The organism is Amycolatopsis sp. NPDC004772 (assembly GCF_053601215.1).
This window is the reverse complement of sequence record NZ_JBSGBK010000033.1, coordinates 1-42,490: the sequence shown is the minus strand read 5'-3', so window position 1 is coordinate 42,490 and position 42,490 is coordinate 1. Positions and strand designations below refer to the sequence as shown.

Below are 42,490 nucleotides of genomic sequence, written 5' to 3'. Positions count from 1 at the left end.
GTAGGGCGGTGATCGCTGGCTCGCTCAGCTCCCCACGGTCGGCCAATGCGGCACTTGCTTGTACTCGGACGATCGAGTCGGTGTGGGGATCGGTGGCGATTTGGAGTAGGGCGGTGATCGCTGGCTCGCTCAGCTCCCCACGGTCGGCCAATGCGGCACTTGCTTGTACTCGGACGATCGAGTCGGTGTGGGGATCGGTGGCGAGCTGAAGTAGGGCGGTGATCGCTGGCTCGCTCAGCTGCTCACGGCCGGCCAGCGCCGCTACTGCTTGTGCTCGCACGTCCGTGTCGGTGTGGGGATCGGTGGCGAGCTGAAGCAGAGCAGTGATCACCGGCTGCCTCGACTCCTCGCCATCGGCCAGCGCCGACATCGCTTGTGAACGCACATAAGCGTGAACGCCGGAATCGGATTCGGGGCCGGGTTGGGGATGAGTGATAATTTGGAGGAGTGCGGTGATCGTTGGCTGGCTCAGTACCCCATCGTTGCCCAGGGTCGACACTGCTTGTATCCGCACGTTCAAGTCGGTGCCGCGGTCGGTGGCGATTTGGAGCAGGGCGGTGATCACTGGCTGACTCAGTACTCCGCCGCCGGCCAGCGTCGAGCCTGCCCTTACTCTTATGTAAGGGTCGGTGTCGGGTTTGGTGGCGATGTGGACCAGGGCGGTAACAGTTGCAGGCGGTAGGTCACCGAGGATAGCGGCGATGCTTGCCAATGCGATCCACGGTAGGACTGTCTCCGGAGTGAGAGAATTGGCGCGTTTGTTCACTGCAATCAAGTAGCGTTTAGCGGCTCTCGTGCCGGTCATCGCGGTAAGCTGCTGTTCCAGCGCTACGCGATACCTTGTGAAGCGGCACCGGCTGTGCTCAGGGTCGAGTCTTTCGTTTATTGCCAGGTCGATGATCTCGTCAATCGTGACGGTAGAAACGGGAGTGTCGTCGGCAAGGATGCGCAGCGCAAATAAGAAATCACGCCCAAGCAAGTCTTCGTATGGGCTAGGTTCGAGCCCGGGATAGATGGCCTGGGCTAGAAGACCGTCGATTTGCTCTGCGTAACCTGCTCCGATCAGGCCGAGCGCTAACAGGATTGGTTCTTTATAGCGGGGGTCGTGGAGGTGGCCGCGCAGCACGGGGGCTCGGTCCGTCGCCGTACCGAGGAGTGCCAGTGCTCGCCCTGCGTAGTACTCCTCGAATGTCAAGTGCATGAACCCATAGCGGCCCGGTGCTCGCTCGACCAGCAGCCCCGTATGGGCTTCGACCTTCTCGATGAAATCCAGCACACCCCGACCAGCCTCGGTATCGAGTGGGTCAGCCGTTAACAGCACGTCCGGGTCCCAGTTGGTGGCCTGATGCGCCGCCCACAGTGGGCCGAGAACCTGAAGCAACTCTGCTCGAGTGGCCGCACCTTCAGGGCGGTTCTGATGCATCCACGCGCCGAGTTCGCTCAGCCACCTATTCAAGGTCGGTTCGTCAGGTAGATCCGCGTCCGCGACTCCTTGAGTACTTCGCCATGTACGGCCGAGGGCAGTGCACACCTCCACGTAGGCTTCTACTCTCCGGTGCGGCAGCCGTCCGCTGGCCCGATGGACCAATACCAGGGCTGTCAGCAGCAGTGGATTGGCAGCCAATCTGCGTACCCCAGCGTTTGCACGTAACGCTTGCTCGATCGCGTTGGCTTCCCGCGTAGCTGCCTCGATGATCGCAGCCTGGCTCTTGTTCGGAGTCTCTGCCTGCTCCACCTGCTGACAGTAGACCTGCAGAAACTGCCCGATCGTGTCTTGATCCATGTCATGCAGCCGCATTGCCGCGAACGGCTTCGGTAACGGAGCGGCCTGATAGCCGGCAATCCGGCTGGTCACCACGAACCGGTTGCCAGACCGACCGTGGGCGGTCACGAAGTTCACAACGGCTGTGACCACTTCGCGGCGGAGCTCCGCTGACGCGACTTCGTCCAGGCCGTCCAGTAGTACCAGGCATCGGCCAGCTTCAAGTTGCTGCTCCAGCATGCTGGCCAGTCCAGGGAGGCGGCACTCCGAGCGTTTCAAATAGTCGGGCAAAAATTCACTAATTCCTACTCGTGGATGCCCTAGGCTGGCATAGTCCCCGATCCGTACATAGATCGGTAGCCGCGCCAACTGTCCCTGCACTGTCTTGCCCTTGAGTACCCCGCGTGCATGGCGTAACGCCATGTACCGCAGCAGCGTCGTTTTACCTGTACCGGGATCACCCAGCACTAACACGTGCGAGGCGTCTCTCACCGCATCCAATACCAGCGCGGGCTGGTCGAAATCGCCGTCGCCGTCGACTGCGAACTTGCGACCGTACTGTGTCTGCAACCGGTCCAGGGTGGTCTCGTACCCAACTGGATCGAGCTGCCCGGCCTCTAGAAGTGCTGCCGCCTTCTGGCGTTCCTGTTCGAACCACGCCCGGGCCCGATCCCCGGGGTGTCGGTCAGGTCGCGCTCGTAGACCGACGAAGACCTTCTCTAGAGGCAGTTGCACCGTGGTGTTACGCACAACACCGGCGGTTCCCACATAGCGATACTGATCGATCAGCCAGCCCAGGTAGCGAACCTGATCGTCGACCGACGATGTGCCCGCCCCCATCGCTTCTGCGATCGAAGTAGCCGCGTCGGCTGTTCGGGCCGCGTCCGCGAGCTCCAATAACGGGTGCAATGCGGATTCGGTGCGAATCTCGCGTGCTAGCGCCTCCAACATCGCCGTGAATGTTGGCCGCACAGCAAAGATTCGATCAAGTCGTTCATCATCCGACCAGGTTGGGCCGAGTGAATCAACCGCCTCTTGCGCGAGTCTGGCCGGGGAGGGAGTCAGGCCTGCCACAAGCACCTTCGACAACTCGTCAGCGCCTTCGTGCTCCCAAAATCCCGCGTTGACGTCGAAGTCTGCCAACTGACGACCGTGGAGCTTCGCGACCTCGGCGAACGCCCGACCCAGTGCGCGTTCCAGCGCCTTCTTCTCCGGGTCGCCCAGCGCCCACTTGCGAGCGCCCTTGGCCGCGACGTCGCCGACCGCTTTACTTAATCGTGACAAGATCGCTTTTGCCAGCGGGGCAACAGTCACCGTCATCAGGTCCACGAGCGAGATTATAGATTCGACGAGTTGATATCACGGGTGTCAGACCAAGCTGGAGGCAGGGTATCGAATATTAATAAATTATTAACTTATTTGTCGTATGCGCGGGTATGCATGCGCGAGAACGGGTCATCTGGGGCGAGGTGGTGATGCTGGGTGTCGCGCACGGGCGGAGGCTATCTATGACTCGAACGCGCTCGCTGACTACTGGAGACTGTGCGACAAGCAGGAGCCGACCATGAGCGGATGCTTAGGAATGGCTCTGCATGCGGATCTTGTACGGGCCGGCACAACGTCGTCAATCCGAGGCGGCAGCTGCGCCTGTATCTCGTTCGCGATTGGTGTCGTGATCGCTCGATCGGGTGTAACTGCGGGAAGAGTGCTAACGAAGTCGCCGCGGCAGTTAGTCCTCCCGAACCGACCGCTTGCTGCACTACTGCTGAGTGGGGGAGGAGGTCGGTGAGTCGTCGAGGCACCGTGGAGGCAGGCCCGACCGGCGGAAGCGTCAGGCTCAGAAAGGAAGCCTGGACGTGACTGCGCCGGAAGTATTGGCAACGCCGCAGGCGGCGGTGTTCGGGGTAGGGATCGCCTTATCGAGCTGTGCGCCTGACCAGCTTGAGGTTGTCCCTGTACGTCGTTACCTCGCTGCTGGCGGGTCGGCGTCGGCACCATTGCAGCGTTACGCCCCGTTGCCGCACTACATCGAGCGTGAGCACGACCGCGCCTTACGCGAGCGGGTTGCGCTCGCGGGCGCTGGGGAGAGTCAGATCGCGACCCTGATCAGCAACTCCACCGCCGGTAAGAAGCGGGCGATGTATCAGGCAATTACCAGCGTCGGGCCGGACGGGGCAGACTCGCTGCTGAGCAACTGGCGAATATACCCCGGAACGAGCCCGGAAGAGCCGGATACTCTGCTGGCCCAGATCACCGCCGTCGCGCCGCGCACTGTTCTGTGGATGCCCGGTGCCGAACGGTACTTCCTGGAGCCAGGTGATGCGGTGGGTAACGCGATCGCCAAGGCATTGCGGGAGCTGCTGGGCGATGTCCGGCGACGCCCCGCGTTGATCCTGTGTGCGATGCGGTCGCGGGCATGGCAGCAGCTGATCGCTCGCCGTGTGCCGGGCGCGTCTGACACATTGCAGCATGCGCGGGCCTTGCTCGACGGGACCGAGATCCTGGTCCCGGATGTCTTCACGGCCGAGGAACAAGAGCGCGCGATGATGTCGGGCGACCCTGTGCTCGCCGACGCGGCAGCGCATGCTCCCGAGCGGTACGTCATCCAGTACCACGTTAGGCGCAACGCTCGACCTGAAAGTGCTCACGATTCCGGTCGGTGCCCTGTGCGCGGGCGCGGCTCTCGGCATCCGAGACCACGTGCACGAGGCGTTCGGTCCGCGTGGGGTCGCGGTGGCGATCGGCTGCGGGACCGGCCTGTCGTGGCTGCTGGGCTCCCCGGCGATCGCGGCAGCTAGCGCGCTCGCCTTCCTTGCCTCGGAAACCATCGACGCGTTCATCTACGCCTCGCTGAGCCGCCGGCGAGGCCGGGCGCTGGCGATGATCGGCTCGAATGTCGTCGGCCTCGCAGTGGACAGCGTCGTGTTCGTCCCGCTGGCGTTCGGCACCTGGGCAGCGGTATCGGGTCAAGTCGCCGGCAAGGCAGCCGCGACTGCACTCGTTGTCGTGGCGCACGCTGCTGCACGGGCGGCTAGGTGTCGGCGGGTGGCTCAATGAGGTTCTACCTGGGAACGCATCAGCCAGCCTGGCTCAGCCGGCAACACGGGGTTCGGCTGCTCGTGTCACATCGTCGTCTCGCCGGCCGCAAGACGATGCCGCGGGCCCACGCACCGTGGGCTCTGGACTCCGGCGGATTCACCGAGCTGACGATGCACGGGCGGTGGCGTACCTCGCCGGAGGCCTACGTCACCGCAGTCCGCCGCTATCAGATGGAGATCGGTCGACTGGATTGGGCCGCGCCCCAGGATTGGATGACCGAGCCGGAGATCCTCGCCCGCACCGGCCTCAGCGTCGCCGGACATCAGCGACGCACCGTCGACAGCTATCTGCTGCTAAGTGAGCTTGCGCCCGACCTTCCGTTCATCCCGGTTTTGCAGGGCCAGACGATCGCCGACTACCAGCGCTGCGCCGATTCATACGAACGCCACGGCGTCGACCTGGCCGCGCAACGACTGGTCGGGCTCGGCAGCGTATGCCGGCGCCAGGGCAGCCACGAGGTCGAAGACATCGTTCGGGTCCTTGCTGCGCGAGGTCTTCGACTGCACGGTTTCGGAGTCAAGACCACCGGGCTCCGGCGCTTCGGCGATGTCCTCGCAAGCGCGGACTCGATGGCGTGGAGCGCTCGCGGCCGCCGCGAACCTGGCTGCGCACCCGGGCACCGAAGTGAGGCGAACTGCCTGCCGTACGCGCTGGCGTGGCGGCGCACCCTCGTCGACAAATTGGCTACCACCCGCCGCGTATCCCGACAGCGGCCGTCGACAAATTGCACACGTCCGCCTCGCGGGCACCCACAAAAACGAAGGCCCGCGGTGTGGTGCCGCCGCGGCCGTCCAATGGCCGAATTCGAGGAGGCATTTCCCATGAGTGAGCAATCGCTGTCGCGTCGAGCCTGGACACCGCGGGAAGTTGCGGCACAACTCGGGATTCCCTACGAGACAGTGCTCGACTTGATTCACAAAGGCAGTATCAATACTCTAAAAGCGGGGCGCTACTACCTGGTTCCTGATTTCGAATTAGATCGCTACCTGCACTCGTGTCATGGATGCTAGCGTCAATGTCGATCACTAATTACCGGCGGTTCAACCGCCGCGTATGCGCACCGTTCAAGGAGTTTTGCTGTGGGCAGGTTGTCGACACCGATAGGCGCCTACGGCGTCATCGCGGTCGAGAAGCTACCCAAAACCAAGAGGCAGGGCGTGCGCTATCGCGCAAGCACCTACTTCAGGACAACCGATGGCTCCCTGCGACGGGTGCGGCGGCAGGCGGTCGGCAAGGACCTGGCCCTCAAGCGGCTGAAAGAAGCTCTCGGGGACCTGACGGAGAAGGCGACCGATGGAGAGATAAGCCGAACGACCCGCTTCGAAGAGGTAATTGCCCTGTACCTCGATGAGTTGGAAGAAGAGGCGAGTCTGGGGAATTTTTCCCCGACCTCTGTTCGGCTCTACCGCAGTGTTCTCAAGAACTGGGCGGCTCCCCCGCTGGGGCAGTTGCAGTGCGGCGAAGTCAGTGTCACCCGCTGCAGCAAGGTGATCAGAGAGGCTCGGAACAAGAAGAGTTACGACACGGCGAAGACCTTGAAGGCTGCGATGTCGGGTGCGTGCGACTATGCGGTCCGGCACGGCGCCATGGAGGAGAACCCCGTCCGGAAGATCGGCCGGATGACGCGCACCGGAGAGCCGAAGAAGGTGGAAGCGCTCACCGCCGAACAGCGCGTCGACCTTCTCGCCAAGCTACGTGCGTACGCACTGACCCGCCAAACCGACGCCCGCGGCCGACTCCTCGGACCGCGCGGCCAGCTCTGGCTGGACCTGGCCGACCTGATGGAGATCATGCTCGCCACCGGCGTCCGGATCGGCGAAGCGCTGGCGATCCTGGGTACCGACATCGACCTCGACGCCAAGACCGTGGGGGCGACCCACCACATCATCCGCGTTGCGGGAGCCGGCCTGGTCCGCCGTCCCCAACGCAAGGGCAACCAGGACGAGCTCCTCCTCGGCATACCGGCGTGGGCTCTTCCGGTTCTGCGGCGACGTAAGGTCGCAGCTGGAAGCGGACCGATCTTCGCCTCATTCGCTGGCGGCTTCCTCGACCCGTCGAACGTCATCAACCGACTCGGCGAGGCGGTAACCGCAGTGGGGTACGAGTGGGTCACCAGCCACGTTTTCCGTAAGACGGTCGGCACCGTCCTCGACGAAGCGGGCCTGCCGACCACGGCGATCGCCGACCAGTTGGGCAACAGCCGACAGGTCGCCGAGCGCCACTACCGCAAGCGCCGCGTCGCCAACCCAGGAAACGTCGCTGCACTCGAGGGCATGCTGCCTGATGCCAGCAGCACCTCGGCCCGCGAACGTCTTACATAGGGTTCGTAGGCAGATCATATCTCTTACGCACAAGTGGTATCGGTCTCAATCGTCGTCGCGCCGACTTAGCTCTGGACGCACCATGCCTTAGTAAGCCGACGTCCGCGGCACGTTAGAAGGTGCGCCATCTCCGAGTTCGAAGAAGTGCAGGCGCCCTATTTTGCACCCATCAGCGCGGCAGCGGCGAGCTTCGCCATCTCCTGTTCGAGCACCGCAATGAATAGCTCCTGCTTGCTCCCGAAGCACGAGTCGTCTCATTAGCGCACGACAGTCACGTAGAGACGGTCCCGAACCCGCGCCCTGGTGACGGCGGCCACCGCGCCCTTACTCTTCAAGTGGGTGAACAACTTCTGGTGCGCGTCGTCGGCAGGCACATCGAACTTGTTCTTGACGCGGGTCTGCAGGAAAGAGTACGGCTCACCGAGCTCACCGAGCACGCCAACGACCTCCTCGGCCGGCGGCAGCGGCGACCGGACGGTGAGCAACCGGACAATCAGGTCGACGTCCCTCGTGGCCGCCGCGATCCGGGCGAGCTGGTCCGGAGGAAGTTCGAGCTGCTGGCCCAACGCGTAGCGGCCGGCCGCCGCGAGCGCGGGAGTGTCAGCGTCCGGGACGTACGCCCCCAGAGCGCCGACAACCTTGTCCCGGGCCACCACTGGGACCTCACTGCTGCGCAGGAACTCAACGACGAAACCGCCGACCAGTTCGGGCGTCAAGAAATCCGTGAAACCCGAAGACTTCGTGATAGCGGGACCGATGGCCGGCCACCCGGCTTCCTTGAACCTCAGAAATGATTCGAACGAGTCTTCGACGAGATGGTGCTCGAGCAAGAGGGCGAAGAGACGACTCTTCTCGGGTTCGATCTCCGAGGGCGCCAGGTACTCTGCGAGCTGAAGGCTTTCTACCAGCTTGATGCGTTCGCCGGGGTCCGGAATCACCCCCGCGGCGTTGAGGATCTCGACAGCAACGTGCGCGCGATCTGCCTCCTCCTCGTCGGTGACCAGGATGCGCCCCACCTCGGTGATCGAGGCGGCGAGCTCTTCGTCGATCTTGCCGGCTACATCGACGTAGGCCATGACGTTTCGGACACTCGGCTCGAAGAGCCGGTGCAACGCGAGGTCCTGCCAGCACGATGTCGGGACGGCGTCCAGGCGTTCTAGCCGGCTGCTCGGCGCGGCGAGGGAGATCAGGCGCTGTACCTGGTCGTTCCCCCACGTCTCCGGCACCGTGGTGAGGACATCGACGAGCGTCTCTTGGGCGATAACAGCGTGTTGCGTCGCGACGTCGTCCTCGACCGCGCTCAAATACCTGTTCGGCCTGTCCAGACAGAAGTTATAGACGTCCGCGTTGTCCCGGATTAGGTCGAGGCTCACCGCCCCGTCGGCTTCCATCGCCGCTCGCAGGTTGTCCGCGGTGATCTGGTAGAGCCACTCTTCGACAACTTTTCTTCGCATGTCGTCGCTGATCTTGGCCAGGTCGGGGAACACGATGCCGGCTTCTTGGATGAACTCGAGGACTTTCACGCGGATCGGAAGCGGCTGCGGGTTAGTGAAGACCGCCATCGCCTGGTAGTGGGCGGTGAGGAAGTCCCGCACCTCGTCGCCGAGTTCGTAGGCGTGGCCACGGACCGCGTCCCGGAGTGCAGCATCGACGAGTCCGGGACGCAGGCGTTCGGGTACTGCTTCGTCCTCGACGAGCGAAGTGAAGATCGGCGACCAGCCGATGCTGCTCAGCCTGGCCGCGAACTTCGCAGGCCAGGTGCCGAGGGTGAAGTACCGCCGGAGCAACGCCTCCGCTCGGTCGTCGAAAGTGCGGGCTACGGATCGCGCGATATCCGCCGCTCGCTCGTCATCGTTGTCGAGGAGGTAGTCCAGCACGTCCACGTTGTAGGCACTGACCGTCCGGACGAACTCCGGTGGAGCTTCGGCCAGGAGGTTCTCGACCGCCGCCGGACCGGAGAACTTGTATTCGACGTTCGGTGTGTTGGTCTGCACATGTTGCACGATGAACGTGGCGACGTCGGCTCCGGAGAACCGGCCGTAGAACTGAGCCGCGTACAGTGCGAAGTTGCGATCCAGGTGCCCGTTCACAACGAGCGCGACCGCCAGCTTCGAGCCCATCGTCTTCTCCACGATGTGCGCGAACGTCGTGCCCTCCCCCGCGGGGACGGTGAAGCGGGTGTCGGCGGCAAGCTGCGCGAAGTCGGCACCCCGCAGGAAGGCGATGTCCTTATCAATCTGCTGGATCGCGGCCTGGGTCTCGTGCTCGTTGACATCGGCCCAGCGATCGGCATCGGCGGCTTCCGGGAAGAGTGCTAGAATGCGACTGTCTCCCAAGGTACCGAGGTCGTACTCCTGTCCAGCCTTTTTTTCGGACGAAGCATGGATCACAATCCTGTTCGCTTCCGTCGCAGCGCGCCAGAAATCACAAGAACGGACTTCGTTTTCTGAGCACCAATCGGATCCCGCCAGAAACTTGACATACCGCCAGTTTCTGACAGCCGGGTTCGGCGAGAGTTCTCTGAGCATCTGTCCGACTGTGACGAGGCGATCACCGAGCCGCTCAGCCAGTGGTCCCATCTTCACCGGCCGGGTCGACTCTTCGAGCAACTCTCGCTTTCGCCGTTCACGGTCGTCGATCGCCGCTGCCACCAGTTCCTGACGGCGGGCGTACAGGTCATCGAGCGCACTGCCGCGACGCGCGATCTCCTCGAAGTCCCTGAGGTGGATGTTCTTGTAGACGACCAACGCGAAGAGGTTGCTCGGGATCAGTCCTGGGGCGGTCTGGCCTTCAACCAGCAGCCGTTCTGCGAAAACGATGTACTCGTTGTAAATGTTCTTCAACAGCCGCATGTCTGTGATGTGCTGGGCGACCAGGGTGATGAGTTCGCGGTCGATGCCGGTGATCTTGCCCGCGGTCAGCAGGTCCGAGAGCAGCTCACGGGCGTTGCGATGGGAGATAAACGGCACGACTGGGATGACGATGTCGAAGAACTTGGTGCGGTTGGCTCGCACCGTCTCGGCCTGGGCCGCGTCCATCTCATCCGGCTCGGCGCCGAAGCCCAGCTTTTCGAAGAGGCTGTCCTTAATAGCGTAGACGAACCGGAGCGGTTTTTTCTCCTCGACTCGCGTGGCCGTGTTGTTGAGCAGGGTGTTGAGCTCGCGCAGGGCTTCGAAGATGTGCGGGTCGTCGAACCGGTCCAAGTCCTCGAAGACGACGACCTCGGGCAGTTCGGTGTCGAAAAAGTAGACGATCTCTTCCAGGTACTCGTCGAAGTACGTCGACAAGCGCTGTGTCAGCTTCACCGCGGCGCCCGCCGCCGAGACGTCCGAGACGACGAAGCGGCCGTAAATCACGATCCGCAGGGTGGCTAGCACGAGGACCGCGAGAGCTGCGAAGCCGGCCCCGGACAGCACACCGAGCCATCCGTTGTGACCGGGCCCGGTGCCGGCGAGGTGAGGTAGCAAGCCGAGTAACCCTAGTGCGCCGGTGATGACCCCGACCGCACCCATAGCTTCGAGCGTCGCGCGCTTCTTGGACAGCGGGACGATGCGGTTGAAGCGCGAGTACGGAAGCCTGCGGGGTGACGCTCGGTACAGGAGCTGCTTGACGAGCTCCTTCTGGATGCGGTTGGTGAGCGTCTTAGGCGTCTCCTTCGGACCTGTGTCCTTGGTGTCCACGTCCTTGGCGTCCGGCCCGAGCGTGGAGATCGCGATGCGCATCGCGCCGGGACGACCGGTCACGAATTCGTCGAGCACGCTCGACTTGCCGGTGCCGTACCGACCAGTGAGCGCGATGTTGAGGTTCTTCGCGTCCTCGACGGCTTCTCGCAGGTGCCTGACGTAGGTCTTGTGTTGCTCGGCTACATACGCCGGAGCCAGTGTCTGCAGGCGTAGGCCAGGGGGAATGGGCGGAGCATCGTCTGTGGTCTTGTCGTCGTCGGTCATCCCTGGGTCCTTACCTGCTCGGTGCTTGCCGGCCGGCACCCGCTTCACGACTGCCGGACAGCTGGATCTTCCGGCCGGGAGGGAAGTCCGCTCCCCGAGACACGCCGGACCGATCGGGTTTCGTTGCATCGAGAACTGATCCAGGAAACCGCGCGTGATCACGTGTTCCTCGTGAGCTTCTGCACCGATCATGAAAACCTGCCTCGGGTGTCACTCTGCCAAGGTCTCCGGTGGCCACCGGACGGTCGACTACGGGCAGCTCGCGCGCAGGAATGCCGCGCTCGCCTCGGGGCTCGCGGTCGCCCCCGGGGCGAGCCTGCTGATCCACGTCGGTAACCGGGTTACCTTCGCGCAGTACATGCCGGCCGTGCTTTGTGCGGCCGCCATCGTCGTGTCGGTGGGTGTGCTGTGGATTGCGGCGGAAACGGCTGCGGTGGCGGAGGGTTTGGGCGCCGACGTCTTGGTGACCGAGGTGGGCGCACGCGGAAGTCGCCGGGATCGGCGCCTCGGAAGGTGTGATCATCCGGGCGGCGAAGCTCGACCTCGGCCCGACCCGCGCCGCCGCCGAAGCCGGACGCGAACGCCGCGACGCCCTCGGGCTGCTGACCGGGGACGCCGCCGGGTAGCGCCTGCCGACGCCGGTCGAGGCCGCGGCGATGACCGAGCTGGTCGCGGCCAGCAACGCCGACGCCGAACCGGTGGACGCCGAGACCGTCGACAACACGGCGGCCGGGTCGATGCCGGAGGTGCTGGCGTTGCTGGCCGACGTCATCGGCGAGGACGAGACCGGGATCGTGGTCACCGCCGACCTCGCCGAACGGATCGGGTGGGACCCGAATACGCTCGGGGAAGCGTTGCGACGCTTGGAAATCCGTGCGCCCGGCCATCTCGGCAGCGGATCGGTGGGAGCAAGTACCCGGTGTCGGTGCAGCACGTGGACGCGATCGTCGAGCACGGCGACGGCAGTTGACACATGAATCATGTGTGTCGTGGCTGGACCGGCTGACCGAACCTTCAATCACCGTGGTGGGTCGGCACAGCCGCGCCGACCCACCACGCGGACGTGCAGCTTCGGCATAACGCGGTGACCAGCTGCAACAACCCGGCGTGCGGGCGTGCGAGCCAATCTGGGAGGTCCGCACACACCCGCACTCGGCGCGGTCGCGCGCCCGCTGCTCGGACAGGCGTCACACGCGTGATCACGGAACCCCTTAGGGGAAAAAGAGCTTTGCGGCCAGACCGGCCAGAGCCATAACCCCAGTGAAAACCGCGGCGGTGGCACCCCCGCACACCACAATCAGCGCCGAACCCGTAAGGCCGGCGAGGTAGCAGATGGCGACTGCGCCGGCCCCGCCGATCGCGCTCAGGACGAGCGCGACGAGCGTCACCAGAGCCAAGAAGATCAGTTTGGTTTTCATACGCCCTCACATGTTCACGGCGCGCCGCATCTTGGGCTGTTCGCCTTCACCGCTATAGACGAAGGCCGTGAGGGGAAATTCTGCGTCGCGGGATGATAAGGAGAGTGGCCCTGGCCATCGGCCAGGGCCACTCCCTCAACCTGCACGGATCAGCTCACTTTGAGCGATCCGTGTCCCCCAAGGTTGCAGTGGTTCGATCCACAGTGCGGATCAGCACCACATGACGGTCCGTAGCGCATCCCGAGTAGGCGTGAGCCCGAGCGCTCGGAAGGTGTTCCAGACTGCCACTGTCAGCACGGTGAGGATCACAGCGGCGACGACCCCTGACGTTGACATCATCATCAAGGCCATCGCACACGCGATCCATACCGATACGTGCTTGCGCACTTTTTCCTTCTTGCGCACTGTTTCCTTTCTTGTTCGTAGGGTCAGTTGGGTCCTGTTCCGAGTTGGTCATGTGCCATGCGTCGGGTGTCGTAGCGGACCGCCGCTTGGTCCTAGAGTCGTGCGGTTGCACGAGGCGCCACCTCGCCGCACATCTCATGCTCAGCGCGGGCTGAGCCACACCCATGTCGGCATCCCTCCTTACCTGTATCAACCTCGATATCCAGGTCGGGTTGAGACTTATCGGGTCGTCGTGCATCCGCGGGGAGTAGTCCCCCCGGCGGGGCCGGCCGCGCGTGCGCGACCGGCCGCCGGAGCGTCTCCCGGGAACGGATCTTCGTCCGAGGTCGCCCTCCTCGCTGTCCGGTAAACCCGGGCAAGGAAGGCTTCCTCGTCGAAGTCCGCTACCTCTGCCTTGAAGGACTCGGCGTCCCGGAGCAGCCGCTCTTCAACGCTCAAACCGCCTCCTCCGCAAGTAGTTCGCGCAGTCGGTCGAGAACTGACTGGTGTCGCTTGAACGCTTTACTCCCAGTCAGCCCCGTCGCTTCACGAACAGCTTTCTCGATGTTGAAATCTCGGTAGTACCTGAGATAGATCAGCATCTGATCTTCCACGTCGAGTTCCCGGATCGCCAGACGCACATCCATGTGAGACGCGATGCGCTCCATGCGGTCGTCGGCCCCGAAAAGCTTGCTACTGTCGCCTTCGGGAATGGGAACTTCCGCTCGGTTCGACCGCGATCTCGCGACGCGCCCGCTGCTGACAGCGGCGTTCGCGACGCATCGCCGGAGATATGCCTGCACGTTACCGATCGACGCCAGCTTCGAGGGCTCCGTCTTCAGCAGACTGACGAACACATCGTGTGCCAGGTCTTCCGCGTCGCGTTTGCTCCGGCAGAAGTACAGGGCACAGCTGTAGATCTCGCTGACATTCTCATTGAGTAGTTGGTGTGATTTCTCTTCGAGCTCGGCCAGTGACTCGTTGCTCAACGGTCACCACCCGAGTTCGGCCGTGGCTGGCGGGAACCCCGCCGCCCTGCGACGACGTCGCAGGACCGGTGCTCAACCTCGTGCTCGTGCCGTGGCGCATGCGACGAAGCGTGTTGAGCGGACCCGTACACGCCGGCCGCAGCACTGCTGCAGACCGGACGGCTCGTGCAGGGACGGTTGTCCACCCAGGTCTCCCTTCGGTGTAGCCCCGCCCCACCCCCGCGGATGAAGCCGGGGTTTGGTGCTGCCCTTGATGACGAAGCGACCTAGCCAGGATTTCTCCCGGAACACACCGAGTGTTACGCAGGTCACATCTAGAGAGTGCGAGGCGACGTAGGAGACACCTTCAAGAGACGCAGCAGCCCTGCTTCGCAGCCGCCTGACCGGGGGCTTGGTGTCACTTATTCGATACAGGCACCGTTGACCACGTGGAATCGTGCGAGTTTCGGGTTCGGCTGCCCCGCGACGTACCGCCAGCCCGGTACGCGGCGATCGTGCACGCCGTCGCCGGGGTGCTCGACGCCGCCGGTCTGGTCGCCGGATCATCGATCTTCGTGAACCACGTAGCCCGTGATGAGGACCTGAACGAAGCGTTCGACCAGTTCAGCGCCCTGTACCCGTGGAACGACGGCCGACGCGCTCGTCGCCGATGGCGCCGGGGTGCCGGCGGGCAGCCAGCTCGCGTCGCGGCTGAACCTGTCGAAGCCGGTTGCGAACGACGTCCGCGACTTGATGAAGAAGCTCGCCACCGGCGACACGAAGCTGGTCGTCGGCGAGCCGGAGCCGGTCGCCGACCCGGTTGTGCCGATGCTGAGCCGCGCGCTGTAGTCCGAGCACCGTGATGCCCTTCGCGCGACGTTGCGCGGGGGCCTTGTTCGGCCTCGACGGTGTCACCTACGAGATCGACCTGTCATGACAGAACGCGCGAACAACTTGTCTACGTCGTGTTCGCGAACACTTCGTTCGTCTGTCTTCCCGCAGGTCAGCGCATGATTCGGTGGCCGCTCTGTGCACGGCCGCTGGACCCAGGATCGGTGAACAGTGATAGTGATCAGCGAAGCGGCGGGGAATTCGCATTCACCGTTGCTGGTGAGACTTCAAGGTCTCACCACCCGAGCCTTCTGCAGGGGTTGCGGTCGCGCTTCGGGGATCGGTGGTCGTGAATGCAGACTCGGCCACCAGCGGTTTTCGATCAGGTGTCGACCGGGTCGAATGCCGGGCTGCGGGCTCCGGGTGCCTTCCAGGTACCCCGGGGCCCGAGTTCGTTTCGGGGGCACCGGTGGTCGCCAAGTCTCACCGCCAGTCTCACCTCCCGGCCCGACGTTCGCTTCGTTCGTCCCGTCGTTGCGGTCGCATCGTGAACACTTTCCGTGGCCGGACTTCGTGACCACTATGGACTTGTTCTTCCGGGACCGGGCAGACTTTCGTCGTGCTCCGGACGTTCCGGGCCACCGCGTGACCAGGGCTGCACCCTGAGAGCCCGGTGCCGATCTCCCAAGACGACCGCAACCCCGTTCGAGCCGTTCCCCGGTGATCCGGGGGTGGCGCACCGCAGCCAGCGGCGCGGCGCCCCGGGTGCCGGTTCTTCCGGTTCGAAGAAAGTGAAGGCCAACGTGATGTACCGGGTGCCGTCCCTCGACGGCGCTGCACACCCGCCCGACGGCCCCGGCCGCTTGGACGGGAAGTCGTCGGGCTGTACCTGCCCGCACACTCCGGGGGCGGTGTCCCCGCAGGAAAGCCCATGGACCAGGGTCGCGATGTTCGCAACGTCGGTCGCGGTGCTGATGATGCTGTACTTCAGCGGCGTCGAGTTCTTCACGGCGCTCGGCTGGGCGGCCACCGGGACCGCCTCGCTGCTGAGCATCTGCTGGGGCCTGCCTCGGGTCCCCGGGCTGATCGGCCGTTACAAAGTCAGCCGGCGTCCTTCGCCTGCGGATCCAATCATCATCCCTGACCAGGGACGTTCGTGATGAGCCGCCGGTCCGAGGGCTCCGCGCTTTCGGCCGGCGTCGCCGCGTCGGTGTCGCTGAGCGGCACCGGCGCGGGGGCGTTCGGCCAGCGGGAGCTGAAGCTCCCGCTGATCGCCGCGGAGACCCCGGTCGAGTTCCGGGCGCTGCTCGGTGAGATCCGGAAGGCGGCTGGCGGCATGTCGTTCGGCCAGATCGCGGCGAAGACGAGGATGGCGCGCAGCACGGCCTTCGCGCTGACGGACACGAAGCGGTTGGGACTGCCGACGCGTGACCTGGTGATCTTGTACGTCACGGCGTGCGGGCTGTCCAAGCAGCAGGTCGGCGAAGTCGCCGAGTTGTGGGACGAACTGGACGCGAAGCCCGTGAAGACGGTCGAGGAGTCGCTCGCGAAGCCTCTCCCGGTCGAGGTCGAAGCCGAGATCGTGCCGATGCGCACAGCACCGGCACCACTGGTGCCGGTCCGGCGCCGCACTCCGCGCAGGGGCACAACCGCCGAAGTAGTGCTGCGGGCGCTGCGCAGCGATCGCGAGAACCGGCGTGCGCTGCGGCTGCTGTGGCCGCTCGCGTTCGTGGCCAGCGTGCTGATCGCCGGCCTGACGGTGATCGCAGTGATCGTTCCGGGTGCGGCCCAGGCGCTGGGCACGTTCTTCGCGGTCACTACCGCGGTCGGAATCGTCATCGGCCTGATGGTGGCGAGGGTGCGATTCGACAGGCAGTTGGCTGAACGTCGGGGTGAGGCGGCAGGGGCGTCCCGACCACCGGGCGCGTAACGCGCCCGGTCACCGGACGTCTTTCAGGTAGCGGCATCACACCGCGGCCGACTCGTCGGCGGGCCTCCCCCCACCCGCCGACGAGTCGGCTACCCGTTCGGCCACGTGGTCCGCATCGCTCGGCGACGACGCGAGGCGGCCGTGTTGCGGGCGACAGCCTTCGTGCGCGAAAACCCCGGTCAGGCTGGCTGCCTGATCCAGGGCTTTCGTGCTGCGCTGTCCGACCTGGCGGGCCGGTTCAGGTACGGGGTTCGGGGTTATCGGCGTGGCGGCCGCGTCGCCTATGAAACACGCGCGTCGGCGATCCGGGACCGCAAGCGCCACTTCTGCATGCGGAGATCAACCGAATGCAGCGTGGGAACCCACGGCACCTCGACACCGGGCAGTAGTCGCCAGGCCCGCGTTGCGCGAAGCCGGTGGCGTCGTCGGCGACCGCAGGGCGGACGCGCTGGCGGTGCCTGACTGTCGAACTAGGGGCGATTTAAGGGCGAAATTGCAGGTCGAACGACGTCGACTGACGTCGGCTGAGAGCATGAGCGATTGCAAACATCCCAGCTAGATCGACTGACGTCGACTCGAAACCACTCGAACCAATAATCCGGAGGGTTCTTGGTTCGAGTCCAAGCGGGGGAGCAAAGCCCAGGTCGACGACCTGGGCTTTTTGCTGCCTAGGGCTAGGGGCGTTCTCCTGTCCATCTTGACGATCGTCCAAGGTTGGATTGGCCGTCAACGCCCGTCCACGGCGATACGTGGGCCGGCGTCGTGGCGTTGCGGCATGGCGTCCTGTTGGCGACGCTCTAGCCGTTTGGGTAGGTCGATGGCCTCCTGCGGCTGGCCGGCCACTGGCAGGGGGCCGACGGAGGGCCAAGGGGTGCGGGGCGAGTAGGGGGCTCGTGTACCCAGAAAGTCCTCGGCTCCGCTACGACTCGGCGTTCTCGTTGCGGACTGCGTCATCTGGGGTGGTGCCTCAACTGATTCGGTAGAGGTGACCCTCCTGGACGGCGAGAACGACGAGTGGCGAGTTTGTCGGACCTGCTGTCGCCTGCCAAGACGTGGCGCCTGCGGGGGCTGTTGAGCTCTGAGTGGCAGTCAGGGGTAGTCCGGTGATGCCGCCGCCGGTCACCGTGCCCGTGGAATCGGTCATGAGGATGCAGCCTGGCGGAGTTCCGTTGAGAACGGCCCAGCCGGTGATGATGGTGTCTGCGCCGGCGGTGGGGGAGTCCGTCGCCCCGTGGGCGGTCCCCGGGCCGTCGTGCGGCATCGGTTGTGCGGTGGCGAGGTCGACGTGGCTACCGAGTTCGGTACCGCCGCAGCCGAGGGTGAAGTCGTCGTTGAACGGGTACGCCCGCAATGCGCGAGCGGCGGGTGCGGCGCCGCGTTGGATGTGGAGGGCGTCCAAGGCGGCGGGCGCGTCGACGCGAAGCGCGATGGCGGACAGGGTGAGCGGTGCGTAGCTACGGCGGACTTCATCGGCTTTGCCCCCGCCGATCGCATGCGTGGTCAACGCGAGGGTGACGATGCCGGCGACAAGATAACGCTGTGGCCACTGTGGACGGTGCAGGGGCATCAGGACGAGCAACGCGATGGTGGCGAGTGCGGCGACGAGTACATAGCGGCTGATGAGGCCTACGTTGCCTCCCGGGACGTTCGTCGTCGTCCGGCCGAGCGCGAGCATCAATCCCAGCGCGAAGGCGTAGCAGGCCAATCCCGCCCATCCGGCGTCTGCAGTGGCCGACTCGCGTAGGCGGTCCCCGATCGTCCGGTTGAGCAGCAAGCCGAGCAGTGTGATCGTCAGGCCACCCGCGATCACCGCGACGACGGCGATGTCCACTGACCACAATCCGCCGACGGCAGCGGCGACGACGGACAGACGTCCGTCCGGGTCGAACGCGGCCGTCGCCCCTGACTGTGTCCCGGCGGGTTTGGTGAGCCACCACGCACCGACGATCACGACGCCTGCCGCCGCCGGGATCACGATCCGTGGTAGGGATTCCTTGCGCAGCCACATGATGAAGGCGACCACGAACCAGATCGGCAACGCTGCTCCGAAACTGAGACACGCGACAACGGCGGCTCCTGAAGCGAAGGCGAGGCGGCCGCGGTGGGCGCAGGCGATCGCGATCGTGCAGAAGGCCACGGCGGGCACCCAGCTGATGCCGTTCGTGCCCTGCAGCCACAGTTCGGTGGCGTGGGAGCTGAACAGCAGCCACGCCATGCCCGCGGTCAACGCACCGCGGGCTGTTGGTGAGAGCTGTCGCGGCAGCATCGAACGCAGTGCCGGCACCGCGACGGCCAGCAGAGCGATGGTCAGGACCGTCAGGACGCGGTTGTCACCGCCGAACCACGCCGCGTCCGCGTAGAACAGCAGCGAAGGTACGACGAACGGCTGGTCGAGGTGGTAGGTGAACACCTGGCCGAGCAGGAGGTTGCCGCTGTCGTCGGTGATCTTGGCGAAGACGTGCCAGTAGTCGAGCAGCACGTGCATCCGCGGCGCGCGCACCGCGGCCAGCAGGGCCAGGCCGACCGGGACGGCCGCGAACAACCACCACGCGACCACGCTCGGCCGCCACGACGCGCGGTCGCGGGCCGGCGCGGCGATGCGCGGGATCGGCGCGGTGACGTCCGGCCCCTGGGTCTCGGCGAGCGCTGGCTGGGTCATGGATCTCCTGCCGGAACGGATGGCTGCGGCCCGGCGACGGCGGGACCGGCAGGCATCGTAACCGGCGGCGTCGGCGCGCCTACAAGGCGGTGACCTGGACCTTTACTGGATCGGTGATGGCTTGGCAACTGTGGGTCTCGTCTCACCGAACCTGTGTAACAGCTGTGAATCCTCGCCGATGATTGCTGCGGGTGAGGGACGAGCACTTCCCGACCCCTGGGCAGACCGGGCACGAGGTGCGCGGCGAGCCGGGCAAGACCCCGCGGCGGCAGCTGTGTCCCGCGGGGCCATTGGGGGCGACCTCGGCGGGGTGCCGGGGTCGCCGGGGGAGGTACTGGCGTGCTGCGTTTGTCGCGTCCTGTCCATCTGGTCCGCTGGGTCAGGGCACTCGTGCTCGTCCTGACGATGACCCTGCTGCTCGGCAGCACCGAAGCGATCGCGGCACCGCCGCGTTTGACCGAGGCGCCCAAGCCGATCGACCCGCGTGAGGTCGGCCTGCTGCCATCGGCCACACCTGCGCCGGTGGCCCCGCAGGCGCCGTCGAAGGCGGATTTCGCAGCACTGAGCCGGTTGGATGGCGGGGCGGGCAAGCACTTCGATCCGCAGCGCTCGACGCCGGTGTCGCGGACGATGTTCACCACCGAGTACGTCAACGCCGACGGCACGCACTCGGTGCGGCAGTCGAACCAGCCGATGAACGTCCAGGACGAGCGCGGCCAGTGGCAGCCAGTCCAGACCACCCTCGAAACGGACCCGGCGACCAAGCGCGCCGACGCCGACAGCCACCCTCTGAGCCCGTCCCTGGCCACCAAGGCCAACGATGCCGCGGTGTTGCAGGTCGAGTCCGGTGGGCACACCGCCGGCTTGGCCCTGGACCAGGCGGCTCCGACGGCGGCTGCGGTGAAGGGCGACTCGGTCACCTACCCCGAGGTCGCCGCCGGCACGGACCTGGACTACGAGGTCACCCCGGGCGCGGTGAAGGAGACGATCAAGCTCAAGCGGCCGCCGGCCGACGGGCGGTCGTCGTGGAAGTTCAAGCTCACCACCGGCGACTTGACGCCGAAGCTGGAGAAGAACGGCTCGGTCACTCTGGCGGACAAGGCCGGTTCGGCGAAGATCGTGCTGCCGCCGATCGAGACCTGGGACTCCGCGGGCCACGGTGAGACCGCTCCCGCGATGACCGGCGGTACCTACACCCTGGACAAGGCCGGTGCGGACTGGTGGCTGACCGTCGCGGTCGACCCGAACTGGCTGCGCGACCCCAAGCGCGTCTACCCGGTGTCGGTCGACCCGACCTTCACCTACGGCGTCACCGAGTCCCACTCCTACCGCTCCGACGGCACGAACTGTGACGCCTGTGGCCTGCGGATCGGCAACAGCCAGGCCAAGGGAGACACGTACAACCGCAGCGTCTTCCACATGGACTACTCGCCGCTGTTCGGCAAGACCGTGGTCGGCGCGCGGATGGACCTGGCCCGCAACACCAGCGTCGTCGGCTCGTTGAAAACGTGGAACGCGAACCTCTACCACGCGTCGGCGTTCAACTACAACGGCGTCGGCGGCTACATGACCAGCGCCCTCGTCGGCGACGTCGGCAGCTTCGTCGGCGAAGGCATGACCGGGTTCATCCGCGACCGCGTCAACGCCCGCGACGGCTCGGTCTTCTTCATGATGATCGGCGCCGAAAACCCCGGCACCTGGACCTACAAGAACCTCAACGCCACCCTGACCGTCGACACCGGCTCCCCAGCTCCGGCTGCCACGCTGGTCGGTCCGGCGGACGGCACGGTGTCGACGTCGCTGACCCCGACGCTGTCGGTCAACCCGGTCACCGACCCGGACGGTGAGCAGGTCAAGTACTGCTTCCGCATCGCCACCGGCGCCGACGCCAAGTCCGGCGTCGTGGTCGAGTCCGGCTGCCTGACCACCCCGACATGGACGGTCCCGGCCGGAATCCTGCAGGACGGTGTCGCCTACACGTGGCAGGCGATGACCTACAGCGGTACCACGACGATCACCCCTACCTGGGTCGGCCACTTCAAGATCGACCAGCGCATCGGTGATCACGGCCCAGCTCCGACCGACGACGTCGGCCCGGTGACCGTGAACCTGGCCAACGGCAACGTCTCCACCGGAGAGCAGACGCCGGCGTTCACCACCGTCGGCGGTAACGCCGGCTTGAATTTCGCTTACAACTCGCAGCAGGTCGAGAGCAAGGGGCTCAAGGCGTCCTACTTCTCCGATCTGTCGCATAACGGGATCATCAGCGACGCGCAGCAGCCGGTGCTGGTGCGGACTGAGCCGCAGGTCAACGTCGACTGGGGTACCGATTCGCCGTTCGCGCCAGCGTTGCCCGCGGATTGGTTCGTCGCCCGGTGGGAAGGCTTCTTCCAGGCTCCAGTCACCGGTACGTACCAGTTCGCCGGGGTGCACGACGACGGTGGCACCGTGTGGATCAACGGTGCCAAGGTGTACGAGGTCAATACCGCGAGCGATGTGAACTGGACCCAGTCGACGAGCGTCTCGCTGACCGCGGGCCAGCGAGTGCCGATCAAGGTGGAGAACGCCGAAGCGACTGGCGCGGCGAAGATGCGGCTGTTCGTCCGCACCGCCGACAGCACCGCCGTTGCCCCGCAGATCGTCCCCGCCGACTGGTTGTTCACCTCGGACCTGCCGGTGCTGCCTCAGGGCTGGACGCTCTCGGCCGACCTCGACGGCGATGGCTCGAGCTACACCGAGGCGAAGGTCACGGATCAGAACATCGTCCTGACCGACGCCACCGGCGCCAAGCACACCTGGACGAAGAAGAGCACCGGCGGCTACACCCCACCGGACAACGAGGACGGCGTCCTCGCGCTCGACACCGCCGGCAAGATCACCGTGACCGACGGCGGGGACGTGTTCGTCTTCCGTGCCGACGGCAAGCTTGAAAGCCAGTCCGCCAGCACCGATTCGAAGAAGCCCGCCACGCTGCAGTACGTCTACGACGGCACTCCATCGCGCCTGCGCGAGATCAAGGACCCGGTCTCCGGCCGGTCGCACGTACTGCACTACAACCGGGTCGGCGACGACTGCTACGGCGGCACGACCCCGCCGCCCGGTGCCCAGGCACTGCCGCCATCGCAGATGCTGTGCCGCATCAGCTACTGGGACGGCACCGAAACCCGCCTGTGGTACGTCGGCGGCCAGCTGGGCCGGATCGAAGACTCGGGCTCGGAGATCACTGACTACGGCTACGGCTCGAACGGCCTGCTCGGCGGCGTGCGCTCCAGCCTGGCCAACGACTGGATCGCCGCGGACCCGGCGAACCGCAAGGTCAGCGAAGGTGACCTCACCACTGTCGTCACCTACGACACCGGCACCAAGCCAAAGGCCACCAACATCAGCTTGGCGGTCGCCGCGGTCGGCAAGCCCCGTGAAGCCACCGGCTACCGCTATGACCCGGCCAACCGCACGACCTACCTCGACACCGCGGGACTCTCGCCCGCCGTCGGGTTTTCCGGGAAGGTCACCTACGACGAGGCCGACCGCGCGGTGTCCACAACGGATAGTGCAGGCCGGGTATCAACGCAGGAGTGGGGACCCAAGGACCTGCCGCTGTCTACCACGGACCCGGCGGGCCGCAAGGCCACCACGGTCTACGACTACGCCGACCGTCCGGTCGATTCCTACGGCCCGGCGCCTGCGTCCTGCTTCACCGGTCGGCTGCCGAGTGGTACGTGCCCCGGCGGCATGGCCCACGGCCACAACGCCTACGACGAGGGCATCGACGGACTCGCCGTCTCGTGGTATGACAACGACAAGCTGTCCGGCGCGCCGAAGGCCTACACCACCGGGCTCGGCACGGCCGACGGCTCGTTCGTCAAGAACTGGAACAGCGACGCACCCGCCAACGGTCTGCCCGCGGACCACTTCTCGCTGCGCGCCACCGGGGACATCGTCTTCCCGGCCGCCGGCGACTACACCCTCCGGCTGCTGGCCGACGACGGCGTGCGGGTCTGGGTCGACGACCAGCTGGTCATCGACGACTGGATCAACACCACGGCGAAGTGGCGCCAAGGCGTCGTGCACGCCGACACGGCCGGGCAGGCCAAGCGGATCCGCGTCGACTACTACGAGTTCGACCTGACCGCCCAGCTGGAGCTGCACTGGACCACGCCGTCGGGCACCCAGCAGCCGGTGCCCGGTACGCAGCTGCGCCCGCGCTACGGCCTGAAGACGTCAACGACAGCGTCGGAATCCGACGGTGTCGCGGACAAGACCGGCACGACCAAGTTCGGGGAGAACGGCCTCGACCCCGCCTACGGCCTGGCGACCTCCGGCCTGGCCAACCCGAACGGGTTGAAGGTCGCGGGTTCGGTGTCGTACGAGCCGCCTGGGACGGGCTACCTGCGCCGGACCAGCAAGACCATGGCCACCGGCGCGCGCACCACCTACGCCTACTACGGCGACACCGAAAGCCGGAGCAACCCGTGTGCTCCCGGCAGTGCCGCGGTCAACCAGGCCGGTATGCCCAAGCTGACCACCTCGACGGCGCCCGCGGCCGGCCCGGCGCGAGTCGACGAGCAGGTCTACGACGCGTCCGGGCGAGTGGTCGCCGAGGCGACCGGCGGCGACTGGACGTGCACCACCTACGACGGCCGTGACCGGCCGGTGCAGGAGAAGGTGCCCGCAAGCAAGGACGCCCCGGCGCGGACGGTGACCCACGACTACGCCGTCGGCGGCGACCCGCTCACGGCGTCGGTCAGCGACGACAAGGGCACCGTCACCACGGTCAGCGACCTGCTCGGCCGCGTCGTGGCCTACACCGACGTCAACGGCGTGCGCACCAGCACGAGCTACGACCAGGTCGGCCGGGTGGCCTCGTCGACGGTGACACCGCCGGACCCGGCGGATCCGGCGCGCACGGTGTCGTTCGGCTACGACGACGCCGGACGGGTGCTCACGCAGAAGCTGAACGGCCAAGTCCTCGCCTCCGTCGGCTACGACAACGCGGGCGAACTCGCCTCGGTCACCTACGGCAACGGCACGTCGCTCGCGTCGATCACCAAGGACAACGGGGCACGGCTGCTCTCGCTGGGGTGGAAGACCAGTGACGGTACGGACGTCGTCTCGAAGGTCGGCCGCACGGCCGCGGGCACGATCGTCGACGAGTCCCTCGCCGGCCTGGACGCCCGCCCGAACGCGCCGAACTACGTGTACGACGGCGTCGGCAGACTGACCGAGGCGTACGTCGCCGGGCACCACTACACCTACGACTTCACCTCGGCGGCGTCGGCGACCTGCCCGGCGGGCACCCAAGCGAACGCCGGACTGAACACCAACCGGATGCGGCTGCTCGACGAGACCGCCGCTGGAACGGCAGAAACCCGCTACTGCTACGACGCGGCAGACCGATTGCTGGCCACCGAGGGCGCCACCGCCCTTTCCGGGGTCACCTACGACGCGGACGGCAACACCACGGGCTGGACCGCTGCGGACGGCGGCACGACGGAGCTGGCGTGGGACGGCTCCGACCGCAACCTCGGCGCCAGGACGACCGGGCCGAACCCCGCGCTCAACGCCGATATCGCCTACACGCGCGACGCGACCAACCGCATCGTCCGGCGCGACCCGCGCAACTGCGACAACAATACCGTCGTGCGCTATGGCTACACCGGTGACGGGGACAGCGCCGACCTCACGCTGAACGCGGACGGCCGGCTCACCACGCTCACTCTGACGCTGCCAGGCGGGGTGCTGTACACGTCGAAGGTGGGTTCCGACGGCACGTTCACCCCGTCGTTCGACCACCCGTCGGTTCGTGGCGACCTGGTGCTGTCCACCGACGCAGCCGGGCACCAGGCCGGCGAGCTGCGCACGTTCGATCCGTACGGTCAGCCGCTGGCTGCCTCGGGTGCGGTCGACACGCAGAACGTGCCGGACAACTCGCCCGGTTCGATGGACTACGGCTGGCTCGGCGAGCACCAGCGGGCCTACGAGCACACCGGGGGACTGTCGCTGGTCCAGATGGGGGCCCGGCCGTACAGCCCGCTGCTTGGCCGGTTCCTGTCGGTCGACCCGGTCGAAGGTGGCTCGGCGAACGACTACGACTACGTGGCCGGCGACCCGATCAACGCCACCGACCTCGACGGCAACTCGTGGTTCAGCTCGATCGTCTCGGTGGTCACCAAGGTGGCCGAGGTCGTCTCCAACCTCCCGGGGCCGATCGGGGCGGTCGCCAGCGGCGTCGCCGCGGTCGGCAACGCCATCCAGGGCAACTGGGGCGCGGCCATCATGTACGGCTTGGGCGCGATCACGGTCGGCGTCGGGGCACTGGCCGTGGGTGCGTACAAGGCGGCGAAGTTCGTCGCCAAGGTCGCCCCCAAGGTCAACTACGCGGCGAAGGCGCGGGTCGGGAAGTGGATGGCCAAGACGATGAACGGGACCAAGCACCGTGTGGAGATCGCGCACGGCCGCGGGTGGACGAAATACGATCTGGCGGGTAAGGCACACTACGAGAAGTCGGTGAAGAAGTGGATTCCCACGCCGCACAAGTTCACGCAGGCGCGCAATCACCGCGCGCCGAGCGGGCGGGGGAAGAACGGGCCGGTTTCGAGCATGCGGTGGCGAGACCTCGCCCGGGTCTACCGGCACTTGCGGTGACGACCGCCACGACATCGGGAGGGAAGCGCGAATGACGGTGAGGTTCACCGGGGTTCAGCCGTTCGGTCACGTCTCCGGGCAGATCGACTTCACCGTGGCCGGTATCGGTGACATCGACCTGCGCAATGAAGCGCACGTCGTGTGCATCAGGTTCATCCCCGGCGAACGGCACATGGCGATCGCGTTCGACTTCGTGTCGGAGCGACCGGGCGGCCGTCGGATGATCTCCCTGGAGTTCGGCGAGGTCGAGGTGCTCCGCATCGAGCCGTACCTGCCCACCGGTGTCGACCCGGGCTACGGGCACGCCCTCCTATTCGGCGTCGGCCATTGGGTCGCCCCCGGAACGGGACGATCAGGTTTTACCGTGTCCACGACGACCTTCGAAGTTGAGTTCTACGCAGAGGAACTGAAGGCCACGGTGGTTTGACGAGAACCATCCGGGTGGCCCGCCGGCGAGTGCAATCGCAGGTCGGCGGGCCACCATCGCCGTGGAAGTTCCCTGCCTACAGTTCGACCGCCATCCCGGCCTCTCGGAGCTGTTCGCCGAGAGCTCCGCACTGCGGATGAAGGCTGACCTCCGCCACGATGCCGACGGACGCTACAAACTGCCCGTCGCGGTCACGAAGTGACGTCGCCACCGCACGGACGACAGGTACCGCCTTGCCGAAGTCGTAGGTCAGGCAGTTAGCCCTGATCACAGGCAACTCCTGAGAGAAACTGCTGGGCATCGGCCCGCTCGTCGACCGGCGCTTTGAGGAGGAACGAGCCCATTTCCTTGGTCGGCAGGTCGGAGAGGACGATCTTGCCGGCGGCGGTGGCAAACAGCGAGCGACGGATATGCGCGCGAGCAACGGACTCGAGCTCCGGCCGGCACCCGCGTGGTCGACCTAGACAACAGAGTCGCCGAGGCCGACCCCACGAGGAAGCCGTGTCCGAGTGCCGGATTGGCTGGAACAACCAGCTGCAGCGGGTGCCGGCCGACGGTGCGGACGGAGATGGTGATGCCCTCGGCAGCCAGCTCGGTCACGATCCGGCGGGCGGAGTATCTGCGTTGCCGGCGCAGCTGCTCAATCCGGACCACCGCCTCGGCGGGGTGGCGGTGGGCTGATGGCGCGGGACGTTGGGCTGGTCGAGCAGACCGGCCTCGCCGTAACAACGCCAGCGGTTGACCCATTTGGATGCGCATCGGCGGGAGATGCCCATCTCTCGGCGGCGACGTGGGCGATCGGACGGGTCTGGCAGCGCGCGACGAGTCGGCGGCGGCCCTCGACAGACAGCGGGGCATTACGGTGGCGCATGGACGGGTCTTTCTGCTCGGAGGACGAGTTGGTCGCACTTCTCATCCTGCCGCCGAAAGACCCGTCCCTCGTTCCAGGCCCGTCAGCCGACACCAACGTCATCACCCGCAGCAATTAGCTGTCGAACTAGGGGCGATTTATGGGCGAAATTGCAGGTCGAATGACGTCGACTGACATCGACTGAGGGCATGAGCGATTGCAAAGATCCCAACTAGAGCGGCTGAGGTCGACGCGAAACGACTTGAACCAATAATCCGGAGGGTTCTTGGTTCGAGTCCAAGCGGGGGAGCGCAAGGCCCAGGTCCTCGACCTGGGCCTTTTTCGCGTCTCGGCGCCACGTGGTGATCGAGTGTTTGTTTCGACGGTCGTCCAACGCCGGGCTCCGTGCCGGCGACGGCGTGTACCAGTAGCCCACGGTGGGCCACTCAGCGACGCGGCCATGCGGAACCGCGGTTCAAGCGGGGCGGTCCGGCCCCCGCATCGGCAGGAGCGGCGGACAGGGGAAGAATCGCCAACTGCTCAACCCCGGCAAGGTTCCTGCGGCTCGCGCTGAGGCTGCCCCTGCTTCGCGGTCGGCTCGCACGCGACCTGGTCAAAGTGCCGAGAGCAACAGTCGGGACGTCGGTCGTAAAATTTGCGCGCCTTCGATCACTAACACCGACCGCCGGTTTGCGGACGTGCGATCCGAGGCCACCGCTTCGGCGAGGAAGTTCGCCGCGCATGGCCGCGAAGCAGGCGTGCCACCCGGGCGGTGTCCACCTGGAGTGAGGGACTCGGCGCACGGTGCTGGACGGCGCCTACGTCATCGTGGACGCGCTGAAGCCGTGGCTGCCCACTTCGAACACTGTCGAGTCAGAGGTCACGCAGGCGCTGCCGAACCGCGGCGGCGTTCCTCGGCTCGCCGTAGTCCTCGAAGATTTTCAAGGCTTCTCGCCATGAGGCGAGAGCCTCGGCCTTGCGCCCGAGGGGCAACAGACACTCGGCGCGAAGGGCCAATGCTTCGGACAGGCCTCGAGTCAGGTAACAACCGCTGCGGGCGCTGTTGATGGCGTCCTCGCAGAATGCCATCGTCCGTCGCTGGTCACCCAGGCCATGCCAAGCCCGGGCCAGGTGGAAGTACGCGGCGGCCTCGCCGTCCTTGTCGCCACTCTGCCGACGCAGGAGCAGGTTCCGTTCACCGTGTCGGATCGCCTCCTCGTATTGGCCGAGGTCGGTGCAGGCCGAACTCAAGTTGCCTTCGACCATCGCTTCCATTCGTCCGGTGTCGACGTTGTGAGTCCACGGCAATGCCTTCAGCAGTAGTTCCTTCCCTTCCTTGAAATTCATTTGGGCGAGACATTGCAACGCAAGCAGGTTGAGTACCCAGGCGCATTGGGTGGTGTCATTGCGTTCACGAGCGATGGCGAAGGATCGATCGCAACTGGCTTTGGCCTCTTCGAAACGATGCAGCTCTGCAAGTGCCATACCACGCTCACTGAAGAACCAAGCCTCCGTGGCACGGTCACCACACCGTTGCGCAACACCAAGACCGATCGCGACGGCTTTCTCCCGCTCCTCTTGAAGGCCTCTCACTCCAAGGAAACGAGTGGCCGACGCAAGAGATATCGCACAGCGATCCCAGCCACACCGAGCGGCGAAATCCAGGGCGGCCAACAGGTTGGCCTGCTCGGCTTGCAGCCATTCCAGAGCACTCCCACGGTCGGGAACCGCCACCGGGTACGACGGCAAAGTCTCGGGCCGGGGCAGTTTGCGCTGGCCTTGATGTACCATTTCATCACAAACGACCGCATTGTGCGCATACCATTCCAGTTGATGGACAGCGGCCTGGTCGCGTTCGCGTCTACTGTCGTGCCGGAGCACCTGCTCGGCGGCGTACGTTCGCAGCAAATCGTGGAATCTGAACCTGCCGCCGGGTCTGGGGTCGATCAGGTGAACGATTGCCAGTTCCTCGAGCAGCCGGCGCGCCTGCGGTGGCTCACAGCCACACAACGCCGCTGCCGCCGGCACACCGACCTCGGGCCCGGCGTGAAGTCCCAGCCTCCGGAACATCCGGGCCTGGTCAGGTGCCAGCCGACGATAAGACCAGTCGAACACCGCCCGGACGGCCGTGCGTTCATCCCCGGTCCGGCTGAGGACGTCCAGGCGGGAGTGCTCGTCGGCGAGGTCGGCGACGACCTCGCCGACGGTCGCCTGCGCCGAGGCGATCCGGCTGGCCGCAATGCGCAACGCCAGCGGCAATCGGGCGCAGAGACCGACCAGGTCGGTCACCGCCCCCGGCTCAGCGTCGGCGAGCTTCCGGCCGGCGACTGCCGCGATCAACGCGCACGATTCTTCGTACGTCAGCAAATCCAGCGTCAGCCGGCAGGCCCCGTCGGCGACGACCAGGCCGTTCAGGCTGTCCCGGCTGGTCACCACCACCACTGAGCCCGGCGATCCGGGAAGCAGCGGACGGACCTGGTCGGCGCTGTTCGCGTTGTCGAGCACCAGCAGCATCCGCCGCCCAGCCAGCAACGAGCGGAACAACCCGGCGCGCGCCTCGACCCCGGCAGGAATCGCCTCACCGGGCAGCCCCAAGGCACGGAGGAATCCGTCCAACACTTCTTCCGGGGCGGCCGGGTCACCGGGACCGTAGCCGCTCAGGTTGAAGTACAGGGTTCCGTCAGGAAACCGATGCTGCACCCGGTGCGCCCACCACACTGCCAGCGTGGTCTTTCCGATTCCGGCCGTGCCGTCGACGGCGGATATCACCACTGCCGCGGCCGGGCGATGGTCGTTGCCGGACAGTTGCGCGTCCAGGGCCGCGACCTGCTCGGCCCGCCCCGTGAAGTCCCGCACCGCGCCAGGCAGCTGCCGCGGCACCACGACCGGACCCATCGACGGTGCCGAGGTCATGTCCCGATTGCCCACCACAATGGCCAGTGTCTCCGCTTCCGCCGGGTCCACCGCGGGCGACCGGCGAAGACCACTCTCCCGGAGTACGACGGTGAGGGATCGGCCGGCGAGGGGTTTCGCCAGGTCCCGCTGACACGGGCCGGTGGAAAGTCATCAGGCAAACGCGCCCTCGGCCAGGCCTGTTCCGACCGCCGTGCGGCGGACGCACTCCACAGCCCGGGCTTTGGAGTCGTACTTCTGGTAGGAGCCCGCAGGCTTTGATCAGACGGTCAGATAGTCCACTTGCCTGGCAGTAGCCCGGACCGCGCTGCGGAGCGCGGATGGCGTTGTAGGCGACTGCCGGGCAGGCGCGGCGGCCTGCAGTCGAATCATGGTCGTCGTCGTAGCCATCGCGCTCGTGCTCGGATGCGTCGCCCTCGCGCGGCGGCGGGACCGGCTGCGTGCCCCTCTGGCCGACGACCACGGGCTCTGGCTGCCGGCAGTGACCGAGCGTGACAGTCAGGGGATGGTCGACTTCGCGGTCGAGACCGCTCGGTTGCGGTCGCTGGTGCTGCGCTCGATGGGCCTGGTCGTCCTCTGGGTGGCCGTGCTCGCCGGAGTTGTTGCGGGGGCCGCCGCGATGGGCACGGCGGCCGATCACCTGCTGAAGACCGGGGTGCGGGTGACCGGTGAGGTGCTGGGCGCCTACCGGCACAGCCGGGGCGAGGACACCCTCCACGTGGCGTACCGGGTGGGCGCCTCCGACCTCCGGTTCGCCGATATCACCTGGGACTCCGGCCGGGAGTACGTCAAGGGGCAGCAGATCACGTCATCTACGACAAGGCCGATCCCGGCCGCGTGCGGACGCCCGACGAAACCAACGACGACCCGGTCTGGATGTGGGGGCTGGCGATCGGCACGATCGCCGGGGTGAGCGGGCTGGTCTTCTCGCTCTTCGCCGCGGTGCACTGGCGGCGGCTCCGTGCTGTTCTCGCCACCGGGTGGCGGATCGCGTCGGTGACCGTCGTGCCGAACTACCCGGTCCGACAGAACCGGCACATGCCGGACATCGAAGTCACCTACCGCGACGGCAGCCGGATCACGTTGCGTGCGGCCACTTCGTCGCACGGCTCGGTGCCGTTGAAGCACGAGAAGAAGCAGCGAACTGACGACTCCGAAACGGGCACGGGGCGGGCCGTCCGGAGATGGCCCGCCCCGTGAACTCAGCCGTGCGCTGTGGCCAACGCGGCGGTGGCCGGCGGCATCAGCTTCGGGTACTGCTTCTGGAACTTCTCGATCATCGTGGCGGACGGGATGATCCGGTTCGGGTTCGCCTGGCTCGTCGCCTGCTTCTCGCCCCAGGCACCGGCGGCCTTGCGCTGGTCCGGGGTGCCGTGGCTGTGGTAGCAGTCGCCGATGGAGGCGTCCAGGTAGGTGACTTCCTGCTGGGTGCGGGCGTTCCACGCGAACCCCTTGGCGTGCGCGACGAAGTAGCCGCCGTAGGCGTCGGGGCCCATCTCGGACGACTCGTTGCGCGGGTAGTTCTCGTGGGCGAAGTCGACCTGGTGGCCGTACTCGTGCCCGACCACGGACTCCACCGAGACGTCGTCGAACCCGAGGACGTTGACGGTGTCGAGCAGGCCGTCGCCGAGCGCGACGCGCTTGCCGCCGAGGCTGCCGGCCGGGGCGGAGAACGCGTTCAGGGTGAGCAGCGGGTTGCGGCCGCCCTGCATCGCCGGCACCTCGTACAGCACCTTGGTGGCGAGCGCGGCGGCGGTCTTCACCTTCGCCGGCGCGAGACCGAGGCCGAAGGTCTGCGCCATCTTCGCCTGGCTGCCCAGATCGGTACCCTTCCAGGCGACGAGTTGGATGTTCCAGCTCTCGATGTCCCAGAAGCCACGCAGTTTGTCGATCGTGGTGGTGGCCCGCGGGGTGTACTGGCCGTCGGTGCCGAAGACCTGCGGGGTCTTGTCGGACGCGACGCCCTGGACGTAGAGCTGGCTCAGCCCGGACAGCGCGTCGAGCGCCTTGCCTTCGAGCGGGGTGAGCTGGGCCGCGAGCTTGTTCGCGTACGTCAGCAGCGAACCCGCGGTGCAGCCCGGGATCGGGCCGTCCGCGGCCTGGCTCTGCGGGCCGATCCGCGGAATGGGTGACTCGATCAGCCGGTCGACCCCGCGCAGCGCGTCCGCGGGCAGGCCGTTGTAGAGGTCGATGACGTATTGGTAGAGCTGCGCGACGTCCTGCTCGACGCCGGTCGGCTCGGCCGCGGCGGCCGGAACGGCCGTGGCGAGCGCGAGAGCGGCCGCGGTGCCTGCCGCCGCGAGTGTTTTGCCGAGAAATCTCGTCCGTGTGGGCAAAGCCGGTTCCCCTCTTTCCGTTTCAAGATCACCAAGCACCGCCACAGTAGGGCGGTGGTTGGCGGCGAAACCGGCGCCGGGGCAAGAACCCCGGAATGGCTCACGTCTTTCGAAGGGTTCCGGGGCTGCGGACCTCGGCCGAAAGTACTAGAAGCTCAGCTCGGCTGATGGCCGGAACAGCCCCGCGCCGAGCAGCCGCCGGTCACCTCACCCAGCGGCGGAACCCGCCCTCGGCGTTGATGACCTGGCCGGTGATCCACGCGCTGTCGTCCGAGGCCAGCCAGCGGACCACGCGGGCCACCTCGGCCGGGGTGCCCCACCGGCCGGTCGGCAGGGCGCGGCCGACGCTTTCGGTGAGTTCCGGGCTCGCCCATCCGGTGTCGACCGGACCCGGGTTGAGCGCGTTGACCGTGATCCCGCGATCGATCAGCGCGTCGGACAGGCTGAGCGTCATCTGGTGGATGGCGCCCTTGCTGATCGCGTACGGCAGTTCCCGGCTCATCGGGGCCAGGTGCTGACCGGAGGTGAACAGGATGATCCGGCCGCCCGGGCGCTCGTCGTCGTGGGCGGCGGCGAACGCCTGGGCCAGCAGCACGCTCGCGCGGGCGTTCACCGCCCAGGCCAGGTCCAGCTCCGCGGCCGTCACCTCGGCGAGGCTCCGGTCGGAGCTCCGGGCGTGGTTGGCGACCACCACGTCGACCGCGCCGAACGCTTCCACCGCGGCGGCCACCACCTGCCCGGGCGCCGCCGGGTCCGCGAAATCGGCGGCGACGTGCCGCAGCCGGCGACCTTCGCCGCCCAGGAGCTCCACGATCCCGGCGTCGCCCGCGGGATCGGCGCCCCACGGCTGTTCCGCGTCGTGTGGGGACCAGGCCTGCACGAGCACCGAGGCGCCGGCCGCCAGGAGCTGCTCGGCCACGGCGAAGCCGATTCCGGCCCGGCGGCTGACGCCGGTCACCACCGCGACCCGGCCCTCCAACGACGCACTCACGCCGTGCACCTTAACCACGGGAGCCGCCGCGGCCGGTCGGCGTGGAAAACTTTCTCCGGACCCGTGTCGATCCGCGCGCCGCCCGTTCGACCTGATGGCGCACGGGCCCCGAAGCGGCCCGCCGGACGAGGAGGCTCAAATGGCGAAGTACCTGCTGATCATGCGGGGCACCGACGCGTCGAACGCGGCGATGATGGCGAACATCGACGAGATGATGGCCACCAGCCGTCAGTTCATCGAGGACCTGTTCAAGGCCGGTGTCTACGTGGCCGCCGAAGGGCTCGACGATCCCGCCAAGGGCGTGGTCGTCGACTTCAGCGGGGAGACGCCCGTGGTCACGGACGGGCCCTACGGCGAGACCAAGGAACTCTTCGGGGGCTTCTTCCTGATCGACGTCGCTTCCCGGGAAGAGGCCGTCGAGTGGGCGACGCGGGTTCCCGCCGCGCCCGGGGCGAAGGTCGAGGTGCGGCGGGTGCCCGGCAGCGACGAGACCCCGAACTGATGAGCACCCCCGACGTCGAAGCCGTCTGGCGGATCGAGTCGGCGCGGATCGTGGCCGCGCTGACCCGGTTCACCGGGGATTTCGGGCTGGCCGAGGACGCCGCCCAGGAAGCGGTGGCCGAGGCGCTCGTCTCGTGGCCGCGCACGCCGCCCGCCGATCCGGCCGGCTGGCTGATGACCACCGCGCGGCGGCGAGCCATCGACACCATCCGCCGCCGGGTGGCCTTGCGGGACAAGTACGCCGAGCTGGCGGCCGGCGAGGTCGTCCACGAAGAGATCGATCCGGACCGGATCGACGACGACGTGCTCGCCCTGATGTTCGTCAGCTGCCACCCGGTGCTCTCGCCCGAGGCCCGCGTGGCCCTGACGCTGCGGGTCGTCGCCGGCCTCTCCAGCCAGGAGATCGCCCGGGCGTTCCTGGTCTCCGTGCCGACCGTGCAGGCCCGCATCACCCGCGGCAAGAAGACGATCGCCGCGGCCGGGGTGCCGTTCGAGCTGCCGCCGCCCGCCGAACGCCGGGACCGGCTGGGCGGCGTGCTCAGCGTCCTCTACGTCATCTTCACCGAGGGATCCACGGCCACGTCGGGCACCGAGCTCGTCCGCGCCGACGTGGCGTACGAGGCGATCCGGCTGGCCCGGACGCTCGCCGCGCTGCTGCCGGACGAGCCGGAGGTGCACGGCCTGCTCGCGTTGTTCGAGCTGACCGCCGCGCGTTTCCCGGCTCGGACCGCCCCGGACGGCTCGCCGGTCCTGCTCGAGGACCAGGACCGGCGGCGGTGGGACGTCTCGGCGATCCACCGCGGGCTGGCCGCGCTGGCCAAGGCGTCCGCGGGCGGCCTCGGCCCGTACGGCCTGCAGGCCGCGATCGCCGCCACGCACGCGGCCGCGCCTTCGGTCGAGGCGACCGACTGGGACAAGATCGTGGTGCTCTACGAGGCACTGGGCCGGGTCGCGCCCTCGCCGGTCGTCGAGCTCAACCGGGCGGTGGCCATCGCGATGGCCTCCGGGCCGGCGGAGGCACTGGCGATCGTGGACGACCTCGTCGTCTCCGACCGGCTCTCCGGTTCGCACCTGGTCCCGACCGTGCGCGGCGAGCTGCTGACCCGCCTCGGCCGCCGCCCGGAGGCGCGCGCCGAGCTGGAGCTCGCGGCCCGGCTGTGCGCCAACGAACGGGAACGTTCGGTTCTGCTGCGGAAGGTTGCCGCGCTGGAGTGAGCGGTCAACGGCGGGGGCCGTCGCGCAGCACGTCCCGGACGTGGTCGACGGACAGCGATTCGGGGTCGAAGCCGGTCAAGATCCACGTCGCGCCCGCCGCCGCGTACGGAGACGGGTCGTCGCCCGGCTCGACCTCCGCGACGTAGTCGAACGGCCCGGGTCCCTCGCGCAACGCCTCGACCTGGGCCACGGCTTCGGCGAACCGGTCGGCGGAGCCGAGGTTCACCGGGAAGTAGCCGTCGAGGCGCGCGGCCCGGCGCATCGGGCGGAGCTTGCCGGGGAAACCCGCCGCCCAGACCGGGATCCGGCGCACCGGCGTCGGCAGGAACCGGATGCCGTCCACTTTGTAGTGCTCGCCGTGGTGCCGCACGACGTCGCCGGACCAGGCGGCGGCGAGGATCTCCAGTGCTTCGTCGAGCATGCGGGCCCGCACCCGGTCGTCGCACTCCTCGCCGGTGCGGGAGAACTCCTCGCCGAACCGGTCGCCGCCGAGGCCGACGCCGAGGGTGAGCCGGCCGCCGCCGAGGCGGTCGAGGGTGGCGGTCTCGCGGGCGAGCTTGGCGGGGCGGCGGCGGGTGATCGCGCTGACCATCGGCCCGAAGCGCAGCTCCGACGTCGTGGCGGCGATCGCGGCCAGGGTGATCCACGGATCGGCCACCGCGGTCACCGGCTCGCGCCACCGGAGGTGGTCCCACACGAAGAGGCCGTGCCAGCCCGCCTCTTCGGCTTCGGCGGCGAGGCGGGCGACGAGCGCCGGGTCGGCCAGGGCGTCGAAGAGCGGGAGCCAGAGCGCGTGCTGTGGGGTCATGCCGGTAACGCTACGGGCCGGGGCTCATCGGGAAAAGCAATGAAAATTGCTCAACTCGATAAGGGTTGCCGATGTTCGGTCGTGTAGCGGAAGCCGCGCAGGGTCACGGTTCCGTCGAGGACGCGCACGCCGATCATGCGGCCGGTGAAGCCGGCCGCGACCTCGGTGGAGAGGTACCGGCCGTCGAAGGAACCCAGGACCTCCGCCCGGCCGTCGGCGTCGAGGACGGCGAGTTCGAGGAGGTCCGGCTCGGTGATCTCCCGGAACGGGCCCGAAACCGGCGGCTCGAGCGCGCGGATCCGCAGGGACACCACGGAACCGGCCGCGACGGCGGTGACCGTCCGGACCGCCGGGCCGATCGCCACCGTCGCCGTCACCGTGGAGCCGTCCGCCGTGAGGCCGTACCAGTGGCGGTCGTCGATCCGGACGACGAAGGCCGCCGTGCCGCCGGAAACGTCGAGGTCGGCCACCGCGGTCCAGTACTCGTCGAGGGCCCGGGTCAGCAAGGATCCACTGAGGACCGAGCCGCCCGGACCGGCCTGGTGCACCACGGGACTCGCGCCCGGAGCCACCCAGCGCGGGTGCAGCTCGGCGAAGTCGTCGGTGAAGCTGTTGTCCGCCAGGGGAACCGTGAATCGGGTTTCGTCGACGACGGGCCAGCCGTCCACCCAGTCCACCCCGGCCAGGAACGTCTCGCGGCCGTTGACGTGGAACTGCGGTGTCTTGCCGCGCGGCCGGACGCCCAGGTACACCATCGCCCAGCGGCCGTCGGCGCACTCGACCAGGTCGGCGTGCCCCGTGTTCTGCACCGGGTGCGTGGTGCTGCGGTGGGTCAGGATCGGGTTCGCCGGCCCGGGCTCGTACGGGCCCTCCAGCGTGCGGGCGCGCGCGATGGTGACGGCGTGGCCGCGTTCGGTGCCGCCTTCGGCGAGCAGCAGGTACCACCAGCCGTCGACCCGGTACAGGTGCGGGCCCTCCGGTGCGGCGAGGCCGGTGCCGTTCCACAGTAGCCGCGGCTCGGCGAGCATCGCTCCCGTTCCGACGTCGATCGGGACGCTCGCGATGCCCGGCAGGTCCGGCCGGAACGACGCCCACGTGAGGTGGCAGACGCCGTCGCCGTCCCAGCAGAGGTCCGGGTCGATGCCGGTGGTGCCGGGCACGTGGACCGGGTCCGACCAGGGCCCGGCCGGGTCCTCCGCCGTCACGATCAGGTGGCCGCGGCCGTCGAGGACGTTCGTGGTGATTAGGTGGAACCGGCCGCCGTGGTGGCGCAGGGTCGGCGCGTAGATCCCCGTGTTCGCGGCGCCGTCGGACGGCGGCAGCTGGCTCGGCCGGGTCAGCGCGTGCCCGACGAGCTCCCAGGAGACGAGGTCGGTGCTGCGCCGGATCGGCACGCCCGGCACGTACTCGAAGCTCGAATTCGCCAGGTAATACGTGTCGCCGACCCGGCAGATCGACGGGTCGGGGTGGAATCCCGGAACGATCGGGACCGTCATCGGTGGCTCCTCACGGGTGCCCGCCGCCGTCCGCGGCGGGCACCCGCGCGGGTCAGGCGTTGCAGGTCTTGTTGCGGTTGATGCAGTTGACGACCTGGTTCATGATGCTCTGCGACATCACGTTCGCGAAGTCGTCGTGGTCGGACAACGGGTTGTGCTTCTCGGACGGGAACGAGTCCACTTTGTACTGCTTCTTGACCTGGATGTCGTGCGGGATGTCGTAGACCAGCGTGATCCGCAGCTCCGGCACCGCCTTGAACCCGGCGGCGCAGCGCCCGGCCGCGTCCGGGAACACGATGTGCGTGCGGTGGTTGGCGCTGTCGGTGTTCTTGCCGTCCCAGCAGCTCGGGAAGTCGTGGATCCGCTCCACCTTGCTGCCCTGCGGGCAGATCGGGTACTTGTCGGTCAGCCGGTTCTCGAAGCCGGTGCAGGTCCACGCGGCCCGGGTGTTCTTGGTGCCGTTGATGGACGGCTTGGCGTCACCGGACAGCGCGCGCAGGAACTTCGGCATCGCGACGACCTTGCCGGCCGCGCTGCCGCGGAAGGTGATGCCGACCTTTGCCGGGCGCTGGATCTGGCCGTCGTTCTCCGGCAGCTCGTTGTTGGCGTCCGGGCCGGGCAGCGGCGGTGTCGCCGTCGCGCCACCGTTGCCGCCGTTGTTGCCGCCCTGGCCGAGCGTGCAGGGCGCGAGCGCGTCGAGGCCCTGCGGCTTGGCGGCGGTGCGGCCGATCGCGATGGCCATGCGGTCGATGGTGGCGACGCGCTTGTCCTTGAGCGGGCCGAGGATGGCGTTCTGGACGAAGTTGGGGCCGCCTTGGCCCTGCGTGCTGACCAGCCGCTGATTCGCTTCCTGGACTTGCGTGTTCAGCAGCTGCAGGTTGCGGTCCACTTCGGCCTTGGCCGACGCCGGGACGGCGGGGAGCTTGCTCGCGACGTCCGGGCAGGTGATCTGCTGGGCCGCGCCGCCGGGGGCGCCGCCGCCGTTGCTCGCGGGGTTGCCGCCGGTGCCGGCCTGCTCCTTCAGCGTGCAGGGCGCGAGCACGCCGAGGCCCTGCGGCTTGGCCGCGGTGCGGCCGATCGCGATCGCGATGCGGTCGATGGTGGCGACGCGCTTGTCCTCGAGCGGGCCGAGGATGGCGTTCTGGACGAAGTTGGGGCCGCCCTGGCCGCGCGTGCTGACCAGCCGCTTGTTGGCCTCGTCGAGCTGCGTGTCGAGCAGGTCGAGGTTGCGGTTGACCTCGGCCATCGCCGAGTCGGGGACGTCGGGCAGCCGGCTGGCGACGTCCGGGCAGGTGATCGCCGGGGAAGCGGCGTCCTGGGCGGCCTGGTCGCGGTCGCCGTCGGCGGGCTTCGCGGGCGGGTTCTTTTCTTCGTCTTCGGTGTCGATACGGACAACCGGCCAGAAATAGGCGGATTTGTCGCCGTTTTTGCACGTGGTGCCGGCGGCTTCGAGGCTCTTGTTGTTCGAGTCCGCGTTCGACGAGAGGTTGCCGACGTAGTCGTGCAGGTGCTGGGCCCCGTTGCGGACCCCGGGCTGCGCGACGAAGTTGTCCGGGTTGAAGTGCTGGTTCTCGTTGCGGCCGCAGTCCACGGTGAAGGTGCCGGTGGACGCCCCGCGCGCCTTCGCGGGCTCCCGGTTGTTCGGCGGGACCTTGAGGATGTCGATGTAGAGCGACGGGTCGGCCGGGTCGGCGCTGGCCTGGCCGGGAGTGCCGAACGTCGTCGACACCGCGATCCCGCCGGCGGCGACGGCCAGCGCGAGGACACCGGTGGCGATCTTGGTGCGTCGGGAGATGCGGTGCTTTCCCGCGTTTCCGGGCATGAAGGGACTCCGATGGGTTCAAGGGGGAAGAGAATCCACTGGCCCGACACCAGTGGCACGGTTCTCTGTTAGCGATAACAATGTCCACCTTGTGAAGAGTCAACCGATTCTTTCCGGGGACTCAACGGGGGGCGGGCACGGCGTAATCGTGACCCGCGCGCGCCCCGTTGTCCAGTACTTTGTCGCGTGAGGAAAGAGTTCGGAAATGTGGTGAACCGCAGTGAACCGGGAGCCGTGTACCCCGGTGACGCGTGGAGTGCGGGATCAGCTGTCCAGCATGGTCAGGCTGGGTGTTTCACCTGGTCCGGCCGGGAAGTAGGCGAGGAAGGTGACGCCGTCGCCGCGGGGGTCGAACCGGGTGATCCGCACCGATTCGGGCTCGTGGAAGACGTCGCCGGGGGTCAGCACGGTTTCCGGCTCGCCTTCGATCTGGAAAACAGCGGACCCGGTTTCGATGCTGCCGAACACCGGTCCGTTGTGGACGTGGAGGCCGAGGTGCTCGCCCGGGGCGATGGTGATCCGGCGGATTTCGACGTGATCGATGACGCGCGGGGCCGGGAGCCGCTGGTCCAGCAGGAGCGTGCGGGTGAAGGCCGGGACGGTGGCGGGCTCGCCCTCGCCCGCCGGCTCGCCGATCTCGGTGGGGGTGCCGTCGGCGGGCAGTTCCTCGATCGCCAGGTGCGTCAGCGGCGTCGTGTCGGTGGCGCCGTGCCAGTGCCACTCTCCGGCGGCGACGCGGACCGTGTCGCCCGGCCGGATCAGCCGGGCCGGGCCGCCGCGGCGCTGGACGTAGCCGGTCCCGTCGGTGACGACCAGGACCTGGCCGAGCGGGTGCCGGTGCCAGTGCGTGCGGGCGCCGGGGGCGAACTGGACGCGGTCGACCCGGGTGCGCGACGGGCCTTCGGGGAAGGCGAGCGAGGTGATCCACGCGCTGCCGGTGACCGCGTCGGCGGGAGCGGGGGTGCCGGCGGCCGGAACGTGACGGACGTCCACTTCGGTCCTCCTGGGGTTCAGTGGGCGGCGAGCAGGGCGAGCACGCCGGAAACGGCTTGGTCGAACGGTTCGGGGGAGCCGGCGGCGCGGGCGAGCACGTACCCGCCCTGCAGGACGGCGACGATCGTGGCGGCCAGCGCCGCGGTGTCCAGCGACGCGGGCAGGTCGCCGGCGGCACGGCCTTCGTCGAGGACCTCGGCCAGCCGGGCGCGCACCCGTGTGAGGGTCTCGTCGACCGGGGCCCGCAGGTCCGGGTCGGCGACGATGTCGGGGTCCTGCGTGAGCCGCCCGATGGGGCAGCCCTTGAGCACCTCGCGCTCCCGCCGCAGGTAGGCGGTGATGCGTTCGACGGCGGTGCCGGGCGTGCGCAGCTGTGCGTCGGCGGCGGCCAGCAGTTCCTCGCCGCTGCGCCGCACGGCGGCCAGCGCGAGCTCCTTCTTGCCGGCGAAGTGGTGGTACATGCTGCCCTGGCCGGCGCCGGCGCGCTGCTGGATGGCCTTGGGGCTGGTGCCGACGTAGCCGCGTTCCCACAGCAGTTCGCGGGCGCTGTCGACGAGCTGGTCCCGGGTTCCCATGCGGCTGACTGTACATACTAGTAGGTACAGAATCAACGCTGTCACAGGTTCGCGCCGGGCGGTGTCTTGAGGCCGCACCCGTTCGAGAGGAGAACGTCATGGACCTCGCCCTGTGGCTCGCGGCCGGCTTGCTCGCCGTCGTGGCGCTGACCGGAGGCGTCAGCAAAGCCTTCGTGCCCACGGAAAAGCTGGCGGCCGCACCGGGTGGCGAATGGACCGCGGCCGCCCGTCCGGGCTTCGTCAAGAGCCTCGGCGCGCTGGAACTGCTCGCGGCGCTCGGCCTGGTCCTGCCCGCGGTGACCGGGATCGCGCCGGTGCTGGTCCCGGTGACCGCCGCCTGCTGGGTGCTGCTGATGGTGGGTGCGATGATCACCCACGTCCGGCACGGCAGTGCCGGGTTCGCCGCGCTGAACCTGGCCTACCTGGCTGTCGCGGCGTTCGTCGCCTGGGGCCGGTTCCCGGGATGAGGGGAGGAGACGGGATGACCGAGGCCTTCGTCGCCCACCGGAACCTGCTGTTCACCGTCGCCTACGAGATGCTCGGCTCGGCGGCCGACGCGGAGGACGTCCTCCAGGAGACGTGGCTGCGCTGGGCCGAGGTCGACCTCGCCGAGGTGCGTGACGAGCGCGCGTACCTGGTCCGCATCACGACCCGGCTGGCGCTCAACCGCTTGCGCACGATGCAGCGCCGCAAGGAGGCGTACGTCGGGCCGTGGCTGCCGGAGCCGCTGCTGACGACGCCGGACGTGGCCGAGGACGTCGAGCTCGCGGAAAGCGTGTCGATGGCGTTGATGCTGGTCTTGGAGACGCTGGCGCCGACCGAGCGCGCGGTGTTCGTGCTGCGCGAGGTGTTCGACGTCGGCTACGACGAAATCGCCGAGGCGGTGGGCAAGAGCCCGGCGGCGGTCCGGCAGATCGCGCACCGCGCGCGCCGCCACGTGGACGCACGCCGCCCGCGCGAGGTGGTCTCGGCGCGCGAGACGCGGGCGGTACTGGAGTCGTTCCAGCGGGCGATCGAGGGCCGCGACCTGCAGGGGCTGTTGGATCTGCTCGCGCCGGACGTGGTCCTGCTGAGCGACGGCGGCGGCGTGAAGCAGGCGGCCCTGCGCCCGGTTTCGGGCGCGGGCAAGGTGGGCCGCTTCATCGTCGGAGGTATCGGCAAGACGGAGATCGAACTGACCGGCCTCCCGGTGACGGTGAACGGAAACCCGGCGCTGGCCATACACGTGGACGGCGCGTTCGACGGAATCATGGCGGCCCGCGTGGAGGGCGGCCGGATCACCGGGCTGTACTTCGTGCGAAACCCGGAGAAGCTGACCCGAGTGGCCGCCGAGACGCCGTTGACCCTGCGGTGACGACGGCCGGCTTGATCACGAAGGAGGAGCTGGGTGGTCATCCCGTCGCCTGAGGCCGTGAAGATCACTTTGAGCCGGGCCCGCAACCCACAGCGCGGGGCTGGGTGACGGCGCGGGCTTGCGGGCCCGGCTCAAAGTGATAGGCCTCGTTCAGGCGACGGGATGACCACCCCGCGGCCCACCCACCCAACGCAAGCCGACAGCGGTAGCCGGTGGTCATCCCGGAGCCTGCCTGTCCGGCGAGG

At 67.6% G+C, this 42,490-nt stretch carries 30 protein-coding genes and 1 pseudogene; 16 read left to right on the top strand and 15 right to left on the bottom strand.

Features of this window, described 5'->3' with window-relative positions:
* On the bottom strand, positions 1-3,082 hold a 3,082-nt coding region (locus ACWEF6_RS21210; RefSeq protein ID WP_449684558.1), incomplete at its 3' end, for an NACHT domain-containing protein.
* A 536-nt stretch (positions 3,083-3,618) separates the two neighbouring features.
* Here ACWEF6_RS21210 and ACWEF6_RS21205 point away from each other — a divergent pair.
* From ACWEF6_RS21205 to ACWEF6_RS21190, 4 genes are all read left to right on the top strand, one after another.
* A complete protein-coding gene (locus tag ACWEF6_RS21205) occupies positions 3,619-4,560 on the top strand; it encodes a hypothetical protein (RefSeq protein WP_449684525.1) in 942 nt (313 codons plus the stop codon).
* The gene (locus ACWEF6_RS21200) at positions 4,496-4,819 is read left to right on the top strand and encodes a VUT family protein (protein ID WP_449684524.1); all 324 of its coding nucleotides are present in this window, start codon (positions 4,496-4,498) and stop codon (positions 4,817-4,819) included. Before ACWEF6_RS21205 ends, ACWEF6_RS21200 begins: the two co-directional genes overlap by 65 nt.
* Positions 4,816-5,871, top strand: coding sequence for a deazapurine DNA modification protein DpdA family protein (locus ACWEF6_RS21195; RefSeq protein ID WP_449684523.1), 1,056 nt, complete (start codon positions 4,816-4,818; stop codon positions 5,869-5,871). Before ACWEF6_RS21200 ends, ACWEF6_RS21195 begins: the two co-directional genes overlap by 4 nt.
* Before the next feature lie 69 nt (positions 5,872-5,940).
* Positions 5,941-7,182 (top strand): tyrosine-type recombinase/integrase, encoded by a 1,242-nt coding sequence (locus tag ACWEF6_RS21190; RefSeq protein ID WP_449684522.1) that lies wholly within the window; start codon positions 5,941-5,943, stop codon positions 7,180-7,182.
* Between the two features lie 257 nt (positions 7,183-7,439).
* On the opposite strand, the gene ACWEF6_RS21185 is transcribed toward ACWEF6_RS21190, so the two are convergent.
* On the bottom strand, positions 7,440-11,129 hold the full coding sequence (locus tag ACWEF6_RS21185; RefSeq protein ID WP_449684521.1) for a YobI family P-loop NTPase: 3,690 nt from the start codon (positions 11,127-11,129) through the stop codon (positions 7,440-7,442).
* A 656-nt stretch (positions 11,130-11,785) separates the two neighbouring features.
* Here ACWEF6_RS21185 and ACWEF6_RS21180 point away from each other — a divergent pair.
* Positions 11,786-12,106 carry a hypothetical protein gene (locus tag ACWEF6_RS21180; protein WP_449684520.1) on the top strand — a complete coding sequence of 107 codons (321 nt, stop codon included), beginning with the start codon at positions 11,786-11,788 and terminating at the stop codon, positions 12,104-12,106.
* Positions 12,107-12,340: 234 nt separating this feature from the next.
* On the opposite strand, the gene ACWEF6_RS21175 is transcribed toward ACWEF6_RS21180, so the two are convergent.
* A complete protein-coding gene (locus ACWEF6_RS21175; protein ID WP_449684519.1) occupies positions 12,341-12,547 on the bottom strand; it encodes a hypothetical protein in 207 nt (68 codons plus the stop codon).
* A gap of 839 nt (positions 12,548-13,386) precedes the next feature.
* Positions 13,387-13,920, bottom strand: coding sequence for an RNA polymerase sigma factor (locus ACWEF6_RS21170; protein WP_449684518.1), 534 nt, complete (start codon positions 13,918-13,920; stop codon positions 13,387-13,389).
* 660 nt (positions 13,921-14,580) lie between these two features.
* On the opposite strand from ACWEF6_RS21170, the gene ACWEF6_RS21165 reads away from it, so the two are divergent.
* The 3 genes from ACWEF6_RS21165 to ACWEF6_RS21155 all read left to right on the top strand — a co-directional run bounded on the left by ACWEF6_RS21165 (position 14,581) and on the right by ACWEF6_RS21155 (position 16,660).
* Positions 14,581-14,748, top strand: coding sequence for a hypothetical protein (locus ACWEF6_RS21165; RefSeq protein ID WP_449684517.1), 168 nt, complete (start codon positions 14,581-14,583; stop codon positions 14,746-14,748).
* A 713-nt stretch (positions 14,749-15,461) separates the two neighbouring features.
* Positions 15,462-15,890 (top strand): hypothetical protein, encoded by a 429-nt coding sequence (locus tag ACWEF6_RS21160; protein ID WP_449684516.1) that lies wholly within the window; start codon positions 15,462-15,464, stop codon positions 15,888-15,890.
* Positions 15,890-16,660: a hypothetical protein gene (locus ACWEF6_RS21155; RefSeq protein ID WP_449684515.1), complete on the top strand. Its 771-nt coding sequence runs from the start codon at positions 15,890-15,892 to the stop codon at positions 16,658-16,660. The genes ACWEF6_RS21160 and ACWEF6_RS21155 overlap by 1 nt, the downstream gene beginning before the upstream one ends.
* 967 nt (positions 16,661-17,627) lie before the next feature.
* Here the strand turns inward: ACWEF6_RS21155 and ACWEF6_RS21150 are convergent.
* Positions 17,628-19,319 carry a DUF2079 domain-containing protein gene (locus tag ACWEF6_RS21150; protein ID WP_449684514.1) on the bottom strand — a complete coding sequence of 564 codons (1,692 nt, stop codon included), beginning with the start codon at positions 19,317-19,319 and terminating at the stop codon, positions 17,628-17,630.
* Positions 19,320-19,658: 339 nt separating this feature from the next.
* Between ACWEF6_RS21150 and ACWEF6_RS21145 the strand changes: the two genes are divergently transcribed.
* Both ACWEF6_RS21145 and ACWEF6_RS21140 read left to right on the top strand, forming a co-directional pair.
* A complete protein-coding gene (locus ACWEF6_RS21145) occupies positions 19,659-25,964 on the top strand; it encodes a PA14 domain-containing protein (RefSeq protein ID WP_449684513.1) in 6,306 nt (2,101 codons plus the stop codon).
* Positions 25,965-25,995: 31 nt separating this feature from the next.
* On the top strand, positions 25,996-26,391 hold the full coding sequence (locus ACWEF6_RS21140) for a hypothetical protein (RefSeq protein ID WP_449684512.1): 396 nt from the start codon (positions 25,996-25,998) through the stop codon (positions 26,389-26,391).
* 76 nt (positions 26,392-26,467) lie between these two features.
* Here ACWEF6_RS21140 and ACWEF6_RS21135 read toward each other — a convergent pair whose 3' ends face one another.
* The 3 genes and pseudogenes from ACWEF6_RS21135 to ACWEF6_RS21125 all read right to left on the bottom strand — a co-directional run bounded on the left by ACWEF6_RS21135 (position 26,468) and on the right by ACWEF6_RS21125 (position 30,205).
* Positions 26,468-26,692 (bottom strand): hypothetical protein, encoded by a 225-nt coding sequence (locus tag ACWEF6_RS21135; protein ID WP_449684560.1) that lies wholly within the window; start codon positions 26,690-26,692, stop codon positions 26,468-26,470.
* Between the two features lie 242 nt (positions 26,693-26,934).
* Positions 26,935-27,262: pseudogene (locus ACWEF6_RS21130) on the bottom strand (helix-turn-helix domain-containing protein); the annotation flags it as partial.
* A gap of 852 nt (positions 27,263-28,114) precedes the next feature.
* On the bottom strand, positions 28,115-30,205 hold the full coding sequence (locus ACWEF6_RS21125) for an ATP-binding protein (RefSeq protein ID WP_449684511.1): 2,091 nt from the start codon (positions 30,203-30,205) through the stop codon (positions 28,115-28,117).
* 319 nt (positions 30,206-30,524) lie between these two features.
* Between ACWEF6_RS21125 and ACWEF6_RS21120 the strand changes: the two genes are divergently transcribed.
* Both ACWEF6_RS21120 and ACWEF6_RS21115 read left to right on the top strand, forming a co-directional pair.
* A complete protein-coding gene (locus tag ACWEF6_RS21120) occupies positions 30,525-31,067 on the top strand; it encodes a hypothetical protein (protein WP_449684510.1) in 543 nt (180 codons plus the stop codon).
* Positions 31,064-31,354, top strand: coding sequence for a hypothetical protein (locus ACWEF6_RS21115; protein ID WP_449684509.1), 291 nt, complete (start codon positions 31,064-31,066; stop codon positions 31,352-31,354). The genes ACWEF6_RS21120 and ACWEF6_RS21115 overlap by 4 nt, the downstream gene beginning before the upstream one ends.
* 2 nt (positions 31,355-31,356) lie before the next feature.
* On the opposite strand, the gene ACWEF6_RS21110 is transcribed toward ACWEF6_RS21115, so the two are convergent.
* Both ACWEF6_RS21110 and ACWEF6_RS21105 read right to left on the bottom strand, forming a co-directional pair.
* Positions 31,357-32,490: a hypothetical protein gene (locus tag ACWEF6_RS21110; protein ID WP_449684508.1), complete on the bottom strand. Its 1,134-nt coding sequence runs from the start codon at positions 32,488-32,490 to the stop codon at positions 31,357-31,359.
* Between the two features lie 202 nt (positions 32,491-32,692).
* A complete protein-coding gene (locus ACWEF6_RS21105; RefSeq protein WP_449684507.1) occupies positions 32,693-33,481 on the bottom strand; it encodes an SDR family oxidoreductase in 789 nt (262 codons plus the stop codon).
* 139 nt (positions 33,482-33,620) lie between these two features.
* Here ACWEF6_RS21105 and ACWEF6_RS21100 point away from each other — a divergent pair, with 139 nt between their 5' ends.
* Positions 33,621-33,983, top strand: coding sequence for a YciI family protein (locus ACWEF6_RS21100; RefSeq protein WP_449684506.1), 363 nt, complete (start codon positions 33,621-33,623; stop codon positions 33,981-33,983).
* On the top strand, positions 33,983-35,197 hold the full coding sequence (locus ACWEF6_RS21095; RefSeq protein WP_449684505.1) for an RNA polymerase sigma factor: 1,215 nt from the start codon (positions 33,983-33,985) through the stop codon (positions 35,195-35,197). The genes ACWEF6_RS21100 and ACWEF6_RS21095 overlap by 1 nt, the downstream gene beginning before the upstream one ends.
* Positions 35,198-35,201: 4 nt before the next feature.
* On the opposite strand, the gene ACWEF6_RS21090 is transcribed toward ACWEF6_RS21095, so the two are convergent.
* The 5 genes from ACWEF6_RS21090 to ACWEF6_RS21070 all read right to left on the bottom strand — a co-directional run bounded on the left by ACWEF6_RS21090 (position 35,202) and on the right by ACWEF6_RS21070 (position 40,891).
* The gene (locus tag ACWEF6_RS21090) at positions 35,202-36,005 is read right to left on the bottom strand and encodes an LLM class flavin-dependent oxidoreductase (RefSeq protein WP_449684504.1); all 804 of its coding nucleotides are present in this window, start codon (positions 36,003-36,005) and stop codon (positions 35,202-35,204) included.
* A gap of 50 nt (positions 36,006-36,055) precedes the next feature.
* A complete protein-coding gene (locus ACWEF6_RS21085; RefSeq protein WP_449684503.1) occupies positions 36,056-37,501 on the bottom strand; it encodes a family 43 glycosylhydrolase in 1,446 nt (481 codons plus the stop codon).
* Positions 37,502-37,553: 52 nt separating this feature from the next.
* Positions 37,554-39,323: a DUF1996 domain-containing protein gene (locus tag ACWEF6_RS21080; RefSeq protein WP_449684502.1), complete on the bottom strand. Its 1,770-nt coding sequence runs from the start codon at positions 39,321-39,323 to the stop codon at positions 37,554-37,556.
* Positions 39,324-39,587: 264 nt separating this feature from the next.
* The gene (locus ACWEF6_RS21075) at positions 39,588-40,316 is read right to left on the bottom strand and encodes a cupin domain-containing protein (RefSeq protein ID WP_449684501.1); all 729 of its coding nucleotides are present in this window, start codon (positions 40,314-40,316) and stop codon (positions 39,588-39,590) included.
* A 17-nt stretch (positions 40,317-40,333) separates the two neighbouring features.
* Positions 40,334-40,891, bottom strand: coding sequence for a TetR/AcrR family transcriptional regulator (locus ACWEF6_RS21070; protein WP_449684500.1), 558 nt, complete (start codon positions 40,889-40,891; stop codon positions 40,334-40,336).
* A 98-nt stretch (positions 40,892-40,989) separates the two neighbouring features.
* Between ACWEF6_RS21070 and ACWEF6_RS21065 the strand changes: the two genes are divergently transcribed.
* Complete coding sequence (locus ACWEF6_RS21065) at positions 40,990-41,358, top strand: DoxX family protein (protein WP_449684499.1); 369 nt, start codon at positions 40,990-40,992, stop codon at positions 41,356-41,358.
* Between the two features lie 14 nt (positions 41,359-41,372).
* A complete protein-coding gene (locus ACWEF6_RS21060) occupies positions 41,373-42,245 on the top strand; it encodes an RNA polymerase sigma-70 factor (RefSeq protein ID WP_449684498.1) in 873 nt (290 codons plus the stop codon).
* Positions 42,246-42,490 lie beyond the last annotated feature (245 nt).

Excerpts from the sequence above, each read along its gene's own strand:
- ACWEF6_RS21195 (WP_449684523.1), top strand. The coding sequence starts at position 4,816 with ATGAGGTTCTACCTGGGAACGCATCAGCCAGCCTGGCTCAGCCGGCAA.
- ACWEF6_RS21185 (WP_449684521.1), bottom strand. The coding sequence starts at position 11,129 with ATGACCGACGACGACAAGACCACAGACGATGCTCCGCCCATTCCCCCT.
- ACWEF6_RS21180 (WP_449684520.1), top strand. The coding sequence starts at position 11,786 with ATGACCGAGCTGGTCGCGGCCAGCAACGCCGACGCCGAACCGGTGGAC.
- ACWEF6_RS21175 (WP_449684519.1), bottom strand. The coding sequence starts at position 12,547 with ATGAAAACCAAACTGATCTTCTTGGCTCTGGTGACGCTCGTCGCGCTC.
- ACWEF6_RS21155 (WP_449684515.1), top strand. The coding sequence starts at position 15,890 with ATGAGCCGCCGGTCCGAGGGCTCCGCGCTTTCGGCCGGCGTCGCCGCG.
- ACWEF6_RS21150 (WP_449684514.1), bottom strand. The coding sequence starts at position 19,319 with ATGACCCAGCCAGCGCTCGCCGAGACCCAGGGGCCGGACGTCACCGCG.
- ACWEF6_RS21140 (WP_449684512.1), top strand. The coding sequence starts at position 25,996 with ATGACGGTGAGGTTCACCGGGGTTCAGCCGTTCGGTCACGTCTCCGGG.
- ACWEF6_RS21135 (WP_449684560.1), bottom strand. The coding sequence starts at position 26,692 with ATGCCCAGCAGTTTCTCTCAGGAGTTGCCTGTGATCAGGGCTAACTGC.
- ACWEF6_RS21120 (WP_449684510.1), top strand. The coding sequence starts at position 30,525 with ATGGTCGTCGTCGTAGCCATCGCGCTCGTGCTCGGATGCGTCGCCCTC.
- ACWEF6_RS21100 (WP_449684506.1), top strand. The coding sequence starts at position 33,621 with ATGGCGAAGTACCTGCTGATCATGCGGGGCACCGACGCGTCGAACGCG.
- ACWEF6_RS21095 (WP_449684505.1), top strand. The coding sequence starts at position 33,983 with ATGAGCACCCCCGACGTCGAAGCCGTCTGGCGGATCGAGTCGGCGCGG.
- ACWEF6_RS21090 (WP_449684504.1), bottom strand. The coding sequence starts at position 36,005 with ATGACCCCACAGCACGCGCTCTGGCTCCCGCTCTTCGACGCCCTGGCC.
- ACWEF6_RS21085 (WP_449684503.1), bottom strand. The coding sequence starts at position 37,501 with ATGACGGTCCCGATCGTTCCGGGATTCCACCCCGACCCGTCGATCTGC.
- ACWEF6_RS21080 (WP_449684502.1), bottom strand. The coding sequence starts at position 39,323 with ATGCCCGGAAACGCGGGAAAGCACCGCATCTCCCGACGCACCAAGATC.
- ACWEF6_RS21070 (WP_449684500.1), bottom strand. The coding sequence starts at position 40,891 with ATGGGAACCCGGGACCAGCTCGTCGACAGCGCCCGCGAACTGCTGTGG.
- ACWEF6_RS21065 (WP_449684499.1), top strand. The coding sequence starts at position 40,990 with ATGGACCTCGCCCTGTGGCTCGCGGCCGGCTTGCTCGCCGTCGTGGCG.
- ACWEF6_RS21060 (WP_449684498.1), top strand. The coding sequence starts at position 41,373 with ATGACCGAGGCCTTCGTCGCCCACCGGAACCTGCTGTTCACCGTCGCC.